The sequence below is a fragment of the Halorubrum sp. CSM-61 genome, from assembly GCF_003781945.1.
Lineage (GTDB): Archaea > Halobacteriota > Halobacteria > Halobacteriales > Haloferacaceae > Halorubrum.
In genome coordinates this window covers 166,933-223,792 of record NZ_RJJW01000004.1, presented here as the reverse complement: position 1 = coordinate 223,792, position 56,860 = coordinate 166,933, and the positions used below count along the sequence as shown (strand labels likewise).

The window sequence follows — 56,860 nt, the reverse complement described above, 5'->3', positions numbered from 1 at the left end:
TCCGGCGGCTCTTAGAGCAGGTCGACCAGCAGGGTGTCGGCGGCGACGGTACCGACATCGAAGCGAGCGAGATCGAAGACCGAGGGTCGGAGACCCGCACCATCCTCGGCGAAGAGGTGGAGATCTCGATCCTCGAAACGACCGTCGACGCGGAGGTCGACGCCGGCGACGGCCAGAACGGGGAGGTCGAAGACGTTCCGGTGTACCTGTACGTCGGGACCGTCCAACACGAGGAGGACGTGATCGCGCTCGTCGGCGTCCACCCCACCGCCGTCGACGCCTCCGAGCCGCTCTTCTCCCTGATGGAACAGGTCGAGCACTGACCGCTCGTTCGCGACTCGTTTTAAAACCGATTTTCCCCGCCCTCACAGCCTGCGATCTGCTCAGATAGCGACGATCGAAACCGTCCGACTGCGTCGCCTCGAACGGAGACGTTTCCGCATGCGGAAGCTTCGCAGTCCGTAATTCATTTATAAGCAATCGGACCGAATTCGACCATCTCGCGTTGCGAGTTAGCGGTGCGGGCTCTTACCGTCGCGATCCGCGGCCTAAGCGCCCGATAGCCGCAGCTCTCGCAGCCGGAGACTCGATAATGGCACGGAGATTAACGATTCGGCGTGCGGTGATCTGTACTCTCGTTCTCTCATTGGGTTTTTTCTCCGTTTTTGGGGTCGGGATCGGTGTTGCAGAATCAGATACGAACCACACCGACACACCAACAATAACTACACCAGGAGAATCTGAAGATATATTTTTAAACCAAAATAAGACAACCTTGAGGAATACATCGATTACAATCAACCATACAGGCGAGAATAACACAAATATATCTATATTTATAGGATTAGAGAAATTTGAGGAACAAAATATAGAAACCAATTCTAGTAAGATAGACAGCTACAATATATCTGGTGCTGACGTATCGAGAATAAGTAAGCTAGATCACCACGATCACACCATTTTCAAAATACAAGCCAATCCAAAGAATGAAACAGACAGAGTAAATATCAATGAAATAACATTCGCAGATATAAAGATGTCAAATATTAACTCGACAGTTACATCTAGATATACGTTGGGGGTTTCAAGCGAAAAGGCGGGTAAAAATTATTCGAATCTAAAGAAAGAGAATCAAATAACAAAATCAGAGCCATTCAAGATCGTAGTTAATTCCATTAGAGTACCTGATCAAGCTACTGTTTCAAGTCAAGCATTAGCTGATTCGACCACCTCAGCTGGGGTCACCATAACAGACTTTGTCTCAGATAGTGATTCAGTTATTCTCATTACTAAGGGATATAATGGAACAAGGCTCGCTGGATCTCAAGAGCAACCGGCTACCTCAGTAGATGGAAGACAGAATATTTCTATTAGATCGAATATCGTTGGTGGAAAGAAGAGCATTCATGTTATTCCCAAAAGTCAGATAAATATAACAGAATATGAAATAGGTGATCATATACCAGAACCGATACTAAATTCTGCAATTTCAATGGATACAGCGCACATATATTCTGGAATGATTAATTTCTCAAACCAAACATACAATGTATCAGATAGTTCAAACTTGACAATTAAAGAAGTAGAGCTACGTGATTTAAACGGAGATAATACGCCCTATATTGTATCAATACATCCAATAACAGCTGACGGGGAGATCGTCCAAGATACTCTATATGGATCTTCTGATAGACTAACTGGAATAAATGAGGATATCAAAGTAAACTTAAAAAGATCAGATGAAACTAACTCAACGATATATAGCAGTACTCAGTTAGCGGCTACTCTACAGATCTATAAAAATTCTACTCAACAAAGCACTAGTTATCAAAATCAAACATATGTATTACCGAATTCGGATGTAGATTACGGATTTGTGAACGGAGGGGTCTCAGAGACAGCTAGAATCAAGGTTGACAGGGAGATGGAGTTGGGAAACAAAAAGGTACATATTAGCAACCATGATGGCTGGAGTAGTAATCGCTCTACTATCTATTCAGGTACCACAATAATAGCTAATAAAACATTATTTGAAGCAGAGAATAGGCGATTATATCGTGTCAACAAAAATCAGAGAGTTATATATGCAGTTGGAAATGAAATAACAAACACTAGCTCCGTCGAATTCAGCACAAGAGGGTTACAAACAGGTAAATATACATTCAACAAAAGTAACTCTACATCTGGAAATGTCTTCAGAATAATTGGAAATGATGATCAATATACAGACATCTATGAGATAGGCGAATTTTCAGCAAGTGGTGGATATATATCTTTTGAGGTACATCATAATTCACCAGAAACAAGTATAGAATTTGCAAATACAGATACCAACACCACAGCCGCCACGATCGAGCTCGCAACGCCGGAAGAGGGGCAGACGACCCTCGATCTCAATACGTACACGGCGGCGACCGGGCCGCTGAACGAGAGTGTCACGGTGGAGGGTCCGGGAGCGTCGATCGAGTCGGTCACCGTGCCGGGTAAAAACGGGACGCTGTCGCCGGGTACCTACGAGATCGAAGTTCGCTCGGAGCAGGGTATCGCCGCGACGAGCGACAACGCGACGGTGACGTTCACGCGCCGCTCGACCAACGAGCTCGCCACCTACACGGCATCGGAAGCCGATCGGTCCGAGCTCGGAAGCGCCGCGGCGGTCCGAGACGCCGTCGAGGACGGCGAACTCTCCCGGACCGATCGCGTCACCGCGAACGACACGGTGGTCTACGCGGTGAACGCCTCCGGGCTGACCGGACTGCCCGCGGCGCGGAACGCCCCGCCCGAGACGGGGGACGACCTCGACCGCCTCGACGGGCTCGAGTTCGGCGTTCGATCGACCGCGGAGACAGAGGAGGTGACCGCGAGCGACTCGAGCGATCCGAGCGGCGGCGCACCGAGCGATTCGACCGTCCACGTCGACGAGACCGGGCTCTACGTGGTCGCCGACGCCGAGGACGCGCTCCCGACCGACGGGGAACCGGAGCCCGGCGAGGAGTTCACCGCCGCGTTCCGGGTCACCGACGACCGGCTCCGCGAGGCCGCGTCGGATCCCCCGGACGGCCACCGCGTTACTTCGACGGTGGCGTTCGTCGCCGAACAGGGCGGTTCACCGGGCGGAGACTCAGAACGGGTCGCGTCCGGAGGACCCGTCGCCGGCGGGGGCGGCGGGGGAGTCGGCGGGCCGGGCGGGACTGGCGGACCCGCGGGAGGCGCCGCCGGCGGATCGGGAGCGGCCGGATCCGCCGAAGGCGACCGCCAGAACGGGCCGAGCGCGGACGGCACGGAGGGAACCCGCGGGGGCGGGGACCGAACCGCTCCCGTTCGGGGATTCGGGTTCGGGTCCCGACCGACCGCCGAGCGGCGGAGGCCGCTTCTGGACGGACCGATCGCCGTGTCGACACCGACGGCGACCGAGACGTCCGGAGTCGCTGAAGGCCCCCAGAGCGGCGCGTCAGCGACCGACGTGAGGGCGACCGACACGAAGGAATCTGACGCCGGCGGCGGCGGAGCCGGCGCCTCGGAGACGGCGAGCGGCGAGACCGGCGACGGCTCGGAACGACCGACGCCGACCTACGAGAACGCGCCGATCCGGACGACCGCCGAAGACCTTCCGGGATTCGGCCCGATCCACTCGCTGGCGGCCCTCACGCTGGCGGCTCTGGTGGCGGTTCAGAGGCGACGAGGCCGCTGATCCGCGGTCCGTCGCGAGTCACCTCGGGGCCACCCGGAGGGTGTCAGTCGAGAGGTCGGCGGTATCCTTTTGCTGGCCCGGGCCGTTCGTGTGCGTATGAGCGTCACTATTACCCCGCCACGGGAGCGCGAGTGCGAGCTGTGCGGCCGCGAGGAGCGGTGGGACGACGACGCCGACGGGTGGCAGATCGACGACGAGCCCGGCAACGTCTACTGCATCCACGAGTGGGACATCAACGGGACGTTCACCCCGTTGAGCGAGTAACTGTAGCCGGTTTCGATCGTCGCGCGCTTCACTTGCCGTCCCTTCGGTCTCGCTTCGATCGCTTCGACCGTCCTCGACTCACCCTCACGATTCCGACCCTGCCGAGGGGATCTCAGACGCCGGTTGACGATCGATATTTCATTCGTCATATTCAACAAAATTCCGTCCCGAATAGGTTCAATTATAACCGGTTATTTACTCTTGTTCGGATATCTTCTGATCGAACAGCGATTACGGCTTTGGTACACACCCCTGATGAATAATTACCTTATATTCCCTAATGTGTGTACGAGGGATCCTACCCCTATCAGGGTCATACCTTTAAGTGACGGATCCAGAGTGTGTACCATGACCGAGCCACGTAGTAACACCCGGGAGGTATCGGAGCGGGATCTCTCGGGCCACGGTGGGGGGCTTGCGGCGGTAACGGACGAGCGTTCGAACTGCGGGATCGGCGGGATCGTCGACCTCGACGGCGACCCGAGCCACGAGACGGTCACGGACGCCGTCGAACTGCTCGAGAACCTCGAACACCGCGGGACGACGGGCGCCGAGGAGGACACCGGCGACGGCGCCGGTATCATGGTCGCGCGCCCGGACGACTTCTTCCGCGAGGTCGTCGACGCCGACCTGCCCGAGGAGTACGCCGTCGGCTCCGTGTTCATGCCGACCGAACCGAGCGTGCAGGCCGAGATCCACGACGTCATCGCGGAGGTGTTCTCCGTGTACGGGCTGGAGGTCCTGGAGTGGCGCTCCGTCCCGACGGACAACGCGGACCTGGGCGCGACCGCGCTCGACTCGGAGCCGGAGGTCTCTCAGCTGTTCGTCGCGCCTGTCGAGGGCGCCGGCCTCGCCGAGCGGTTCACCAGCGAGGAGACGCGCCCCGGCGACGCCGACCCGGAGATCCTCGGCTTCGACCGCGCGCTGTACGCCGCGCGCCGCGAGATCGAGAACGCGGTGTCAGAGGTCGACGGCGCCGGTCGGTTCTACGTCTGCTCGCTCGACCGCCAGCGCGTCGTGTACAAGGGCCTGCTGAAGGGCTCGCAGCTCGACGGCTACTACTCGGACCTGACCGACGAGCGCTTCGCGAGCCACGTCGCCTTAGTCCACGCGCGCTTCTCGACGAACACGCTGGGCGCGTGGCACCTCGCGCACCCGTACCGCAACATCGTCCACAACGGCGAGTTCAACACGATCCGCGGGAACGTCAACTGGATGCGCGCCCGCGAGAACGACCTGGACCACCCGGCGTTCGGCGCGGAGCTCGGAACGATCAAGCCGGTTATCGACGATCCGAACCAGTCCGACACCGCCAGCGTCGACAACGCCGTCGAGCTCCTCCTGCAGGCGGGCCGCGACCTCCCGCACACCCTCCGGATGCTGATCCCGGAGGCGTTCCGCGGCGACGAGCTGATGGATCAGTCCCGCGCGGAGTTCTACGACTACCACGCCTCGCTCGTGGAGCCGTGGGACGGTCCCGCGCTCGTCATCGGCTTCGACGGCGACCGCGTCGCCGGCGTCTTAGACCGCAACGGGCTCCGCCCCTGTCGGTACGAAGTGACCGACGAAAACCGGCTGGTCGTCGGCAGCGAGGTGGGCGCGCTCCCGACCGAGCCGGAGGAGGTGACGCGTCGCGGCCGACTTCAGCCCGGCGAGATCTTCGTCGCCGACCCCGAGGAGGGGCGGATCGTCCCCGACGACGAGGTGTTCGAGGCCCTCACCGACGAGAGGTACGGCGAGTGGGTCGCCGAGCGACAGGTCGACCTCGACGACGTCGTCGAGGAGGACGCGGTCGCCGCCGGGATCGGTGCGGACGCCGCCGGCGCGGCCGGCGGCGACAGTGACGAGGACACCGAGCCGACCGTCCGCGCCCATCAGGCCGCGTTCGGCTACACCACCGACTCGCTGAACCACCTCGTCGAGCCGATGGCGACGGAGGGGAAAGACCCGGTCGGCTCGATGGGCGACGACACCCCGCTGTCGGTGCTCGCCGACGTCGACCGCCCGCTGTTCACCTACTTCAAGCAGCTGTTCGCACAGGTGTCGAACCCGCCGATCGACTACATCCGCGAGGAGCTCGTCACCTCGCTGGAGACGCGGATCGGCAACCAGCGGAACCTGCTGGACGAGACGCCGGAACACGCCGAGCAGATACTCTCCGACACCCCGATCCTCACCGACGCGGAGACGGCCGCGCTGCGCGATCTTCCCGGGCCGGGGGAGCGCGCGCCGGGAGACGGAGACGGCGAGGGGCCGGGCGCGGCGTCGTTCACCTCCGTGACCGTCGACGCGACGTACGACCGAGACGGCTCGCTCGTCGGCGCCGTGAGCCGGATCCGCGGGGACGCCGCGGCCGCCATCGAGGACGGCGCCGACGCGGTGGTCCTCTCCGACCGGGAAGTCGGGCCGGACCGGCTCGCGGTGCCGAGCCTGCTCGCGACCGGTGCGGTCCACCACCACCTCGTCCGGAACGGGCTGCGGAACCGCGCGGGGCTCGTCGTCGAGTCCGGCGAGCCTCACGAGGTCCACCACGTCGCGACGCTGGTCGGCTACGGCGCGGACGCGATCGACCCGTACCTCGCGTACGCCTCCATCGCCGACGTGGTCGCCGGGCCCGACGGCGCCGACGAGGAGGAGGCGCTCGCCGCCTACCGGCACGCGCTGGAGGACGGCCTCCTCAAGACGATGGCGAAGATGGGCATCTCGACGATGGAGTCCTACCAGGGCGCGCAGATCTTCGAGGCCGTCGGGCTCTCCTCGGAGTTCGTCGCCGAGTACTTCGAGGGCACCGAGATCCGCACCGAGGGGATCGGTATCGCGGAGATCGAAGACGACCTCCGGACGCGCCACGCATTGGCCTTCGGTGCCGACCCCGAGCTAGAGACCACCGGCGAGTACGAACACCGGTCGTCCGGGATCAAACACGGCTGGAACCCGCAGACGGTCGGCACGCTCCAGCAGGCGGTCCGCGGCGGCGACTACGAGCAGTACCGGGAGTTCGCGGAGCTCGTGAACGACCAGTCCGAGGAGCTCCAGACGCTCCGCGGACTCCTCGAGTTCGAGTCCGACCGCGACCCCGTGCCGGTCGAGGAGGTCGAGCCGGTCGAGTCGATCGTGGAGCGCTTCTCGACGGCCGCGATGAGCCTCGGGAGCATCTCGCCGGAGGCCCACGAGAACAACGCGATCGCGATGAACCGGCTCGGCGCGAAGTCGAACACGGGCGAGGGCGGCGAGCCCCCGGAGCGGTTCGACACCGAGAAGGAGTGTAACGTCAAGCAGGTCGCCTCCGGTCGGTTCGGCGTCACCTCGGAGTACCTTGCGAGCGCCGACGAGCTCCAGATCAAGATGGCGCAGGGGTCGAAGCCCGGCGAGGGCGGCCACCTCCCCGGGAAGAAGGTCAACGAGATGATCGCGCACGTCCGGTGTTCCACCCCCGGCGTCGGCCTCATCTCGCCGCCGCCGCAACACGACATCTACTCGATCGAGGACCTCAAGCAGCTGATCTTCGACCTGAAGGCCGCCAACCCTGACGCCGACGTCAACGTGAAGCTGGTCTCCGAGGCCGGCATCGGCACCATCGCGGCCGGCGTCGCGAAGGCGAACGCCGACGTGGTCCACGTCTCCGGCCACGACGGCGGGACCGGCGCGTCGCCGAAGACGTCGATCAAGAACGCGGGGCTCCCGTGGGAGCTCGGGCTCGCCGAGGCGAACCAGATGCTCCGCGCGACCGGCCTGCGCGACCGCATCCGCGTCACCGCCGACGGCGGCCTCAAGACCGGGCGCGACGTGGCGGTCGCCGCCGCCTTGGGCGCCGAGGAGTACGTGTTCGGCACCGCGTCGCTCGTCACCGCCGGGTGCGTGATGGCGCGGCAGTGCCACGAGAACACCTGCCCGGTCGGGGTCGCGACCCAGCGCGAGGACCTCCGCCAGCGCTTCCCGGGCCAGCCGGACCACGTCATCAACTACATGACGTTCATCGCGCAGGAGCTCCGGGAGATCATGGCCGAGCTCGGCTACACGGAGGTCGAGGAGTTCATCGGCCGCCCCGAGCTCCTCTCCCAGCGCGAGACCGACCACGAGAAGGCCAAACACCTCGACCTGTCGGCGGTCATCGCCGAGCCCGCGGGCGACGCCCGCACGAAGACCCGCGAGCAGGACCACCCGGGCATCGACGACCTGCTCGACTGGGACCTCATCGAGGAGGCGAGCCCCGCCATCGAGGACGGCGCGCCCGTCGCGCTCACCCGCGACGTCGAGAACGTCGACCGCGCGATCGGCGCGACCCTCTCGAACCGCGTCGTCTCCGAGCACGGCGGCGACGGGCTCCCGGACGACACCGTCACCTGTCGGTTCGACGGCTACGCCGGCCAGAGCTTCGGCGCGTTCCTCGCGCCCGGGATCACGATGGAGCTGTCCGGCGCCGCCAACGACTACGTCGGCAAGGGGCTCTCCGGCGGTCGGATCGTGATCAACACGCCCGAGGATGCCGGCTACGACCCCGCCGAGAACGTCGTCGCCGGCAACGTCGGGCTGTACGGCGCCACCGACGGCGAGGTGTACGTCAACGGCGTCGCCGGCGAGCGGTTCGGCGTCCGCAACTCCGGCGTGAAGGCGGTCGTCGAGGGCGTCGGCGACCACGGCTGCGAGTACATGACCGGCGGGGTCGTCGCCGTGCTCGGCGACACCGGTCGGAACTTCGCGGCCGGGATGTCCGGCGGCGTCGCGTACGTGTACGACCCCGACGACCGGTTCGCCGACCGCGTCAACCGCGGGATGGTGTCGGTCTCGGAGACCCTCGAAGAGTCCGACGAGCGCATGCTCCGCCGGCTCGTCGAGAACCATCACGCGTACACCGACAGCGACCGCGCGGCAGAGCTGCTCGACGACTGGACCGCCGCGCTCGACGACTTCGTCCGCGTCTTCCCCGACGCCTACGCCGAGGTCATCGCCGAGGGGAAGGGCGCCGACGTGCGCGCGGAGCCGCCGGAGCCCGCCGCGGCGGTTCCCGGCGCCGAGTCGGACGCGACCGGGCAGGCGTCGAGCGACGACTGATTCCGCGCGGTTCGCTTTTCAGCCGGGTCGACCGCCTCAGTCGTCGAGTGTCTCGCTCTCGACGCTCCCCTCCTCGATCGCCCGCTCGACCGCGCGGTCGACGTGTCGCTCGCGGGCGCGCTCGACGAACTCCTCGGGGAGCTCGTCGATCTCGCCGGCCTGCACGCCCCAGAGCTTGGCGTAAAGGCCGTCGGCGTCGAGGAGCCCGTCGTGGGTGCCGCGCTCGACGACCGCGCCGTCCTCCAACACGAGCGTCAGGTCCGCGTCGGTCACCGTCGAGAGGCGGTGGGCGATGACGAAGGTCGTGCGGTCGGCCGCCAGTTCGTCGAGCGAGCGCTGGATCAGCATCTCCGTCTCGGTGTCGACCGCGGAGGTCGCCTCGTCGAGGATCAAGATTGCGGGGTCCTGGAGGACGACCCGCGCGATGGCGACGCGCTGGCGCTGGCCCCCGGAGAGCTTCACCCCTTGCTCGCCGATCCGCGTGTCGTAGCCGTCGGGCAGCGAGTCAATGAACTCGTGGGCCTCGGCGGCCTTCGCGGCCTCGATCACGCGCTCGCGGACCTTAGTCTCGCCAGCGGCTCCGCCTTCGCTCTCGGTGTCGGCCCCCGTGAACCGCCCGTACCGGATGTTCTCGGCGATGGTGCCGTCGAACAGCGTGGTGTCCTGCGCGACGTAGCCCACGTTCGACCGGAGGCTCTCGACGGTGACGTCCCGCACGTCGTGACCGTCGACGCGGACCGCGCCCTCGGTCGCGTCGTACAGCCGGAGGAGGAGCTTGAGGAGGGTGGACTTGCCGGCGCCGGTCGGTCCCACGAGGGCGACGGTGTCGCCGGGATCGGCCTCGAAGGAGACGTTCCGGATAACCTCCTCGTCGGCGTCCTCGGGGTCGACGAGGGCGTTCTCCGCGTAGGCGAAGGAGACGTCGTCGTACTCGACCGCGCCGGCGACGCCGCCGTGGTCGGGGTCGGCGGCGGCATCGGCGTCGGCGTCGTTCCCGCCGCCGAGGTCGCTCGCGTCGTCGTCGTCGGTGATCCGGATCGGGATGTCCCGGAGGCCGAAGACGCGCTCGCAGGAGGCCTTCGCGTTCTCGTACTGGTCGATGATGTTGGACACCTCCGCGAGCGGCGCGACGAACTGCTGGGTCAGGAGGACGAACGTGACGAACGTCCCCACCGTGAGCGTCGTCGAGAAGGGGCCCGGCGGCCCCGCGGAGAGCCAGTACCCGCCGACCGCGAACGTGGCGGCGAACGCGAGCCCCGCGAACAGCTCCATCCCCGGCCGGTAGACGAAGTTGAGCCGGAGGATCGACATCGTGCGCTCGAAGTACTGCTTCGAGGCGGTCTCGACGCGGTCGCTCTCGTGGGCCTCGGTGTTGGAGGTCTTCACGAGCTCGACGCCCGAGAGCGCGTTTTCGAGGGCGGTGTTGAGGTCGCCGACGACGGAGCGCTGGGCGACGTACCGCGGCTCGACCGCCCGCATGAACCACAGCGTGAAGAGGATCATCAGCGGGATGGCCGAGAGGGTGACCACCGCGAGCTCGTGGTTGTAGTAGAAGAGGACGCCCGCGATACCGACGACCATCACGCCGAGGCGCGCGGAGTTCTGGAGCGCGTTGTCCAGGAATACCTCCAGGTTCGAGGCGTCGTTGTTGAGGACGCTCATCACCTCGCCGGTCTGTTTGTCGTCGAAGAAGGTCATGTCGAGCCGCTGCATCTGGTCGAAGGAGTCGGTCCGTACCGAGTGCATCACGCGGTGGGCGAAGTTGTTCGCGGCGATGCCGTAGACGTACGTGAACACGCCCGTGACGAGGAACGACCCGACGATGAGCGCGACCGAGAGCCGGAACTGCGCCGGTCCCGCGGTCGGGAGCCACGCGTCCGGGACGATCGGGAGGGTGTAGGGGCCATTCCCCGTGAAGACGGCGTCGATGGCGACGCCGAGCACGACCGGCGGGACCAGTCCCGCGACGCGGGCGACGACGTTCGCGGCCATCCCGATCACGAGCCAGTGCGCCTCGGGGGCGCCGTACTCGCGGAACAGCCGCAGGAGGGGCCGATCGACCCGGTCGCGGTACACTTCGAAGGCGTTGCGGTCGTCGGCGGCCATGGGCGTACGAGCGCGGCGAAGCCCATGTATCCGACGGCTTCGGCGGCCCGTTCCGGGTCCCGAGCGAGCGGGCGAGCGCAGCCAGAGCGTCGATCGCTTATCAATGCCGTGCGGTCGGCGCGCGCCTCCGAGCGGTCGCCAGTGGCGACCGCGAGGAGCGCGTGCGAGGGAGCCCGCGGCCGCCTCTGGCGGCCGCGGCGAGGCTGGGGAGGCGTGAGGCTGCGGTTGCGGTCGGGTGGGACTCAAAGGGGCAGCCGTTCTCGGCGAACCCCAGCGACGCAAGCACCGCAAGGAGTGAGCAACGCGAGCGACTGAGGAGCGCAGCGAGCTGTGGGAGCCGAGAACGGCTGGGGCTTTGGAGGTGTTCACCAGCGATCAAATGACTGTCTCAGAAACATCCATCTCCACATCCGATCGGCGGACTGCTTAATAGGGGCCACCCGAATTCACCTCCGTGGACGAACTCGTCGTGAGCACGGAGGTGTACGCCGACCCGGAAGACGTGTACGCGTTCCTGCTCGACTTCCCGCGGTACGCCGACTACTCGGAGTACCTGCGAGAGGTCCGGACCCTCGAAGGGGAAGGCGGGCCGGGAACCCGCTACGCGCTTCGGTTCGCGTGGTGGAAGATTTCGTACACCGCACACTCGGAGGTCACCGGCGTCGAGCCGCCCGAGCGGATCGACTGGGAGATCACGAAGGACATCGACGCCGGCGGGTGTTGGCGAGTGACGCCGGCGGAGGCGGGCGGAGATCCAGACGGCGCAGACGCCGACGGCGACACAGACGCCGACACCCGAGGAGACCCGACCGACGACCCGTGCGAGGTCGCGCTCGAAGTCGAGTTCGATCCCGGCTCGGCGAGCTCCGACGCGATCGATCTCCCCGCCCTCGTCTCGTTCGACTGGGTGCTGAAGAAGGCGATTCCCCTCATAAGGGGCGAGGCCGAGCGCGTCGTCGAGCGCGCCGTGCGCGACCTCGAGGACTCGACGCGCGACGTCGACCTCGACGTGTACGTCGATTCCGCGCGGATCTGAGCGCGTGTGGGAGTCGGTGTCGGCGGTGTCCCCGAGTCGAAGGCCTTAATATATCCAGCGGGGAACGAATGGATGCGTACGAGGGCTCGTAGATCAGTGGTAGATCATCCCCCTGGCACGGGGAAGGCCCGGGGTTCAAATCCCCGCGAGTCCACTCCTTCACTCGCTTCGCTCGTTCAGTCGTTCCCTCGCTTGGTCCCGTTCGCTGCGCTCACGGGACCCCCGCGAGTCCACTCCGATTTCTCCGCCATAACGAGGGTTGCTAAACGAGAGAAGCATCCTTCTCTACGCCAAACAAGAGAATCGCATCCAGACAAACCCGTGGTACTGTGTAGGCGCGAAGATTAGCGGTTAGACGTGGACGTTCTGAGCGAAATTCACGATATCCGACCGGTGTATATTCGAATTTAGTCCCAGATCTACTGTCAAGTCCAGATGAACACCACCCGTAATGTCCCAGTTCTTTGAACGAATATAGTTCTCACTCGGGAACACTCCACCCGTGATCAAAATGGCGCTATCTTGGCGATGAGTACTAAGAAGCCCCGTAACATCGAGCTGTCCAGACTCTAATGTGAAGCTCTCTTCCTCAACGTTTGGTATATCCACATCCTCAATTTCGACAGACTCTACAGGATAGTTCCTGTGAATTTTTGAAATTCACTCGGTGAACGGCTTCCTTGGTGTTGGTAAGTTCCGTCTTTCGAGATGTCCTGAAGCCCGAATTCTTCTATTTTTGTCTGAAATATTGATTCAGCCTTATTTTGGATCTTGTCTGTTGCCTGAACTACGATTGACTCAGTCACACTACCACCAAGCACTTCGAGCTTGACGTGGGAGGCAAAACCGACGACAAGAGGCCTATCGAACCGGCCAAATAATTCTTCTCGGACTCGCTCTCGGAGTTCCATATCTTCGTACCGCCTATTGTGTCCGATTGCCGTGTAGTCGAGCCCATAGCTGGAATCCTCTAGTAGTACATGAGGCTCTGTATCAGGGGTTTTCAACTCCCAACCGTCTGGTAAGTCTGCCTGCGGTGGTTTCAGTTGAATTTCTGATTTCTCTCCCGGCGGATTCGTATCCGTTGGATCCCCGCTGTCAGAACCACATCCTGCAATCCCAGCAAGTAGCCCAGATCCTGCCGTAGCAAGTAGTTTCCTCCGATTCATTATAATTCATCAACAATCGGATGTTATAAGCTTTCTGTGGGACTGTAGGAGGGCAAACCTGTACAATCTACTCGCTTAGTTCGAACTTGTTTAGATACAGATCTTTCCGCTCTAGCAGATTCGGAATCGTCCTTCGTGGTACTCCAGAGCGACCACTATTAGATCCTCGAACAGTCCGGAACGTGATGGGCGATCAGCCGGGGTAAGCAGCGGCTACGAACTATACATACAATAACCAGTTCACAACAGGTTTCGTATCGGTACTGTCGATAATATCGAGATAATGTTTATGCTGTATTAAAATAAATACAAATAGATGTCGAATAACAACGAACCGCTGATTCAGCTGGAACCGGGTGGAAGAGCACCGATACTCAGCTACGACATCCCACAGCCGGCAATCTATTTCGGGAAGAACTTCATCGAGCTCGAGTACGATGAAGATCTATTCTCCCCCGCTGCTTGGGGGCGTCCCGAACCGGCCCCTGTGCCACCGGACGACGATAACTCTGGGCCCCCAGACGACGAGGACCCCGAACCCCCAGATGAACCGGATCCTGAACCTCCGGACGAACCCGATCCCGAGCCCCCGGACGAACCCGACCCTGAACCACCGGAGGATCCAAGGTTTCCCGGGAAGCCGATAAATCCGGACGACCCGAGGTTTCCCGGTGGACCGTCCCTTCCGGGTGGCGAAGATGGGACAGTCCAGCCTCTCCGTATCGACGTGTCTCAGATGAGCGACGAGGAGATCGAAGCGCAAGTCAAACGGTCCATGAAAAGCGGGTTTGCCGACAAGCACATCCTCCCGAACGCACGGGTCAGATCGGGAAAACTCCGCTTCTCCGAAAAGTCACCATTGAGTCTCGAGACCGATCGCCCCGTGAGTGAAGCGTTGCAGTCACTCAGTGCCCAAGAAATAGTAGAAACGAAAAAAATGGGGAAGGAGTTGGCCTTCTACAGTTCGATGTACGGAACGATAAGCCCCCGAACCATCGATAGGACTACCGAAGTCGAACCGTCGCTTCTGCTCGTCGAGACCTACCGGCTCGCGTCCTATCTGGGCTCGTACGGCGCCGGAAAAGTCATTCAGACGTTCAGCCTGCTTCCCGGCGAGCGGACGACGATCTCGATCAGGACGTTCCGAAAATCAGAAAAAGAACGAACAGAGGCGTCCAGCATCCTCGATTCCTTCACTGAAGAGAGTGCCACTGATTTCGAACGGACGATTGAGAACGAACAATCCAGTAAAGAGGACTACGAAAAGAGCTTCAAATATCACTCGAACGCAGAGGCCAACGCGAGCTGGGGGTGGGGTTCCGCGAACATGGACGCTGGTGTGAAAGGCGGGACGAATTCCGCACGCGAGGAGTTTGCGAAGAATTCGACGACTGCGACCGACAAACACGCTCAGAAGGCGTCGGCAAAGCGCGAGGTCGAAGTGGACACGAGCTACGAATCACGGGAAATCGAAGAGGAAGAGAGGTCCACCGAACGCAAGATCGAGAACATCAATCTCAGCCGCACCCTGAACTTCGTGTTTCGGCAGATGAACCAGGAGTTCATCACCATCTCAAGCCTGGTGGATGTGCGCGTCGCCTTCTTCAACGGCTTTACCGAATCTCGTGACGAAGTTACCTTGCCGGAACTCGACTCACTCCTGGAAACCTACGTGAAAACGGACCAGCGTGACCGAGTGCGGACAGACATTCATGACTCGCTTGGCAGTATTCTCGACCACGAGGGGAACCTGCACGACGACTTCATCGAGGAACGTGAGATAGACGAGGACAACAGGTATCACCGGGTACGCTCCGAGAAGACCTCATCGTACAGCGACCCAATTACTGGAACCGAGATCTGGGTGCCGGGTATCATCATGTCGGCGACGAAAAACTCCATGCGGACTGATGGTGTTATGGTGGAATCGTTGTTGGGTACGAGCACCGCATTGGACGAGTACGCGGAGCAGTTACAAGGGCTCGAGGTTGAGCGGCGGGAGGTGGAGGTCGCGGGCAGCCGGGCCAAAGCGGAGTTGGACGAGATCGCTAACTCGGCGGTCCGCGACAACGACGAGGAACGCACAGATCTCGTGAGTCGCCTGTCGAACCACCCGCACCCGCAACAGCGCGAGGAGGCCGGAGATAAGGAAGGGTCGGACTAGCGATGAGCGGCAACAAAGAGGCGGAGCGCACGGATGTCCTCGAAGGTGGTGACCGCGCGGTCGACGAGCCGGCGGATCGGGTACTCGACGACAGTCGGAGTACTGAGTCCGTTCCGACGACCACCTGCGATCCCGTCACCGAGGGGTACAAGGCAACCAGCGAGGAACCACCGTTCGTTCACAGGGCGAGAGCCGCGTGGAGCGACCTCCTTCCGCAGCTTCCCCGTCGGAACCTGATGCGAGGTGTGACGATCAAGTGGAAATACAGGCACCCACACCAAGAGATGAAAACCTCCAATCTCCAAGCGTGGACCAACTCCTCAACCGAGGTCTACGTCCAGTGTCCGGACCCTCAGCTGGGAGAAAATACTATTCTCGAAAAGGTCTATTGGCGAATTCTCCTCTACCACGAGGCCTTGCACGTGGTGCAGTTCGCTAGCTCCGGGGGGCCGCCTGAAACGTACGCGATAATGATGGACCACGAGATAAAAGCGTACGGTAAAACGCACGAATGGCTGAAAACTGCACAGCACCCCCAGCAGTACCAAGCTGTCATAGAGCATAATATCGATCAGATGATAGAAATGCGCGACACCTTTTGTGATGAAGTAAACGAGGCGAAACAAGCAACAGCGCATATCCAAGATGTAGAGGAAAGGCGTAAACAACAGAATGAGAGATACCGAAACTTCCTGCTCGAAAAAGAACTCCTGCCAGAACACGAAGATCTTCAGGATCTCTACGGTCTTTGACCGTGCTGCTCTGCGCCGTCATGCGATCGGTTGTAAGTCATTCCGATTGACATTCTTATCCTGATATCCAGTTCTAAACTGCTCGTGGGAAGCACGGACTTGTCTTAGGACCGGTCCTGCTGTCTGCTTCCAGTCTGTCTCAGAGAAATCTGGGCCGCGGCTCTGTACCCACTCTATCGCTTTCTTGGAGACAGTGTTACCAACAGCGACAAGAACTGCTTCTTCGATGTCACTCATTTATTAATTGTAGATAACATCCTCAAATAAGCGTATCCCCACACCATCCGGAATATACACGATTTCGCATATATACTCCAACGAAAGTCATAGCTGAAATGATACGTGATGGAGTGGTTTTCGACGACGATTGCGTTCCTTCTCCGATCGTCGGCCTAACAGCCACATGAACGAGGTGACTGACACCCTCTCTCCGATCGAGGGCCAACGCGCGGAGAACTGCTTCCTCTTCACCACTCTGGCGCCGAGAAGACGATAACGAGGCGACTGGAACGAGGTTCCCCGTAGTCACTCCACGTCGACATCCGCCCCCGATCCCTGAAACCGCCTCGCGACGAGCGCGAAGAGACCCACCCCGATCAGGTAGAGCCGCCAGCCGCCGTTAGCGATCGGGAAGCGCCGGTCTACCGGCTCCTCGGTGACGATATCCGGGTCCCGCGGCTCGACCGGGTTGTTGACGTGGACCGTCTCGGTCGATCCCGTCGTTCCGGCGTCGACGCTCCGCGCGCCCGTCTCCGGGTCGACCCGCACGTCGACGAAGGTCTGCACGAACCCGTCTGCGGTCGAGAGCAGGATCTCGCCGTCGAGCGCGAAGAACTCGTCCCGAAGCGGCCAGAGGAGGTTCACCCCGTCGAGGTGGGTCCAGTCGAGCGCGACGTGCGCGAAGACGTGCACGAAGATCGCCACCCACGCGACCGCGACCCATCGGTCGGAGAGCCGGTCGCGGACCAGCGACCGGTCCCGAACGCGGGTGTCGTAGTACAGGAGCAGCGCGCCGACCGCGGGAAAGACGAGGTTGTGCCCGACCGATCGGTGGGCGCCGGGCATGATCGGCCCGAGGAAGCTGTCGGCCTCGGGGAGCACTAACACGACGAGCAGGGCCGCGAGCGCCCGGCGGTCGTAGTAGTCGCCGAGCAGCGCGACCGCGAGCAACAGCGCGAACCCGGAGTGGACGACGGTCGAGGGCATTACTCGGTCACCTCTCGCCGCCCGAACCGGACCGCGAGCGTCGCGACCGCGGCCGCGACGACGACGAGCTGCCACCCGCTCCGGACGAGCGACAGTTCGCGGTCGCCCCCGAGCGTGAGTCCCGGCCGCCCGTCGGGGTTCGCGAACGTCGGGATCGCGTGCGAGGCGGTCGTCCCGACCGTCTCCAGCGGGAGGGTCCCGGGCCCGTCCGCGCCGAGCGCGACGAACGTCTGGACGATCCCCTCCTGTGTCGAGAGCACGAGCCGTCCGTCGATCCGGTAGTAGGCGTCGTGGACGGGATACAGCAGGTTCGCCCCCGCAGCGCCGAACAGGTCCGTCCCGATGCCGGCGACGAGGAACGCCGCGAGCGCGACCCACGCGACCCGCGCGCCGCGCCATCCGAACCGGGCGCGGAACCGGGACTTATCGGCCGCGACGGTGTCCCAGTAGAGCGCGCCCGCCGCCACCAGCGGGAGCCAGAGGGTGTGGAGAAGCGCGTTCGTCGCGCCCGGCACGACGAGGCTCGCGACCGCGTCGAGATCGGGGGCGACCGCGGCCGCGACGACGACCGCGACCGAACGCCGGTCGAACGCCGCGCCCAACAGGGCAGCCGCCAGCAACGCGCCGACGGCGGCGGCGACGAGCGTCGGAGCCATACCGGCCCTGACGGTCGCACGAGAATAAGCGCTCCGGGGGCGGAGGCGAGAACTTCCCGCGCCCTCGGCGGATCAGGAGCGGTCTTCCGTCCGGGCCGAGTCCCCGTCCGAGTCCGGTTCGACCGCGTCCGCCGGGATAAACTCGTCAGATTCGGGCGCCGGGTGGTCGGCGGGCTCGGCGTCGTCGACCGCCTCGTCCGCCGGTTCTCCGTCGCTCTCCGCTGCACCGTCGTCGCTCTCCGCCGCACCGTCGTCGCTCTCCGCCGCACCGTCGTCGATCGTCACCGCGTCGTCGGCCGCCGGCTCCTCGACTGCCGCCTCCTCGTCCGTTCGCGGCTCCCCGAGCAGCGCGGTCGCCATCTGCCGGCAGACGTACGCGACGAGGTTCGTGACGTGGAGCGCCGCGAGCACCGCGACGAGTCCGATCGCGACCGCCAAAACCGACTCGGGGAGCGTGTCGATCGCCCACGTCACCGGCTCCCCGTTCGACTCCCCGAAGTTCGCCACGTGGGGATATCGAAGCGGGGCGAAGAGGAGCGGGACCCCGTTCGCGAGCGCGATCAGGGGGACGAACGCGAGGGCGGTGACGAGGAACTTCAGCGAGAGGAAGCCGACGCCCCGCCACGTCGACGCCGCCTCGACGTACTTCCTGACGCCCGCGACCGCGCCGTCCGCCTCGGCGGGCACGTCGTCGTACCGGTCGAGGTCCGTCCCCAACAGCCGGTTGGCGAGCCAGCGCTCAAAGCCGGCGGCGATCCGGGCGCCGATCAGCGTCGCCAGCAGGATGACGAGCCCGACGAGCACCACGGAGAGCAGGAGCCCGAAGGCGAACCCGAACGAGAACAGCGTCCAGTAGACGAACCCGAGGGGGATCGCTATCAGGAGGTACAACAGGTGTCTGTACGTCCGGCCGTCGACGAGGACGCCGACGATCGGGAGGGCAGAGGGGGAACGGAGGGAGACCATGTGCGGTCGAAACGTTTCCCTCGGTCGACATAAATCGGTCGCCATCGGCGGACCACGAAGGCTCAAAGGGGTCGTTCTGCCCGCGTCTCGGGCGTCTATCCGACGAAGAAGTCGATCGCGTTCCCCGTCGACTGCCCCTTGTACAGCTCCGAGTAGCCGCAGTTCGCACACGAGACCACGACGAACGTGCGGTTCTGGACGTCGAACATCTTGGTGAGACCGGTGCCGCTCGTCGCGATCTCGTCGGTCTCCGTCTCCTCGTGTCCGCACTTCGGGCAGCCGTCGCCGTCTCCGGCCGCCAGCGACCCGGACTCGTCTCCCGTTCGAGCAGAGTCGGGATCGGCGCGGTCGCCGTCTCCCGCGTCGGCCCACTCGTCGTTCGGTTCGTCGCCGAAGACGGAGTACTCCGTCTCCTCGTCGTTGTCGGAGGGCATCGGTGGGACCTGCTCTCGCGACGAGTAAACCTCTTGTGGCGGTCCGCGAGCTCCCCCGCGGCCTACTCGTCGATCTCGTCGACCAGCTCGTCGGCGACGCCGACGTAGCTCGCCGGGGTCAGCGCCTTCAGCTCCTCGCGGACGCCCTCGTCGACGTCGAGGTCGTCGAAGAGGTCGCGAAAGTCGTCGAGGGTGACGCGCTTCCCCCGCGTGAGGTCCTTCACGCGCTCGTAGGCGCCCGTGTCGCCCTCGCGGCGGAGGATCGTCTGGACGGCCTCGCCGATCACCTCGGGCGTCTCGGCCAGCTCCTCGCGCATGACGGTCTCGTTCGGAACGACCGTGTCGAGCCCGTCGCCGACCTTCGAGTAGCCGATCAGACAGTGGGCGAGCGCGGCGCCCACGTTGCGCTTGACCGTCGAGTCGGAGAGGTCGCGCTGGAGCCGCGAGGTCGTCACGTAGTCGGCGAGGAAGACCAGATCCGAGTTCGCCTTCGAGAGGTTCCCCTCGCTGTTCTCGAAGTCGATCGGGTTCACCTTGTGCGGCATCGTCGAGGAGCCGGTCTCGCCCTCCACGGTCCGCTGGCCGAGGTAGCGGTCGGAGACGTACAGCCACGCGTCGAGATCCAGATCGAGCAGGACGTTGTTGACGCCGCGCAGCGCGTCGAACAGCGCCGCCAGGTCGTCGCAGGGGTTCACCTGCGTCGCGAGCGGCGTGTGCTCCAGATCGAGTCCGCGCACGAACGACTCGGCGAAGGCGGGCCAGTCGACCTCGGGGTAGGCCGCGTCGTGGGCGGCGTAGGTGCCCGAGGCGCCCGCGAGCTTGCCGGAGAGGTCGCCGTTCGCGACGACGACCCGCCCGAGCGCGCGGCCGAGCCGCGAGGCGTACACGGCCATCTCCTTGCCGAACGTCGTCGGCGTCGCGGGCTGGCCGTGGGTGCGCGCCAGCATGGGCGCGTCGCGGTGCTCCCGCGCGAGGTCGGCGAGCGCGTCTCGGACCTCGCGGATCGCGGGCACGATCACGTCGCTCACGGCCGCCTTCACCAGGAGCCGGTGCGCGAGGTTGTTCACGTCCTCGCTCGTGAGCCCGAAGTGGATCCACGGGTACATCGCCTCGCCGTCGGCGATCGTCCCCGATTCCTCCAGCCCGTCGATCCGGACCCGCAGGAAGTACTCGACCGCCTTCACGTCGTGGTTGGTCGCGTCGTATCCCTCGGCGCCCTCGACCTCCAGCGCCTTAACGAGGCGAGCGTCCTCGGCGGAGAACTCCTCGTAGATAGCGCGGAGGGCCGCCTCGGCGTCGTCGTCGAGCGCGATCGGGGTCGCGTCGAGCGCGGCCAGTTCGATCAGGTACTCGACCTCGACGCGGGCCCGGGCGCGCATGAGCGCGGCCTCGCTCGCGTACGGGGACAGCGGCGCGGTCCGGGAGGCGTACCGCCCGTCGAGCGGGGACACCGCCGCGAGGGAGTCCGAGCGCGACAGCCCGGGGATCGGTTCGTCGGCCGGCGCGTCGTCGGCCGGCGCGTCGTCGTCCGGTGTGTCGTCGGCGTCGGTCATGTCCGCGACTGCCGCCGGAGCCAGCAAAAGCGTGTCGATGGGGAGACGCACGGACGTGGATCCGTTCTCGCTCTCTATCGGCAACTTGGGCGCGATTTATCCGTGAACGTGAACATACTGCCGCGACGGACCGCAATCGATATACGCGATCGGTCGGACCCAACAGGTATGAAGATCGCCGGACTCGCGAGCAACCGGGGACGGAACCTCAGACACATCGCCGACGCCGCGCCGGGGGGCGCGGAGCTGTCGGTCGTCCTGACCAACCGCGAACAGGCGCCCGCGTTAGAGGCCGCCACCGAGCGACGGATCCCCACCGAGGTCGTCGAGCGCGAGGAGGGCGAGTCGCGCGAGTCACACGAGCGACGGATCGTAGACCGGCTCGCGGGGTACGACTTCGATCTCGTCTGTCTGGACGGATACATGCGCGTCCTGACGGACGAGTTCCTCGATCGGGTCCCCGCGACGCTGAACGTTCACCCCTCGCTTTTACCCGCGTTTCCCGGAACCGACGCCCACGAGCAGGTGCTCGACGCCGGCGTCCGCACCACCGGCTGCACCGTCCACGTCGTCACCGAGGAGGTCGACGCCGGTCCGATCGTGACCCAGGAGCCGGTGCCCGTCTACGAGAACGACGACGCCGACGCGCTGAAAGAGCGCGTGCTTCACGACGCCGAGTTCGCGGCGTACCCGCGGGCGGTGCGGTGGTTCGCGGAGGACCGAGTGACGATCGAGCGCGGCGGTGACGACGATACGCCCGTGAACGTGACCGTCGACGGCGACACCGGGGGCGACTTCCCCGAGCGGCGGTTCGTCTCCGAGGAGCGCGCCGATACGCTGCGGTACGGCGAGAACCCCCATCAGGACGCCGCGCTCTACGTCGACGACGGCTGCGAGGAGGCGAGCGTCGTCGACGCGCCCCAGCTGAACCCCGGCGCGAAGGGGATGGGGTACAACAACTACAACGACGCCGACGCCGCCCTCAACTTGGTCAAGGAGTTCGACGAGCCCGCGGCCGCCGTGATCAAGCACACGAACCCGGCCGGCTGCGCCACCAGCGACACGCTGGCCGACGCGTACGACCGCGCGCTGCGGACCGACGCGAAGTCCGCGTTCGGCGGCATCGTCGCCCTGAACCGCGAGTGCGACGCCGACACCGCCGACGCGGTCGTCGACTCCTTCAAGGAGGTCGTCGTCGCGCCCGGCTACACCGAGAGCGCGCTCGACGTGCTCCGAGAGAAGAAGAACCTCCGCGTGCTCGACGCCGGTCCCCTCGGCGAGGGCGCGGAGCGCTTCTCCGAGCGCTTCACGGAGAAGCCGGTCGTCGGCGGTCGCCTCGTACAGGAGCGGGACCTGCAGTCGCCGACCGCCGCCGACCTCGACGTGGTCACCGAGCGCGAACCCACCGACGAGCAGCTGGAGACGATGGTGTTCGCGTGGAAGACGCTCAAACACGTGAAATCGAACGGGATCCTGTTCGCGACCGGCACGGAGACGGTCGGGGTCGGGACGGGACAGGTGTCCCGCGTCGACGCCGTCACGCTCGCGGCGATGAAGGCGGAGAAGGACGCCGACGGGAAGTCCGCCGAGGGCGCGGTGATGGCCTCTGACGCCTTCTTCCCGTTCCCGGACGCGATCGAGGAGGCGGCGGCGGCCGGGATCGAGGCCGTGGTCCAGCCCGGCGGCTCCGTCAACGACGAGGACGTGATCGCCGCGGCCGACGAACACGACATGGCGATGGCCTTTACCGGCTCGCGCTGCTTCCGGCACGACTGACGGCGGCCGTTCCGTCCGCGACGACGGCGCTGAGCTCCCATTTTTCGGGCGATTTCGCGGAAAGAGCCGATCGCTGAGGGCCACTCCTCGATCGTGGGAGTAGGTGTTGCAGATCGACAGTAACGATCCAGTATTTAAACGATCGTGAGCGCCAGCGACGGTCCCTTATAAAGAACGATGCGGTGGCGCGCGCCTCCGAGTGGCCGCCGAAGGCGGCCGCGAGGAGCGCCGCGCGAGGTCGCCGGCGCTACGCGCCGGCTGCCAGAGGGACCTTCGGTCCCTCGCTGGACGCGGTGAGCGCTCGAAGAGCGCGAACCGCGAGGCTGGGGAGGTGTGAGGCTGCGGTACCGTGCGGGGCGGGACTCAAAGGGACAGCCGCGAGGCGGGCGCAGGCGATGTAAGCACTGCAAGGAGCGAGCAGCGCGAGCGACTGAAGCGCGCAGCGAGCGTGCGCCCGCCTCGCGGCTGGGGCTTTGGAGGTCCTCGTCGTCGATCCGCTGTTAGCAGTCACATATAAGCGAGCGGCAGCGAGGCGCCACGCGCCACGGGCAGCCGGCGGCAAAGCCGCTGGCGACTGGGGCTTTGGAGGTGTTCAGCGCGTCGTCGATCACGTATAAACAGCCGACAGCAACGCCAAATCCGACTTATAAACGGCTACTCGCTACCGTCCGTCCCCGACTCGACCGGCTCCATCCCCCGGATCTCGAAGCGAGCGCCGCCCGCCTCGCTCTCGGTGACGGACACCTCCCAGCCGTGCGCCGAGACGACCTGTTGGATGATCGTTAACCCGAGTCCCGTCCCGGACTCGGCGGTGGTGAACCCGTCGACGAACACCTCATCGCGCTCCGCTTCAGGGATCCCCGCGCCGTCGTCCTCGACGTAGACGCCGTCGCCGCCCTCCAGGTCGCCGACGCGGATCGTCACCTCCGCGCCGCCGTGCTCCACGCTGTTCCGAAACAGGTTCTCGAACACCTGCTGGAGCCGGCTCCAGTCGCCCAACACGACGCGGTCGGTCTCCACTTCGAGGGTTGCGTGGGTCGCGTTCACGAACGACCAGCACTCCTCGGCGAGCTCGTCGATCCGGATCTCCTCGCGGCCCCCGATCGTCTGCCCCTCGCGGGTGAGGAACAGCAGGTCGTCGATCAGCGCCTCGATCCGGCCGATCGCGTCGCGGCACCGCTCGAAGTGCTCGGGGTCCCCCGTCGCTTCGGCCATGTCGAGGTAGCCGTCGACGATGCCCAGCGGGTTCCGGATGTCGTGGGAGACGACGCGGGTGAACTCCTCCAGCTGGTCGCGCTGGTTCTGCATCCGCTCGGTGGCCCGCTGCTGGAAGATCTCGTAGCTCACCCACTGGGCCATCAGCTCCACGAACGTCTCCTCGTCCTCGGAGAAGGGCCGATCGCGCGCCTCGGTGTCCGCGAAACAGAAGGTGCCGTACACCTCGCGGTTGACGACGACCTTCGCGCCGATGTACGTCTCCAGGCCGAACTCCTCGTAGGCGGCGTCCTTCTCCCACCCCTCGACGCGCGCGTGCTGGACGGTCAGCGCGCCCTCGACATCGACGGTCTTCCTGCAGTACGCCTTCGACAGCGGACAGCTTCGTCCCGGCTGGAGCAGCTCGTGATCGCCGCTCGCGGCCACGATCAGCTGGGTGTCGCCGTCGATCTCGGTGAGAAAGCCGGTCTCGACCCCGAGGTACACGCAGCCCAGATCGAGCAGATCCGGGAGCTTGTCCTCGAACGATCGCTCCTGCTCCGCGGTGATCCGGTACATCCGGCGCAGGGCGTCGTCCTCGGACAGTTCCACGTCATCCATCGCGTATCACGGTTCTTGGTAGCGTACCACTGGTCACGTCGCATTAAACGGGTGGGTTTCGGTGAACGTCGGCCGACAGTGAGCGTCGGATCGCGCGTCGAACCGGCTACTCGTAGGCCGCGATCCCGGTCAGGTCCTCGCCGAGCACGAGCGTGTGGATGTCGTGGGTCCCCTCGTAGGTGTACACCGTCTCCATGTTCGCCATGTGGCGCATCGGCGAGTAGTCGGTCGTGATGCCGTTGCCGCCGAGCATCTCCCGGGCGATCCGCGACTGGTCGCGCGCCGTGCGGACGTTGTTCCGCTTCGCCATCGAGACGTGCTGCGGGGTGAGATCGCCGCGCTCCTTCAGCTCCGCGAGCCGGTACGCGAGCAGTTGGGCGGTGGTGATCTGGGTGGCCATCTCCGCGAGCTTCCCCTGTTGGAGCTGGAACCGGGCGATCGGGCCGCCGAACTGGTCGCGGTCGAGCGCGTACTCGCGCGCCTGTTCGAAGCAGTCCCGCGCGGCGCCCACCGCGCCCCACGCGATCCCGAAGCGAGCCTGCGTGAGACACGAGAGCGGTCCCTTCATCCCCGACACGCCGGGGAGGACGTTCTCCTCGGGGACGCGTACGCCCTGCAGGCTGACCTCGCCGGTGATCGACGCGCGCAGCGAGAGCTTGTCGTCGATCTCGTTCGTGGTCACGCCGTCGCGGTCGGTCTCGACGAGGAACCCGCGGACGGGACTTCCCTCGGCGGACGTCTCGCGCGCCCAGACCACCGCCACGTCGGCGATCGGCGCGTTCGTGATCCACGTCTTCGTGCCGTCGAGGACGTACTCGTCGCCGTCCCGCTCGGCCCGCGTCTCCATCGCCGACGGATTCGAGCCGTGGTCCGGCTCCGTCAGCCCGAAGCAACCGACCGCCTCGCCCTCGCCGAGCGCCGGCAACCACCGCTCCTTCTGGTCGTCGCTGCCGTAGGCGTGGATCGGGTACATCACTAAGGCGCCCTGCACGCTCGCCATCGACCGGAGCCCGGAGTCGCACGCCTCCAGCTCCTGCATCAGGATACCGTACGCCGTCTCGGACACGTTCGGGAGGCCGTACCCGTCGAGGTTCGGGGCGTAGAACCCCATCTCGCCCATCCCCTCGATCAGCTCCGTCGGGAACGTCCCCGCCTGAAAGTGATCGCCGATGTCGGGACGCACCCGCTCGTCGACGAACTCCCGCGCCGTGTCGCGGATGAGCCGCTCCTCCTCGCCGAGGTCCGCCTCCAGTCCCACGTAGTCGAGCATGATCGTTAGTGGGAAACCGCCGGACAAAACAGTTCTGGAGGTCGGCGCGTCGGTCTCGGGCGCGACGAGTCCGGCGACTACGACCCCAACTGCTCGCGTGCGAACTTCGCCAACAGCGGGATGTCGGAGAGGTGGAGCAGCTTCGCCATCGACGCCTTCTCGCCCCGGTTCGCCTTCTCGAGCGTGTTCTCCTCGGCCCCCCGGAGGTCGCGCATGAACCGGTCGTAGCGCTCGTTGGGCGCGAGGTACAGCAGTCGGGTGAGCATCAACCGAGACTTCATCCGGGGCGCCACGTCGCGGTGCCAGAGTCGCTCGTAGACGGCGAGGCTCTCGGCGTCGAGGCGGCGCTCCGAATCGGTGAGACACCGGTCGACGGTGGCCGCCGCGGCGCGGGCCGACTTCATCCCCTTGTGGATCCCCTCGCCCCACAGCGGGTCGATGGAGGGGACCGTGTCGCCGATCGCGAGGAACCGGTCGGTGTGCATCTGGTCGGGCATCTGGATGTGCGCGGAGCCGCGGTGGACCTTCCCGTCGATCTTCTCGGCGTCGGCGAAGCGGGGGTCGCGGTCGACCCACGCGTCGAGGTAGCCGTCGACGGTCTGGCCCTCCTCGGCGAACTCGCGGTGGCGGTCGTTCTGGATGTAACAGATCCCGACCTTCGCGGTGTCCTCGCCGGTGGCGAAGATCCACGAGTAGCCGCCGGGCGCGATGTCGTGGTCGAGCCGGAGCATCATCGCCCGGCGCAGGTCGGCGTACTCCGGGTGGTTCATCTCGACGCCCTCCATCTCGTACTCGATGCCGATCGCCTGGTTCTCGCGTTCGAGGTCGACCACGTCGAGCGCGCTCGCGATCGGCGCCGCGGGACCGGTGGCGTCGACGACCACCTCGCCGTACACCTCCTCGTCGCCGTCGTATCGGACCCCTTCGATGACGCCGTCGTCGTCGAGGATCGGTCGGGAGACCCGTGAGTCGAACCGGTATTCGGCGCCGTTCTCGCGCCCGTCCTCGACGAGGAACCGCTTGAAGTCGGCGAACTCCAACACCGCGCCGGGCTGGTAGCTCTTGTAGTGGCTGTTGGGCGACTCCAACACGACGTCGTCGGTGTACGACATCACCACGTCGTCGGGGATCCCGAAGGAGGACATCATCGACGGGAACGTCCCGGCGGTCGACTTGTTGCTCTGGCGGGGGAACTCGGCTTCCGGCTCCGTTTCGAGAACGACGACGTCGTAGTCTCGCGTCGCCAGGTCGCGAGCGCACTGGGCGCCCGCCGGTCCGGCACCCGCGATCACGACGTCGTAGCGATCAACCATATACCCGTGAATACGGACCCACGTAATTAGGCTTGCTGAAAACGGTCGCAAACCGGCCGTGAGCCGGCTGGGTCGCCGGATTTTGACGATCCGTTGAGGTCGGAATGTCCCCGTCGGTGAACCGTCGTCAATCGACGGAAGCGATCGCGATCGGAGCGCGGAACGGAGAGCCGGTATCCGCGCTCAGGACGGTTCAGTAGAACTCGCGGACGAGGTCAGTCGCGCCCTCGGGGGCTCCGTCCGGGATGACGGACATGTCCTCGTCGACGCCGTGACGCTCGTGGTACGGCACCGAGTCCTCGTCCTGGTAGATGATCCCCTGGTGTTCGGTCTCGTCGTCGAAGATGACGTCCTTGGCGGCCTCCTTGTCGCTGGGGTCGTGGTCCTCCTCCTTCAGGTCGACCAGCGAGTCGCGGAAGTAGTCGTAGGTGTCCACGTCGTTGAACGTCACGCACGGCGAGTAGACGTTCACGAAGCCGAACCCGTCGTGTTCGACCGCCTTCTGGATGATCTCCTGATGGCGGAGCGCGTCCGAGGAGAACGACTGCGCGATGAACGTCGCGCCCGACGCCAGCGCCAGCGCGTGCGGGTTGACCGGGGGCTGTTTGGGGCCCTCGGGGCTCGTCGAGGTCTCGAAGTCCTCGCGGGAGGTGGGCGAGGCCTGCCCCTTCGTCAGCCCGTAGATGCGGTTGTCCATCACGACGTACGTCATGTCGACGTTCCGCCGGACGGCGTGGACGAAGTGGCCCGCGCCGATGGAGTAGCCGTCGCCGTCGCCGCCGGCGACCATCACTTCGATGTCGGGCCGCGCCATCTTGACGCCGGTCCCGACCGGGAGCGCGCGCCCGTGAACGCCGTGGAGCGCGTAGCTGTGCATGTACGTGCCGATCTTGCCGGAACAGCCGATGCCGGCGACGACGAAGGTGTTGTCGGGGTCGTTGCCCGTCTCCGCGAGGGCCTTCATCATCCCGTTCATGGTGCCGAAGTCGCCGCATCCCGGGCACCACGTCGGCTGCTTGTCGGACTTGAAGTCGGTGAATCGAATGTCTGAGCTCATTGGTTACGCCTCCACCCCCTCCGCGAGGGTCGCCTTGATGTCCTCTGCGAGTTCGTCGGCCTTGAATCGCACGCCGTTGTACTTGTTAATCCGATCGACGCGCGCTAACACGTCGTGTTCGACCAGGTCCGCGAACTGCCCCTGCTCGTTGCACTCCACGACGACGACGTTCTCCGCCGCCGCCACGTCCTCGGACAGGTCCGGCCGCGGGAAGATGTACGGGACCGAGAGGACCCGCACGTCGAGTCCGTCCTCGGCGAGGAACTCGACGGCCTCGGCGAGCGCGCCCTCGTTCGACCCCCACGTGACCACGAGGGTGTCCGCGTCCTCGTCGCCGAACTCGCGCGGGCTCCAGTCCTCGCGCTCACGGGCCGTCTCGACCTTCCGGTTGCGCTTGTCGACCTGTTCGACGCGCATCTCCGTGTCCTCGGTCCGGCGCCCCTGCTCGTCGTGCTCGAGGCCGGTGGACATGTGCGCGCCGTCGGCGGTGCCGGGGAACGCCCGCGGCGAGATCCCGTCGTCGGTGAGCTCGTGGGGCTGGAAGCCGCCCGACTCGCTCATGTGGTCGTCGATCGTCGTCTCGTCGACGACGTTGCCGCGGTCGATCTCCACCTCGTCCATGTCGAAGGTGTCCGGGGAGAACGTCTGCTCGGTGACCGCCATCGAGAGGTCGGCGGTGAGGTAGACGGGGAGCTGGTACTTCTCGGCGAGGTTGAACGCCTCGACGGTCTTCCAGAAGCACTCCGCAATCGTCGTCGGCGCGAGCACGAACCGGGGGACCTCGCCGTGGCCGCCGTACAGCATCTGATTCAGGTCGCCCTGTTCCTGTTTCGTCGGCATCCCGGTCGAGGGGCCCGAGCGCATCACGTTACAGATGACCAGCGGCGTCTCCGAGGTCGCGATGAGCCCGAACGTCTCGGTCATCAGGTCGATCCCGGGGCCGGAGGTGGCGGTCATCGACCGCGCGCCCCCGCGGGCGGCGCCGAGCGCCATGTTGATCGCGGACAGCTCGTCTTCCGCCTGCACCACGTGGCCGCCGTAGCGCTCGATCCGGCCCGTGAGGTACGTCATCACGTCGGTCGCGGGCGTGATCGGGTAGCCGGCGTAGAAGCGGCAGCCCGCCGCGATGGCGCCCATCCCGATGGCCTCGTCACCGTTGAGGAGGACGTAGTCCTCGTCGGTGGTCTCTAAGTCGTAGTCGAACTCGTGGTCGTACTCCTCGTCGACGTACGACTGGCCCGCGCGGGCGGCCTCCTTGTTGTTGTCGACGAGCTTCTGGCCCTTGTCTCCGAACTTCTTCTCCAGCGCGGAGTCGAGGTTCTCGATGGGGAACTCGGCGACCTCGCAGGCCGCGCCGAGCGCGACGACGTTCCGCATGATCGCCCCGCCGGCCTCCTCGGCGAGCCGCTTGAGCGGGACGTCGATCCCGATCATCCCGTCGGGGATCTCCACGTCCTGCATCGTGGTCCGCTCGCCGTCGTAGATGATCACCGAGCCCTCGTGGAGCTCATCGAGGTTCTCCTCGATGGTCCGGGGCGTCAACGCGATGAGGACGTCCAGCCGATCGACGACGCTCTGTACCTTGTCGACGGAGGTTCGCACCTTGTAGGCGGTGTAGCCGCCTCGGATCCGCGAGGCGAAGTCCTTCGACGTGAACACGTGTCGACCCGCCCGAGAGAGCGCTTGCGCGAAGATCTTCCCGGTCGAGTCGATGCCGTCACCGGCCTCCCCGCCGACGGCCCAATTGAAGTCCGCAGCCATGCTATACGGGGGCTTTCGCCGGACTCATCAAAAGACTTCTGGAAGGAGCTACCGATCCATTTCTGAACGTTCATTGTGTTTTTCGCGAATATTGTCGCTACCGGCGATTGAGTACGGATATATATCACGTATAGTGGACGAACGTTTTTCGAATCTCTCACGATCGACCCATATCGTCGTCGACAATTTCGACGAACGTCGAACCGATAACGGCGACGCTCGGATCCGGTCCCGGGCTCGGGCTCGGGCGAGCCTGTTGTCCGGGTGCAGGCCGGACTGCGGGCGCGCCCGATCCGACGCCCGCGTTCGGCTCGAATCCGATCGCCGAGGGTCCGCCGGTTTCGACACGGGCAGCACCGACGCCGACGGGAACACGTTTGTGTCTCCCGGTCGGATCGTGGTCATGGACACGACAGCGACGGTCAGCTCGGTCGAGACGGTCGGCCGCGACACGTACGCCCTCCGGTTCGACGCGCCCGACGGGTTCGACGCCGAGCCCGGGCAGTTCGTCAAGCTCGGCACCGAGATCGACGGCGAGTCGGTCGCGCGCTTCTACACCCTCTCGTCGCCGACCGTCGGCGACACCTTCGAGGTGACGGTCGGCATCGACCCCGAGGAGGGCGGCGAGTTCTCCGCGTTCCTCGCCGACGCCGAGGCCGGCACGGAGATGACCCTCTCCGGGCCGTTCGGCGACCAGCACTACGACGGCGAGCCGCGGGCGGTCGTGATCGCGGGCGGCCCCGGCGTCGGCCCGGCGGTCGCCATCGCGGAGCGCGCGCTCGACGACGGCGCCGAGGCCGCGGTCGTCTACCGCGACGACGACGTGTCGCACGCGGACCGGCTGGACGCGCTGGAGGAGCGCGGAGCGGCCGTGTATCTGCTCGACGCGGACGAGAACCTCGACGACGCGGTCGCCGAGGCGCTGACGGGGAGCGAGGGCGAGACCGTCTTCGTGTACGGCTTCGCCGATCTGGTGGCCGACGCCGAGGCCGCGGTCGAGGCCGCCGGCGGCGACGCCGACGCCGCGAAGGTCGAAAACTTCGGCTAGAGGTGGTTTGAGACGGTTTAAACGATTGCTTATAAGCGGTTACTGACGGATCCACGGCGAACACCTCCAAAGCCCCAGCCGCTCATTTATAAACGGTTGACTGCAGATCGGCGGTGAACACCTCCAAAGCCCCAGCCGCGACGGCTCGCTCGCTTTGCTGCGCGCCTCGCTCAGTCGCTATCGCTCCCTCGCTGCGGTGCTTGCTGCAGCGTGCTTCGCCCTCGCGGCTGCCCCTTTGAGTCCCACCCGACCGCTCCGCAACCGCAGCCTCACGCCTCCCCAGCCTCGTCGGGCGCCCTCCGCTTCGCTCCGGACGCCCGACTCCCTCGTGCGGGCTGCTCGCGCCCGATGGGCGCTCGCAGGCGCACGCCACCGCGGTTCTTACTTTCCCTGATCGAGGTCCCACGGCGCGTCGTCCGGGAGGTCGCTCGTCTTATAAACGCCTCTGCCGACGGCGACCGTCCTGTCGTCGGCGTCGGCTCGGTTCCGGGGTTCGTTTAAATACTCATCTGCGTCGCCCTCGGGCTGGACGACCTCCACGTCGACGACGGCGGTCTCGCCGCCTTCTCTGACTACCTCGGCGGTCGCGACGAGGTCGTCGGTCGCGGGCGCGAGGTAGTCGATCCGGAAGTCGATCGTGGGCGTCGGGAACCCGGCCAGCGCAGTCGCGGCCGCGCCGGCGACGCTGTCGGCCAGCGAGAAGGCGACGCCGCCCTGCGCGATCGCCCGCCGGCGGTTCGAGGAGTGCTTCTCGCCGAACCGTAGTCGACCCGCGGCGCGCCCGTCGGCGGCCTCCGTCACCTCGATGTCGAGCAGATCGCGGTACGGGCTCCGGTTGAAGTAGTCGAGGATGTCGCCTTCGTCGTCTCCGTCGCTTCCGCCGCCCCCGTCGTCCTCGTCGCCCTCGCCGCCGGTCATCGCGGGTCTGGGGCATCGTCGCCGAAGTAGTCGGCGAGGCGCTCCGCGGCCTCGACGGTCCGAGGCGTCACGAGGGCGAACCGGATCCACTCCTCGCGGGCGGTGCCGAACGCCTCGCCCGGCATCCCGGCAACGCCGGCCTCGTCGATCAGGCGCTTGACGTTGGCCATCGTGCCGGGGAAGCCGTCGAAGCGCGCGAGCACGTAGAACGCCCCCTCCGGACGGGTGTACTCGGCGCCGGCCGCGTCGAGCGCGTCGGTGAAGGCGTCGACCCGCTCGGAGAGTAAGTCGCGGGCCTCCGCGTAGTACTCCGGCGGCGTCTCCGCGAGCGCGTGGTGGACCGCGTACTGCGAGGGGCGCGCCCCGGCGACGTTCACGAGCATGTGCCGCGTCTTGGCGTCGCCGACGTGCACCTCCGGGAAGATCCCGTACCCGACCCGAAACCCCGTGATCGCCATCGACTTCGAGAACCCGCTGGTGACGAGCACCCGCTCCGACTCCAGCGTCAGTGCCGACTCGAACTCGCCGGTCAGGTCGAAGTGGTCGTACACCTCGTCGACCATCACGAGGGCGTCGACCGCCTCCGCAATCTCGACGACCTCGCGGATCGCGTCGAGGTCGTATATCGCTCCCGTCGGGTTGTTCGGCGTGTTCAGGACGACGAGCGCGGTGTCCTCGCTCGCGGCCTCCCGGATCGCGTCGACGTCGAGGCTCCCGTCGCGCTCCGTCGGGACGAGCGTCGACTCGCCGCCGAGCATGTCCGTCTTGCCGGGGTAGTAGGGGTAGACGGGGTCCATCAACAACGCCTCGTCGCCCGCGCCGCGCTCGAACGCGCGCGCCATCGCGAGGTAGTTCGCCTCGCCGGTCCCGTTCGTGACGACGACGCGGTCGGGGTCGACGTTCCGGCGCTCGGCGATCGCCTCGCGGAGCTCCACCAGCCCCTCGCTGGGCGGGTACTGGAACTCCTCGGGAGGGAGGTCGGCGTACTCGCGGAGCGCCTCCCGCAGCGCGGCCGGCGGCTCCCAGTCGGGGTTGCCGCTCACCATGTCGATGACGTCCCCGTCGGCCCCGGCCGCGTACTGCATCACGTGGAAGAACTTCGGCTCCTCGTACTCCATACCCGTCGCTCGGCGTCGGGCGCCGTGGCTCTTTCGGCTGGCCTTTCCCCCGGTCGGCGGAACGCCTGCGTGCGTTATGTCGGTCTTACCCCCGCCTTCTCCGATCCGGTGGTTTCACCTGCGCCCCCGGCCACCCGGAGGTATGAACAAACGGGGTCACGTTCTCAACGCCTTACTGCTCGCGCTCGGGCTCGGGTTCGTCATCGAGCCGAGCCTCAGTACGGCCACCGCGCGGACCGTCGCCGAGATCACCGTTCCGATCGTGTTGGGGGCGCTGTTCCCCGACGTCGACACCGCCTTCGGCCGCCACCGGAAGACGCTCCACAGTCTCCCGGTGCTCGGGATCTTCCTCGCGTACCCGCTCGTGTTCGGCAACCTCCAGTACGTCTGGATCGGCGTGTTGACCCACTACCTCCTCGACGTGGTCGGGAGCCGCCGCGGGATCGCGCTGTTCCACCCGCTGTCGGACACGGAGTACGGGATGCCGACGGGCGTGACGACGAGCAGCAAGTACGCGGACCTGGTCACCGTGATCGTCACGGCGCTGGAGCTCGCGGTCTTCTGGGCGATCCACACTTACGTCGTGACTCTCGATCTCGACCTCTCGGCGGCCGCCTCCGAGGCGGCGGCGGGGCTCGGGATCTGACGGGGCAGAGAGTACGAGAAAACGCCGAGCCCGCGGCCGCGACCTAGTTCGGCCGGTAGTCGGAGAGCGTCCCGGAGTAGACGCTCACGTCGTTGAACCGCCCCTCGTAGGCGACGTTGCTCGGGAGGGTCGGCTCGTCGCCCGAGAGGAACTGCCGGTCGAGCTTCTCCCACGTGTTCTCGTACGCGAGGTGGGCGAACTCCACGAGCCCGCGGAGCTGGTGGGCGGCCCCGCCGCGGTGGACGACGGTTCGGGGCCGCGCCTCGCGGAAGGCCTCGACGACCGCGTCGACGCCGTCGAAGTCGCCGTCGAACTCCGTCCACGCCTCGCCGACGGTGCCGGGGAGGTGGGCGTACGACGAGCCGAACCCCGGCTGGTCTGTGGCCTCGGCGATCCGGCGCGTCCGGGCGTTCTGGTGCGGGAGAAGTTTCGTGTTGTACGTCTCCACCGCGTCGATCCGGGCGCCGTGGGCCTCGATCTCCGGTCGGGTGAGCGAGATGGTCGCGAACCCCGGATGGGGCGCCAAGACGGCCGCGTCCTGTCGGTCGGCCTCGGCCATCGCCGCTTCGAAGGTGATGTAGTCGGGGACGGGGTCGTCCAACCCGAGAACGAGGATGTGCCGCCGGTTCCCCCAGTCGCCGGTGAACACCTCGCGCGCGGGGACCACGGTCAGGTCGCCGTCGGAGAACCGGGCCGCGCGCTGCCGGATCGTCGGCAGGCGGGTGAAGTGCGGGGCGTACACGAGCGCGTCGATCCCTCGCTCCTTCGCGAGGGCCACGACGTCGTCGCCGAGCACCTTCACGTGGGCGTCGACACGCGTTCTCGATCCAGTCACGGATGGGCGTTTTTCGTCACCGAGCAAAGGCGTATCGTTCGACGGCGAGTCCGGTGGCGTCGCCTCGGGAGGTGCGCCGGTCGCGCTCGGGAGGAGAACGGCGGATCCCGAACGGCGGTCGCCGGGGGAAACCGTTAATCCCTCGGGGCGGGGACGGGATGACATGCCCCGCTGGACGTGCGGAATCGACGGCTGCGACGCCGCCTTCGACGACGTGGAGTCGGCCATCGTCCACCAGACGAACGGCCACCAGCGCCACGAGTGCAAGGTGTGCGGCACGATCGTCCCGGACGGCTACTTCGCGATCCGGCACGCGTTCGACGAGCACACCCGCGCCGAGTTCGTGCGCGCGTACGACGCCGACTCCGCGGCGGTCCGCCGCCGCGAGGAGATCAAGCGCGAGATCGAGCGCGAGGCGGACTTACAGCGCGTCGTCGACCAACTGGACCGAAGCCCCTAATCGGGACTCCCGACCGAAGCCACGGACTCACAGCACTCGCTTCCCGAACGCGCTCGCGGCGAGCTCCGTCGCGAGCTCCGCGGTCTCGTTGTGCTGGTCCAGCGTCGGGTTCACCTCGACGAGCTCCATCGACCGGACGGCGTCGCTCTCGGCGACGGACTCCATCGCGCTGTGGGCCTCCCGGTAGGTGGCGCCTCCGCGGACCGGGGTGCCGACGCCGGGCGCCTCCTTCGGGTCGAGCCAGTCGAGGTCGAGGCTGACGTGGACCCCGTCGACGCCGGCGGCCGCCTCGGCCATCGCCTCCTCCGTCACGTCCGTGATCCCGCGCTCGTCGATGTCCGACATCGTGTAGGCGGCGAACCCGTGGTCGCGGATCACCTCGATCTCCGCGTCGTCCACGGAGCGCAGCCCGACGAGCGCGACGTTCTCCGGGTCGAGCCCGGGGGCGGTCGCCCAGTCCGACCCCGCGAACTCGCCGAGCCCGAGCGCGGCCGCGAGCGGCATCCCGTGGACGTTCCCGGAGGGCGTCGTCGCGGGCGTGTTGAGGTCGGCGTGAGCGTCGAACCACACCGCGCCGATCGCCGCGTCCCGCGCGGACCCGGCGAGCGAGCCGATGGCGATCGAGTGGTCCCCGCCGAGCGCGAGCGGCACTTCCCCCTCGGCGAGCGCCCCGCCGACCTCGTCCGCGAGCCGGCGGCAGACGTCGGCCGTCTCGCGGAGGAACTTCGCGTCCCCGTCGCGTGGAGGCTCCGCGTCCGGGTCGCGCTCCTCGGCGCGGGGGACCGCGAGGTCGCCCGCGTCGACCGTCTCGACGCCCGCTCCCGCGAGCTGGTCGGCCAGTCCGGCGTAGCGGATGGCCGACGGTCCCATGTCCACGCCGCGTCGGTTCGCCCCGTAGTCGGTCGGCACGCCGATGATCCTGACGGTGGTCATGTCCGAGAGAGCGCCCCGGCGGCGCTTGAAAGGTGGGGTCTCCCCCGACGCCCGCCCGAGGAGAAGATCGCGCGGAGAGGGGATCGCACACGGTTTTCACCTCGCCCCTCCAACGGCGGGTATGAGCGGCTCCGACGGCGACTTCGCTCCGGCCGACCTCGAACCGATCGGCGCCATGATCGCAGTCGCGTTCACCGGCGCCGCGATCGGACTCGTCGGTGCCGCCGTCGCCTTCTTCGTCGGCGACCTCGGGCTCGCGCTGATCGGCGTCGGCGTCGTCGTGGCGCTCTCCAGCCCGATCGCGTACGTTCGACTCCGTCGGCTTCGGCGATCCTGAGAAACCACACGATCATTTATAACGGGCTTCCATCGCATTTAAGCGGGCCGGCCATCTATTCGCGCCTATGTCATCGATCGAGCTCACGTCGAGTCAGAAAAGCATCCTCTCGGCCCTCATCAACCTGTACGGGGAACAGGAGGACGCCGTCAAAGGCGAGGCGATCGCCGAGGAGGTCGACCGCAACCCGGGGACGATCCGGAACCAGATGCAGAGCCTGAAGGCCCTCCAGTTGGTCGAGGGCGTACCGGGCCCGAAGGGCGGGTACAAGCCCACCTCGAACGCGTACGAGGCGCTCGACATCCAGCGCATGGAGGAGCCGGCGGACGTCCCCATCTACCACGAGGGGGAGGAAGTGACGGGGGTCAACGTCGACGGGATCGACCTCTCCAGCGTCCACCACCCCGAGCTCTGCCGCGCCGAGATCCACGTGCAGGGCTCCGTCCGCGACTTCCACGAGGGCGACTCCGTCACCGTCGGGCCGACCCCCCTCTCGAAGCTCGTCATCGACGGGACCGTCGACGGCAAAGACGACACCGCGAACATCCTCATCCTCCGGATCGACGACATGCGCGCGCCCGACGAGCCCGCCGAGCACTAACGTCTCGCCGACGACACCGTTCCGCCCTCTTCTCTTTGCGAACTCACTAACGGACAGCTCCAGCGCGGTCGCTTACGGTGGGCTCCCTGATCGCGCCGCTGTCGACGGAATCACCGCTCGCGCTGCTGGGATCGGCCTTTGTTGAAATCCTCAGCAGGAGATACGCTCTGAACACCCAATATATACAGATACAGCGGTGAGCGAGAACGGGAGTGGGTATTGCAGATCGGCGTCCGCGCTTCAATATTTAAAAGCAACCGTGAGTGACGCCGATGATCGCTTTTAAAGCTACAACGCAGTGGCGCGTGCCTGCGAGGCCGCCTCGCGGCCGAGCAGCACGCGCGAGGGAGTCGCTGGCGGCGATAGCCGCCAGCGACGAGGCTGGGGAGGCGTGAGGCTGTGCGGTCGGGTGGGACTCAAAGGGGCAGCCGCTGTGGGCGGCGCAGGCGACGTAAGCACCGCAGGGAGCGAGTGAAACGAGCGACTGAGGAGCGCAACGAGCGTGCGCCGCCCACAGCGGCTGGGGCTTTGGAGGTCGTCACCGTAACGCCGTCGACGACTTATAAACAGCCGACAGCAACGCCACTCGACCACTTATAAACAACCACGCCACCATCTCGATATACCCACTCCCGCTATCGATCAGGAAGCAGGTCTCATCGACCGACCGTTTCAGTTGAAGACGTGTCTGAAGAATAGGGTTGTAACGGATCCCGAGATGACTTAAAAGAGAAAGATGCGCGGGGTCGATCGCGATCGCTCCGATCCTACATGTCGCCGAACGCGCTCACGCCGCGCCCGGTCGAGGAGACCTTCGCGATCCACCGCACCGCGATGGACTTCTTCAGCAGCTTCGCGGGAGTACCGCCGAACGTCTTGATCGGCATCCCCATCACGTCGTGGGCGACCGCGTCCTCGCCGACCGAGATGACGGTCCCCTTGTCCGTGTGTTCCCACGACTGGAGGGGCGCGCCGCGGGCGGCGCGCGCGAGGTTCTCGCCGGCGACCTCCGCGGCCTGCCAGGCGGCCTGCGCCGTCGGCGGCGCCACGTCGTCGTCGCCCTGCTCGACGAGGGCGGTGTCGCCGATGGCGAACACGCGGTCGTCGCTCGTGGCGAAGTCGGAGTCGGCGTGGACGCGGTTCGATCGCTCGTCCTTGTCGACCTCGACGTTCTCCAGCTCCGGCTGCCCCGTGATGCCGCCGGTCCAGATGAGCACGTCGTAAGCGAGCTCCTCGGGCTCCTCCTCGTCGCCGCCGCCGAGGTAGACCGCGTCCTCGTCGGCCTTCGAGATGAAGTCACCGGTGAGGATCTCGATGTCTGCGTCCTCGAGCCGCTGACGGAGCGCGCCCTGAATCTGCGGGTCGTTCCCGGGGAAGACCTCGTCGAGGCCCTCGACGAGCTTGATGTCGATCGGGGCGCGGTGCTTGTCGCGGTACTCCGCGATCTCGCCCGCGGTCTGGATGCCGGAGAGGCCCGCGCCGCCGACGATGACCTCGACCGGGTCGGACCGCGTCGCCTCGGCGGCGGCCGACCGCACGTCCTCGTGGATCGCCTTCGCGTCGTCGAGGCTCTTGAGCTGGTGGGCGTTCTCCTCGAGCCCCTCGATACCGAAGAAGGCGGTCGTGGAACCGACGCCGAGCAGGAGGTAGTCGTAGTCGACGGTCGTCCCGTCGTCGGTCTCGACGACGCGTTCGTCGGTGTCGACGTCGACGACGCGACCCTCCACGAACTGCGACTCGGACGATTTGATCTCGTCGACCGGGATGGTGATCTTCTCTGCGACCGCGGGGTTACGGATCGCGCGGTGTACCTCGTGGAGAACGAGGTGGTAATCCTGCTCCGAGATCCACGTGAGTTCGGCCTCGCCATCGCCGACCTCGTCTTCGAACGCCTTCACCGCACCTGCTCCGGCGTAGCCGGAACCGACGACGACGACCTGTGTAGTCATGTGTACGTTTCCGCAGTCCGCGGGTAAAGTCGCTTTGGAACGTACATGATCTCGGACTAATCGGCGTTCGCACCGCCGCCTTACGGAGGATCGAGGAGAGAGCCTTGCGCTTCAGCGCGGGGAGGGCGTCAAAGCGAGAGCCCGGCGTGCCAGCGATCGGCGCCCGCCTCGCGTTTGACCTCGTCCATCCGCGCGAGGAGCGTCACGGCGAGGCTCGCGGTCTCGGCCGCCCGCGACTCGCCCTCGGTGCGGAACTCGCCGGTGACCCGGTTCGCGTAGACGGAGCAGACCGCGCCCGCGCGGAGCCCGTACACGTTCGCGATCGTGAGGATCGCCGACGCCTCCATCTCGATGTTCTTCACGTTCGCGTCCCGCAGCTCTTCGACCAGCTCGTCGGAGCCGGCCGCCTCGAACCCCTCGAACCCGGGGCGTCCCTGCCCGGCGTAGAAGGAGTCGGCGCTCATCGTCACCCCGGTGTGGTAGTCGTGGCCGAGCCGCTCGGCGGCGGCGACGAGCGCGGAGACGACCTCGCCGTCGGCGGCGGCCGGGTAGTCCTCGCGGACGTACTCGTCGCTCGTCCCCTCCTGTCTGACCGCGCCGGTCGTGATCACCAGGTCGCCCACGTCCATCCCCGGCTGGATCGCGCCGCAGGAGCCGACCCGGATGAACGTGTCGACGCCGACCCTCGCGAGTTCCTCGACCGCGATGGCGGCCGACGGCGAGCCGATCCCGGTGGAGGTCACGGAGATGGGCGCGCCCTCGTAGGTCCCGGTCGCGGTGCGGTACTCGCGGTGGCGCGCGACCTCCTCGTGGCCGTCCCACAGCGCCGTGATCTTGTCCACGCGCTCGGGGTTTCCGGGGAGGAGCACGGCGTCCGCGACGTCGCCCTCGCCGACCTCGACGTGGTACCCCACCTCGTCGTTCGGGTCCTCGCTCCTGTCGCTGTCGTCGGTCATGTCTCCGCCCTTCGGTGAGCCGTTTAAAAGGAGTTCCGTCTCGGTCGCTCGGGGCCTCTCCCGCGCCTCACTCCGCGCGCGCGTCGTCGAGCGTCCCCTCCGAGATGGTGTTCGGGAGCAGCTCGCCGAGGGTGTACTCGCCGATCTCGCCGTCCCCCTCGTCGCAGACGACGACGAGGTCGTCGGCCGCGAACTCCGCGAGCGACTGCCGGCACATCCCGCAGGGGGTGACCCCGTCGCGGACGCCCGACGTGACCGCGATCCGATCGAACTCGCGGTGGCCGTCCTTCACCGCCTCCGCGAGCGCGACCTCCTCGGCGTGGAGGCTGTTGGAGTAGTTCGCGTTCTCGATGTTGCAGCCGGTGTAGACGGTGCCGTCGGCGGTCCGGAGCGCCGCGCCGACGCGGTACTCGGAGTACGGGACGTGGGCGTCGGCGAGCGCGTCGCGCGCGGCCTCGATCAGATCCATACTGAGGCGTCGACCGGCGGTCGAATAAATGGACGGTTCGGAACCGGTCGGAGGCCAGAGGGGTCGGAGCTCACGCGGTCGACTCGCCGGCGTGTGCCCGAGCGAAGCAGTCGAGGACGAGCTTCGCCCCGCCGAGGACGACGGGACCGATGAACAGGCCGACTGCGCCGAACACGGCGAGCCCCCCGAAGATACCGATGACGATGGTCGTGGAGTTGAACGCGCCGGTCCGACCGATCAGCGCGGGACGGAGGTACGTGTCCGAGAAGGTGACGATCAGGCCGTACACGGCTATCGCCGCGGCGGCGACCGGTCGTCCGACCGCGACGAGATACACCGCGGCCGGTATCCAGATCCCGAACGAGCCGACGAGGGGGAGCAGCGTCAACACGAACGTGGCGACCGTGAGGAAGATCACGGCGGGGAGGCCGGCGATCGCGAGCCCGACGCCGAGCAGCACCGCCTGAATGGCCGCGACGGCGACGTTCCCGACGACCGAGGCCCACATGAGCTGATCGAGCCCCTCGCGGAGCTCGCCTAAGACATCGTCGTCGATCGGCAGCACCCACTGGACCCACGCCGCGAACCGTTCCCCGTCGCGCAACAGTGCGAAGAGGACGAACAGCGTGATAGTCAGCCCGATGAACAGCCCCGGCAGACTCCCGACGAGGTCGATCGCCCCCGACGTGACCTGTTGGAGGCTCGTCGCGATCCGCTCCTGGTTCGACTCGTACAGCGTGGCGATGTCGACACGGAACCCGATATCCGCGAGGAGCCCCTCGATCGACGCGAGGTCGAACTGCCCGTCCCTGACGGCGCTCACGACCCGGAGCGACTGTCGGACGGCGATCGTGAGGAGATAGATGATCGGGATCAACACGAACACCAACGCGGCCACGACGACTCCGAGCGCCGCGACCGTGGGCCTGACGTACTCCTCGGCTCGCACTTGGACCGGGTACAGGATGTACGCGAGAACCACGCCGAACAGGGCGAACTGCAGATACGGCAGCAGGACGAGCAGGACGAGGAGACTGCTCAACAGGGCGAGCGCGGTCAGTCCCGGCTGTCCCGCGAGCCACGTCGGAGGGCCCGATCTCTGTGACATACCGACGGCTGGAGAGACGTGCATTACTTTACTGGCCCGATAATCGGGTTTCGAGAGTGCTAACGGGATCGACTCGGGGTCGTGATCCGTCTCACCGCCCCGCGTCGCGCTCGTGGCGCCTCACCGCCCCGCGTCGCGCTCGTGGCGCCTCACCGCCCCGCGTCGCGCTCGTGGCGCCTCACCGCCCCGTGTCACGCTCGTGGGCCTCACCGCCCCGTGTCGTACTTGTAGGTGGCCGAGTCGGGGTCGATCCCGAAGTCCTCGGGCGACTCCGACGTGTCGTCGGCGGCGTCCGCCGGCTCGGCCGCCTTGAACGCCTCGCGGAACCGGTCGGGCATCTCGAAGTCGTCGACGGCGAGCTCGAGGCCGACCACGCCGCCGCCGAGGAACTCGCGCTTCTCCGCGAGCCGGTCCGAGAGCGCCTCCGGAAGGTCGTCGGTGTCCACCTCCTCGAAGCCGAACTGGGTCAGGTACTCGGGCTGGTCGGTGAGCACGTACACCGTCTCGAACCGGTCCGCGGCCGCGGTGTCGACGAGGCGCTCGACCACGTGGGCGCCGACGCCGCGTCCCTGCCACTCCGGAAGGACACCGATCCCGGTGAGCTCGATCCGGTTTTCGGCGTCCTCGTCGTCGCCTCGATGCAGGCGGAGCCGGCCGAACCCCGCCCGGTCGCCCGACTCCTCGTCGACCGCGATCACGTAGTCCCGTGACCGGAAGGCGACGTCGTCGAGCCCCAGCTGCTCGATCGCGTCCAGTAACCACGCCTCGTCACGGTTCTTGGCGTCGCGGACGTACATGGATCCACGTACGCGGGCCGACGTAAAAACGGTTCCCCGCGGGGCGTCGCGGGCGGCCCCGCCGACCGGCTCCGGGCCGGGCTTAAATCCCCTGTCCCATCAGGTGGCTGCGCAGCACGTCGGGCGTTTTGAGCCCGGCGTCGCTGTTGATCAGGACCACCGTCTCGTCGCCGTCGAAGAACTCGTTCTCCGCGAGCGCCCACGCGCCGGCGGGCGCGGCCCCGCCGGTGGCGCCCATCTCCATCACCTCGTTCTGCGCGACCGCGACCGCGCTCGCGAGGATGTCCTCGTCCGCGACGCTCACCGCGGTGCCGCCGCTCTCCCGGACCGCCTCGACCGCGGCCGCGCCGCCAGCGGGGTCGGCGATCTCCAGCTCGCCGCAGATCGTGTCGGGCGTCGACCACGGCTCCGGCTCGTCGAGGCCGCGCTCGACCGCGGCCGCGATCGGCGCACAGCCCGCCGCCTGCGCCGCGACGACCTTCGGGACGGCGTCGATCGCGCCGACGCGCTCCAGCTCCGCGAACCCCTTATAAACCCCGGCGACGACCTCGCCGGACCCCGTGGGTACGACGACCGCGTCCGGCGCGTCGCCGAGGTCGGCGACCAGCTCGAACGCGAGCGTCTTCACGCCGTCGTGGCGGTACGGCGTCGCGAACTCGCCGAGGTCCGTGTACTCCGTCTCCAGCTGTTCGTCGACCGCGTCGACCGCGTCCGGGAAACGCCCGCCGACCACGCGCATGTCGCCGCCGTGGACGTTGGTCATCGCCTTGTTCGAGAACGCGCACCGGGAGGGGACGAACGCGTACGAGCGCAGGTCGGCCCGGCCCGCGTACGCCGCCATCGACTGCCCGGCGTTTCCGGGGCTCGCGCACGCGAGCGGCTCCACGTCCTGTCCCTCCGCGGCCCGCGCCGCGACCGCGGTGAGCGCGACCGAGAGCCCGCGGTCGAGCACGGTGCCGGTCGGGTTCCGGCCCTCGTCTTTGACGTACACCGCGTCGACGTCCAGCTCGTCGGCGAGCCGTTCCGTCGGAACGAGGGGAGTGGCGCCCTCGCCGGCCGAGATCGCGGCGTCGGCCGGGAACGGGAGCAGCGCGTCGAAGCGCCAGTGGCCCCGGCCCGTCCCGGCGGGGCCGTCCTCCGGCCCGTCCAGCAGCGCCTCGGGGTCCACCGCGTCGTAGTCGTAGGCGGGGTCGAGCCCCCGCGCCCGCTCGTCGGCCGACACGGTCGTCGGGTCCGCCGTCTCGTGGACGCGACCCGACGCGCGACTCTCCAGCCCGCGGAACGCCGTCGTCGTCTCCGTCGACTCCATACCCGCCCTTTCGGCGGCGGCGACTAATCGCTTCCCTCTCGGGCGCGGCTACTCCGGCGTGAACCGAACCGTCGCCGTCCGGTCCGCCCGCTTCCGACGGTCCCGGATCTCCTCGACCAGCGAGGCAACGCCGTCCGGGTCCGTCTCGAGCGCCTCGGCCGCCGTCTCGCGGTCCATGTCGAACCAGCCGTAAAGCACGACGATCCGCGCCTCGCCGGGCGTGAACAGCGTCTCCGCGATGAGGTCGGCGGCGAGCACCCCGACGTCGACGCGCTCGAACCCGTTCCCGAACCGCCGGTACAGGTCACGGTCCAGCTCCGAGAGCAGGATCCGGCCGCGCTCCTCGTCGACCGACACGTCGATGCGTTTCAGGAACGCGGTCGGGAACGTCCCGAACCGGGGGTGTTCGTCGTCGTCGACGTAGCCGAACGTCTGATCGGGGCGGTCGACCGGGGTCGCGGCCGCGCCGTAGTAGAGCCACCGCTCGTCGGGGTCGCTCATGCGTCCCCCGTCGCGTGGCGCGCTCCGGATCCGCTCTGCCCCGTCGCGTGGCGCACACCGAGTCCGCAGCGTCTCGGCGTGCACCGCGGTGCGCGGACCATGGCGTGCGGATCGACGGGAGGAGGGCTTCAAACCCGATCCTCAAAATATCGAGAGTGAGAATATCCCGGCGGCGCCGGGCGAGCGGGATCGAGCCGTGGCCGCTTATAAGCGCCCCGACCGAACGGAAACCCATGCACGGAGACGCCACCGTCGTCGGCGGCGGGCTCGCTGGGCTCGTCGCGGCGACTCGGCTCGCCGAGGCGAGCGCGGACGTGACGCTGTACGAGCGACGGCCCGAGGTCGGGGGGCGGGTCCGGACCGAGACCGTCGACGGGTTCACCCTCGACCGGGGGTTTCAGGTGCTGTTCACAAGCTACCCGGCGGTCGCGGCGGAGGTGGGCAACGAGGGTGACGTCGGCGACGCCCTCGACGTCCGGCGGTTCGCGCCCGGCGCGACGATCTGCCGGCCGGGGTCGCGCTCGGTTCTCTCGGACCCGTTCCGCGACCCCCGCGCCGCGGTCGCCTCGCTCCGCAACGACGAGATCTCCTTCTCCGACAAGCTTCGGACGCTCGCGCTCCGACACGACCTCGCGAAGCGCGGCGAGGACGACTTCTTCGCCGGTCCCGACGCGTCGATCCGCGAGTACCTTTATAAATGGGGGTTCGCCGACGACTACGTGACCAACTTCGTCGAGCCCTTTTACGGCGGGATCACCCTCGACCGGAGCCTCTCGACTTCGAAGAACGTCTTCGAGTACACGTTCCGCGCGATGAGCCGCGGCGCGATCGGCGTCCCCGCGGCGGGGATGCGGGCGATCCCGGAGGCGCTCGCCGACCGCGCCCGCGACGCCGGGGTGACGATCGAGGCGGGCGAGGACGTGGAGTCGGTGCGGACCGCAGGCCAGGGCCGGATCCCCTTCCGGATCGGCCGCGGCGACGCCGAGGGCGCGACCGTCGAGCTCGCGGACGGCTCGACTCACGAGACCGACGCGGTCGTCGTCGCGGCGACTCCGCCGGAGGCGCGCCGCCTCACGGACGTCGAGTCGATCCCGACCGAGGGCGTCCCGAACGTCACCGGGTGGTACACGCTCCCGGCGGGCGAGTCGTTCGAGACGGGCGAGCGGATCCTGCTCAACGCCGCGGACGACTCGCCGAACGCGGTGGTCCCGATGTCGGAGGTCGCGCCCGAGTACGCCCCCGACGACCGCGCGCTGATCGCCGCGACGTTCCTCGGCGAGACGCCGCTGGACCGGCCGGCCGCCGGCCTCCGCGACGACGTCCGCGACGCCCTCGAGGCGTGGTACCCCGGCCGCGACTTCGACGGGTTGGAGACCGTCGACACCCACCGGATCCCGTTCGCGCAGTTCGCCCAGCCGCCGGGGGTTCACGCGGGCCTTCCCGAGCCCGACGACCCCGAGGGGCCGGTCGTCCTCGCCGGCGACTACACGGAGTGGTCGTCGATCCAGGGCGCCTTAGAGAGCGGGCGGACGGCGGCCGAGGCGGCGGGCGGGTACTTATAAACGTCGGAGCGACGTCCGGCGTCGCTACTCCTCCCGCCGGAACGCCCCCTCACCGTGCTCCTCGACGGCCGCGAGCAGTTCGTCGCGCTGGCGACGGATCTCGGGCGGAAGGTCGGCGTACGCGTGGTCGAACATGTCGGCCGGGTCGGGCTCGACCGACTCCGCGAACTCGATCGCCTCGGCGACCACCTCGTCGGCCTCCTCGCGGACCGCGGCGACGCCCTCGTCGTCGATTCGCCCGGTCTCTCGCAGGAACCCCTCCATGCGGTCGACGGGGTCGAGCGCGCGCCACGGGTCCGCCGCGTCGGGGTCGCGGTAGGCGGTCGGGTCGTCGGCGGTGGTGTGCGCGCCGAACCGGTACTCCACGAACTCGATGAGGGCCGGGCGGGGGTCGTCGCCCGCCGAGCCGTCTCGGTCCTCAGAACCGTCTCCGTCTCCGTCTCCCGAACCGCCGCCCCGCGCGCGCTCCGCGGCCTTCTCCGTGACCGCGTAGCTCGCGAGCGGGTCCATCCCGTCGACGCGGACGCCCTCGAAGCCGTAGGCGGCCGCCTTCTCGGCGAAGGTGTCGCTCGCGGTCTGCCGCGACTCGGGGATCGAGATCGCCCAGCCGTTGTTGTGACAGCAGAAGAGGGTCGGCGCGTCGAAGACGCCCGCGAAGTTCATCGCCTCGTGGAAGTCGCTCTCGCTGGTCGCGCCGCCGCCGAAGTGCGCGGCGACGACCCGGTCCTCGTCCCGGTAGTCGAACGCCCACGCCGCTCCCACCGCGTGCGGGAGGTGCGCCGCGATCCCGATGTTCAGCGGGAAGACGTTGCCCTCGGCGATCGCCTCGGTCCCCGACTCGTGGCCCATCCAGTAGGGGAGGTACTCGGAGAGCAGATCCCGCACGACGATCGCCCCGTGCTCGCGGTACTGGTAGGAGATGAGGTCCCGGTCCGCGAGCGCGTGCGTCGACCCGACCGCCGAGCCCTCCTGCCCCGCGCAGGGCGCGTACGTCCCGATTCGACCCTGTCGCTGGAGGCTCACCGCGCGCTCGTCGAACCGGCGAGTGATCACCAGATCGCGGTAGATCGCGCGGAACCGCTCGTCCGACAGGTCCGGGACGGCGGCGTCCGAGAGGGGACTGCCGCCCGGCCCGAGCACGCGGTAGAGGTCCTCGTCGGCGAGCGGGTCGGTCGCGGAGCCAGACGGGTCAGGGGAACCGGCGGAGCCGACGCCGTTCTCGTCCATGGGCGATCGCTGTGCGCCGCGGTCACAAGGAGTTAGCGGTCGCGGCGGCGTCCGAGCGCTCTCGGCTCCGCCGGCGGAGGAAGAGTATCGGCGGTCCGATGAGCGCCCCCGCGACCGCCGTGAGCGCGAGGACGAGTCCGACGAGGAGCGGGGTAGGGCCGGCGGCGAGCAGATCGACGCTCCAGACGACGACGAACCAGGCCGTCCAGACGAGCCCGGTGACGAGGGCCGTGAGCGTCCCGAACGCGACCCCGGCCGGGTACGTGTACGTCGCGTTCCGTTCGACGACCAGCCACCAGACCGCGCTCCCGACGAGGAGCGCCGGCGCCGCGAGGAGGGGCACCGGGAAGGACGGCGGGAGACCGATCACCTCGACGAAGACGCGCAGCACGTCCGACAGCAGGCGGGCCGTGACCGCGCCGCAGCCGAACGCGTAGGCGCCGGCGAGCAGCGCCCACCGACGCGGGGACGAGGGGCCGAACTCGGGCGGGAGAGACGGAACCATATCCGAAAGTCCGTAAACGCGTGGTAAAGTCCTTCCCGTGGGTGAAGCGTCGGTTTGCGTCTCCGACGCGACGACCTCTCGGCCTCGGCGGTCGAACCGGGACTCAGGGCGTGATCACGGCCCTCCCGTCGATCTCGCCGCGTTCGAGCCGCTCCGCGACGGCGTTGATCTCGCCGAGGTCGTAGCGGCTGGTGTGTAGGTCCACGTCGCCCTGCTCGACGAGCGCGACCAGCTCTTGGAGCTCCGCGTACCGGCCGACGATGTTGCCGACGAAGGAGAACTCGCCGTTCACGAGCGCCTGCGCCGGCTCGTGAACGTGTCCGCCGTAGCCGATGATGTGATGGTCGCCGCCGGCGGCGGTGACGTCGGGCGCGTACGCGGTGGTCACGTCCTCACCGACGAAGTCGAGCACCTGCGCGGCGCCCGCCCCGTCGGTAATCGCCTCGAGCTCCTCCCGAACGTCGGTCTCTTTCGGATTGATCAGGTGGTCGGCGCCGTACCTCTCGGCGAGGTCCAAGGCTGACTCCTTCAGATCGATCGCCGTGATCCGCGCCGCGCTCATCGCGTCGAGACACTGGAGCCCGATGTGTCCGAGTCCGCCGACGCCGATGACGACCGCGTGGTCGCCGGGATCGAGGTCTGCGACCGCCTTCTTCGCCGCGTGGTACGCCGTGATGCCGGCGTCGGCGTGGGGCGCGATGTCGATCGGCTCGACGCCGGACGGCAGCGGGATCACCGAGCGCTCGCTGGTGTGGAGGTACTCGGCGAAGCCGCCGTCGGTGGTGAGCCCGTTGAACGCGTCGTTCTCGCAGTACATCGTCTCGCCGAGCCGGCAGGGTCGACAGGTGCCGCAGGTCTGGACCGGGTGACAGATCACCGGGTCACCCTCGGCGACGAGATTCACGTCCTCGCCCGTCTCGACGACGGTTCCGGCGTTCTCGTGGCCGAGCGTCATGGGAAGATCCTGGGGGACGTACTCCGCCCACATCCCCTCGATGATGTGGTTGTCCGTCTGGCACCACCCCGCGCCCTCGACCTCGACGATCACGTCGGCCGCGCCGGTCGCCGTCGGCCGGTCGACCTCGTCGATCGAGAGCCCCTCGCTCATGTCGTCGGTGTACTCGTGGAGCCTGGCGGCTTCCATATGCGATCGCATAGCACGGGAGCGGGAAAAGCGTTCACCGCGAAGGGCGCTCGCGGACGCCGCGGTCCCCGTCGACGTGGTTGCGCGCGGTCGCGTACGCCTCGCGGACGCGCCGGAACGCCTCCTCGTCGCCGCCCTGATCCGGGTGGGTCTCTTTGACGCGCTCGCGGTAGGCGCGTTTCACCTCGGCGGCGTCGGCGTCGGTCGCCACGTCGAGCTCGGCGAAGGCGGCCGCCACCGGATCGCGCCCGCCCGCGGTAGCGGCTCGGGCGGTCCTCCCGGCGGCGCGGCCGGCTCCGCCGACGCGCCGGCTCGTCCTCCCGGACCGTCCGGCCCTCTGGGACCGCCCGCCCCTCGCCCAGTCGGGCTCGGTCACGTCGAAGGGGAGCCGTCGACCGAGCCCGCGGCCGGGCATCTCGTGTTCACAGAGGACCGCGTAGACGCCCTCGCCCTCCAGTCTGAAGTAGTCGTGCGCGTCGAACGTGATGGCCACCCCGCGCTCGGGGAGGTAGAAGGGGACCGAGACGCCGTCGAACGCGTGGTCCTCGCGGAACGACTCGCCGATCGCCCGCAGGTACTCGCGGATCTCCCGCCGCCGTCGCTCGTCGCCGGCCGGGTCCGAAGCGGCGCCGCCCGCGCCGTCGGGTCCGCCGGCCGCGCTCCCCGGGCCGGTCCTCCCGGCACCGCCGCTCGGGGAGGGCACGTACCGGTCCCCGAGGTAGAAGGCGAGCGCGACGAGCCCGGAGGCGACGGCGCCGAGCGCGAGGCCCAACGCGACCCACGGCGGCAGGAGACGGACGAGCTCGGCGACCACGCCCGCAGTTACGGCTCCGCGCGTATCAACCCCTCGGCGGGTTCGACGGCGGATTCGAGAAGGGAGAGTCGCGTCCGAGCGTCAGATCATCCCCTTCGCTTCGAGCCCGTCGATGATGTCGTCGACGAGCTCCTCGGGGGTGTCGTAGGGGAACTCCTGCTCGCTGCCGAGCTTCGCGGCCATCTCCATCGCGGTGAAGCTCACGTCGCCGGCCTCGAACTTCGTGGCCGGCCCGTCCGGGAGCGCGGGGACCAGGTCCATCTGGTTCTCGACGGGGAAGTCGGCGCCGCCGAAGGCCTCTAAGAACTGTTCGCGGAGTTCCGCTTTCACGTCTGTCATGCACGTATTTCCCGAGAGCGACCGCAAAAGCGTTGCGGAACAACGCTAAACTCGTTGAGGGTTCTTGTACGACGAACGGGACGAGGGCGAACGGGACGACCCGAGTCGGACCGGGAAACCGGGGGCGAATTCCGGATCCTGCGGAACTTTGTCGGTTGGGTCGCGAGGGGGAGCCATGTCGTTCGAGTTCGATTACGACCTGCTGTGCGAGTTGACCGAGGCCCGGGGCGTCCCGGGGTACGAGGACGAGGTCCGCGAGATCGTCCGCCGCGAGTTCGCCGACCGCGCCGACCGCGTCCGCACCGACGCGATGGGCAACGTCGTCGCCACGATCGAGGGCGACTCGGACTACTCGGTCGCCGTCGCGGCCCACATGGACGAGATCGGCTTCATGGTCCGTCACGTTACCGACGAGGGGTTCGTCCAAGTCGATCCGCTCGGCGGGTTCGACGCCCGCGTGCTGCGCGCCCAGCGCGTCACCGTCCACGGTGAGGAGGACCTCACCGGCGTCATCGGCTCCGTCCCGCCCCACACCCTCACGGACGAGCAGAAGGAGAAAGAGGACGCGGTCTCCGACGTGTACATCGACGTGGGCCGCGACGCCGAGACGGTCGAGGAGCTTGTCGGCGTCGGCGACCTGGTCACCCTCGACCAGACGACGACCCGCATGGGCGACCGGATCACGGGGAAGGCGCTCGACGACCGGATCTGCCTGTTCGCGACGCTCGAGGCCGCGAAGCGGATCGACGACCCCGACGTGACGGTCCACTTCGCGGCGACGGTCCAAGAGGAGGTCGGGCTCCGCGGCGCGACCGCGCTCGGCGTCGACATCGACCCCGACCTCGCGATCGCCTTAGACGTGACCGTCGCGAACGACGTGCCCCAGATCGGCGACGCGGCCGACGCGGTGACGGAGCTCGGCGAGGGGACCGCGGTCAAGCTGAAGGACTCCTCCGTGATCACCAGCCCGAAGGTCCACCGGCGGCTCACCGCGGTCGCCGAGGAGGCGGGGATCGACCACCAGCACGAGGTGTTGCCCGCGGGCGGCACCGACACCGCCGGGTTCCAGAACACCGCGGGCGCGAAGCCCGTCGGCGCGATCTCGATCCCGACGCGGTACCTCCACACCGTCACCGAGACCGCCGACGGCGACGACGTGGCCGCGACGATCGACCTGCTGACGGCGTTCCTGGAGTCGGAGACCGGCGAGCACGACTACACGCTGTAGACGCGACGGACGCGCGGTAAAAGGGAGCCGACGTCAGACCGCGTTTCCGGACCGCTGTCGCCGCCTCACCGCTCGTCGATCGGGACGAACTCCGAGTCCTTGGGACCGGTGTATCGCGCCCGCGGGCGGATGAGGCGGTTGTCCTCCTGGTACTGGACGATGTGGGCGATCCAGCCGCCGGCGCGGCTCATCGCGAAGATGGGGGTGTACATGTCGACCGGGATGCCCAGCGAGTCGTAGACGGAGCCGGAGTAGAAGTCGACGTTCGGGGCGATCCCCTTCTCGAGCAGTCCCTGGTCGGTGAGGTACTCCTCGATCGCGGTGGTGTAGTCGAGCCACTTCGTGTCGCCGGACGACTCCGAGAGGTCGCGGAGCTTCTCCTCGAGGATGTTCGCGCGGGGGTCTTTCACCTTGTAGACGCGGTGGCCGAAGCCGGGGATGCGGCGCCCCTCCTCGCGGGCGTCTTTCACCCACTGCACGGGGTCCTTGTCGGAGGCGTCGACCTCCTGGAGCACCTCCATCACGTCCTGGTTCGCGCCGCCGTGGAGGGGACCGGAGAGAGCGCCGATCCCGCCGGTGACGCCGGAGTACACGTCCGCCATCGTCGAGCCGATCACGATCGACGTGAACGTCGAGGCGTTGAACCCGTGGTCGGCGTGGAGCGTCAGCGCCATGTCGAACGTCTCGGCGCTCACGTCGTCCGGCTCGGTCCCGGTGAGCATGTAGAGGAAGTTCGCGGCGTGCGACAGGTCCGGGTCGGGCGCGACCGGCTCTTCGCCCTGTCGGGCGCGCTCGAAGGCCGCGAGGACCGTCGGGATCTTCGCCGTTATCCGGCGGCCCTTCCGGAGCGTCGCGTCGAGGTCCGCGGGGTCCGCGTCCCCCTCGGGCTCGTACGCGGACAGCATCGAGACCGCGGTCCGCAGCGCGGCCATCGGGCGCTCGCCCGCGTCGGCGAGCGTCCGAACGGCGTCGAGCACGTCGTCGTCGACGGCGCGCTCGGCGGCCAGCTCCGCGGCGAAGTCGTCGAGCTCGTCGCGGGTCGGCAGCGAGCCGTGCCACAGGAGGTACAACACCTCTTCGTAGCTCGCGCCGCGCGCGAGGTCCTCGATGTCGTACCCACGGTACACGAGCTTGCCGACCTCGCCGTCGACGTAGCTCAGATCCGACTCCGCGACGAGGACGCCTTCGAGCCCGCGCTTTAACTCGTCTGACATGCCCTGAACTTCCGACCACCACCAAAAAAGCGTTATCTTTCAGGAGGAATCCACACGACGATCGTCGAATCGGTCAGCGTCGGACGACGGCGTCGCAGTCGACCGGTTTTCGCGGGACTCGTTGACGAACTCTCGCGATCCCGTCCGAGACGGGCGGGGAAGCCCGACGATCAGCGATCCGGTGCGACGATAGACGACTCGGAGCGCCGATCGGTAGCCGACCGGATCAGCGGGCCGGCACGACCGTCACGGTGCGCTTCCGGTCGATCGCGTCCTCCAGCTCCTCGGCGATCGCGGAGCCGCGGGACACCTGCACCTCGCCCCCGCGGCCGACGGTGGCGGTGAACAGGTACTCGCCGTCCGCGCGCACCTCCACCGTCTCGCCCACCCCGGCGTCGACGTCGATGACGACGTGCCGAGAGGTGATCTCCGGAGTCACGACGATGCCGCGTTCCTCGCCGACCTGTCCGCCGCGACCGTCGTCTTGCCCGTTCGCGCCGCGACCGCCGCCGGAGCCGCCCCCGCGACCGCCCGGCTTCTCGTCGTGGGTGCGGACGTCGATCTCGATCCCGAGTCGGTTCTCGATGTCGCTGATCCGACCGCCGCCCTTGCCGATGACCGTGCCGATGTCGCCCTCGGAGACGTACACGACAGCCCCGTCGTTCCCCGTGAGCTCGACGTCGACGTGGCCGTGCGCGACCGACTTGATCTCGCGTTCGATCTCCTGTTTGGCGATCCGGCCGACGCCCGTCTCGCTCTCGGCCTCGCCGCCGTCCTCGTTGAGCGGGACCGTGACGACCTGCCGGTTGAACGTGTAGATCTCGTACTCCGGCCGGCCCGTCTCGAAGTTCGACACCTGGATCACCGGGCGCGCGAGGTCCTCGGCGGTGAGCCCCGCGGGCACCTTCACCTCGGTGGTCACGTCGTAGACGGTGTGGACCTCGCCGGCCTCGATGTAGACGACGGTGTCGACGATCTGGGGGATCATCCCGAGCTCGACCCGGCCGACGAGCCGCTGGAGCGCGTCGATGGCGCGCGACGCGTGGACGACGCCGACCATCCCGACGCCGGCCATCCGCATGTCCGAGAACACCTCGAAGTCGTTCGTCTTCCGGACCTCGTCGTAGATGGTGTAGTCGGGGCGGACTAAGAGGAGGGAGTCGGCCGTGTTCTCCATCTCGCCGCCGAGCGCGCCGTACTGGGTGATCTCCGGTCCGACCTGCAGGTCGCGCGGCTTCTCCATCGTCTTGACCGCGTAGTCGCTGTCCGAAAGGAACTCCGCGACCGCCTGCGCGAACGTCGACTTCCCGGCGCCCGGCGACCCGGAGATGAGCACGCCGCGCTTCCGCTCTTTGAACCGCTCGCGGAGCTCGTCGGCGAACTCGTAGTCGTCGAGCGTCGTCTTCGCGATCGGTCTGACGGCCGTGATCTCGATCCCGTCCGCGAACGGCGGGCGCGCGACCGCGATCCGGTAGTTGCGGAACTGGACGATGTCCATCCCGTCGTCGGAGAGCTCGATGAACCCCTCGTTGGACTGCCGCGCCAGGTCGACGATGCCGGTGGCCCACTCGCGCATCTGCTCTTCGCTCGTCTCCGTCTCGTCGATGACCTCGTACCGCATCTCGCCGAGGGCGCCGCGCTTCGCCTTCGGTTTCGTCCCCGTCTTGAGGTGGACCGACATCGTCTCGTCGGTGAAAAAGTGCTGGATCGGCAGCTCGTCGACGACGCCGCGGGCGACCGGCTCGACGTACTCGACGCCGATCCCCTTCGCGCGGGCGACCTCGGCCTGCACGATATCGCTGGAGAGGAGCGTGGCGTCGCGGTCGGCGGCGATGTCGCGGATCAGCGCGTCCACGTCGCCCTCGTGGGCGTGCGATCGGGCGTCGCCGTCGGCGCGTTCGCCGACGTACTCAAGCTCGATCGTCCCCTCGTCGGCGAGGTCGGCGAGCCGCTTGAGCTCGCTCAGCCCGTCCCACCCCGATTCGAGCCCGTCGTTGGCCTGCGACTCCAGTTCGCCGACGACGGCCTCCGGGACGAGCACCGTCGCCGCCGCGTAGGTCCCGTCCTCGACGCGTTCGGACACGCGGCCGTCCACGACCGCACTGGTGTCCGGTACTACGTTCATACCCTGAGTCCGGGCGGGAACCGTATAAGGGTGTTCGACCCGTGCGGGTTCGACCCGTGGGGTAGTCACTCGGGGGAGTCGGCGGCCTTCGGATCGCTCGCGCCGCCCGCGGTCCCGGCGGTCTCGGCGGTCTCGGATCGGTCGGGGTCGTCGGAATCGCCCGCCCCGTCCCCATCGGCGCCGACGGCGCCCGTCACCGCGTCGACGACGCCGACCTCTCGGCGCTCGTACGCCGCGACGATCCGGTGAGAGACGACGTAGCTCGCCCCGGCGGCGGCGACCGCGAGGATCAGGTTGCCGACGACGAGCCGCGTCACGATGGCCGGCCCCGCCGACAGCGACACCGACGAGGGCGACACGCCGGGGACGGGACCGAGGATCACCGTCCCGAGCGTGAAGCTGGTGCCGTACACGCCCCACTTCACCACGGGGTTGAACACGATCACGGACGCGAACATCGCGACCTTATTGATCCGGTCGATCGCCCACGCGAGCACGACGAAGGCGAGTAGCCCCGTCCCGAGGGTCGGAAGCATCGTGATGAACACGCCGAGCGAGAAGCTTCCGGCCGTTTCGTGGGACGTGAACTCGTCGGTGAACGAACGGTGGAGCTCGGATCGGACCCGATCCAGAAGCACCCTCGCTCGTCGAACGATCATTGCGTAGTGAGAGACGCTCGCGAGAGAAGTAGCTGTCGGCGACGACACGGCGGCGCGGGGCGAGACGATCGCTCGCCGCGCCGCGACGGGCGACCGATCAGTCGTCGGCCGCCGCGACCGCTCCCCGGTCGGCCTTCAGCCGGCGGGCGTACGCGACGAAGTTGTTGAACAGGGGCTTCACCTCGCAAGCAGCCTCGTAGGCGTCGGGCGTGATCTCGGCCAGCACCGCGTCGACGCGGGCGTCGCCGAGGCGCTCGCGTTTCCCCTCCGTGACGTCACGCGCCGACTCGAGGTCGTACTCGGGGTGGAACTGGACGCCCCAGCAGTGGCCGTCCCGGAACGCGTGGACCCCGTGGTCGTTCTCGGCGAGCAGGGTCGCGCCCGGCGGGAGCTCCACGACGGCGTCGCCGTGGGTCGTGAAGACGGTGAACTCCTCGTCGATCCCCGCGAACAGCTCGTCGTCGCCGCGGCGGCGCACCTCGTTGTATCCGATCTCGAACTCGTCCATCCCGGCGACGCGCCCGCCCAGCGCCTCCGCGAGCACTTGGTGACCGTAACAGACGCCGAGCACCGGGAGGCCGGCCGCCGCGGCCTCGCGGACGTAGTCGACGAGCGGCGGGATCCACGCCTCGTCCCAGTAGACCGACGAGCGCGATCCGGTGACCACGACCCCGTCGAACTCGGTGTGGTCGGGGAGGTGGCCCTCGCTGGCCGAGAACTCGACGAGGTCGGCGTCGAGCTCCCGCCGGAAGTTCCGGCGGGTGTTCGCGCCCTCGTGGGCGGCGTTCAGCAGCGCGAACCGAAGCCGTGTCATTGGACACCCTGAGACGCGGCGAGGCAAAACGGTTGCGACGTCGGGAAGCGCTACCGGCGTTAGCGAGCGGCGGCTCCCCGACCCGGGCCCCGCTCACTCCGAGAAGGGGTCCGCGGCGTGTTCCGCGAGCCAGCCGACGAGCGCGTCGTTGACCGCGGCGGACGCCTCCACGCCGACGAGGTGGCGCGCGCCCGCGACCGAGCGGAGCTCTCCGCGCGGGAGCCCCTTCGCGAGCCCCTCCGCCGCCGTCTTCGGGCACGCGGCGTCCTCCGTGCCGTGGACGACGAGGGTCGGCGTCGTGAGCTCGTACAGCCGGTCCGAGACGTCGAACCCCTCGACCGCGGCGCGGTGGGCCTCGAACGTCTCGCGGTCGGCGTCCTCGCCGAGCCGCCACTCGACGATCCGCGAGCACACGTCGGGATGCGTCTCCCGGAACGACTCCGAGAGCAGCCCGTTCAGCGACCCCTTCACGGCCGCCGGCGTCGACGGGTCGGCCCACACCCCGTCGGGGTTGTAGGCGTCGCCCGCGGGCGGCGTCCCGACGACCGAGAGGCTCGCCGGGCGCGACGACGCGAGCGCGTACGCGAGTGCGACCATCCCGCCGAGCCCGTACCCGACGAGATGGGCGTTCCTGATTCCCTCCGCGGAACACACCGCGTCCACGTCGCTCGCGAGCTCCTCGACCGTGTACGGTCCCGGCGGCGCGTCTGATCGACCGACGCCGCGCGTCTCGGGCGTGATCACCGTGTGCGGGCCCGCGAGCGCGGCGTGTTGCCAGCCGAACTGCCACGCGCCCAGCCCCACGTCGCCGCAGAACACGACCGCCTCGTCGGGGTCGCCGGCGTCCGGAGCGTCCACCTCGTACCGGACCTCGACGCCGGCGTTGTTCGCGCGTGGCATAGCGGACTCGGGGGGCAGTCGTCAGGCCTCCTGGAGGCTGCGGAGCACGTCCGGCGCCGCCGCCAGGGCGTCGTCGAGCGCGTCCCCGTCCGGGCCGCCGCCCTGCGCGAAGTCCGGCGGACCGCCGCCGCCGCCGCCGACGCGGCCGGCGAGCTCCGAGACCACCTGCCCGGCGTTCACGTCGACGCCGTCGGGGACGCCGACCACGAAGCTCGCGGAGCCGCCCGCCCCGCTGCCGACGACCGCGACCTTCCCGTCGTCGACGTGGGCGTTGGCGGTCGCGCGCAGCTCGTCGGCGTCGCC

50 protein-coding genes and 1 tRNA gene (2 of these 51 running past the window's edge) are annotated in these 56,860 nt (G+C 67.3%); 16 read left to right on the top strand and 35 right to left on the bottom strand.

The genetic code is table 11. The features are described 5' to 3' along the window. The 4 genes from EDM04_RS09025 to gltB form a co-directional block, all read left to right on the top strand. Positions 1-323, top strand: the 3' portion of a protein-coding gene (locus EDM04_RS09025; protein WP_123621289.1) for a DUF6517 family protein. It extends 352 nt beyond the left edge of the window; only the last 323 of its 675 coding nucleotides appear in the window; the start codon falls outside the window, past its left edge; its stop codon occupies positions 321-323. 269 nt (positions 324-592) lie between these two features. Then, positions 593-3,691 carry a hypothetical protein gene (locus tag EDM04_RS18800; RefSeq protein ID WP_164471110.1) on the top strand — a complete coding sequence of 1,033 codons (3,099 nt, stop codon included), beginning with the start codon at positions 593-595 and terminating at the stop codon, positions 3,689-3,691. Between the two features lie 96 nt (positions 3,692-3,787). Further along, positions 3,788-3,955, top strand: a complete 168-nt coding sequence (locus EDM04_RS18495) for an HEWD family protein (protein ID WP_164471109.1) — start codon at positions 3,788-3,790, stop codon at positions 3,953-3,955. 348 nt (positions 3,956-4,303) lie between these two features. Next, positions 4,304-9,007 carry a glutamate synthase large subunit gene (gltB, locus tag EDM04_RS09015; protein WP_123621287.1) on the top strand — a complete coding sequence of 1,568 codons (4,704 nt, stop codon included), beginning with the start codon at positions 4,304-4,306 and terminating at the stop codon, positions 9,005-9,007. A gap of 36 nt (positions 9,008-9,043) precedes the next feature. Here the strand turns inward: gltB and EDM04_RS09010 are convergent, their stop codons facing one another. Further along, positions 9,044-11,113: an ABC transporter ATP-binding protein gene (locus EDM04_RS09010; protein WP_123621285.1), complete on the bottom strand. Its 2,070-nt coding sequence runs from the start codon at positions 11,111-11,113 to the stop codon at positions 9,044-9,046. A gap of 454 nt (positions 11,114-11,567) precedes the next feature. Here EDM04_RS09010 and EDM04_RS09005 point away from each other — a divergent pair, with 454 nt between their 5' ends. Together EDM04_RS09005 and EDM04_RS09000 are read left to right on the top strand one after the other, a co-directional pair. Further along, entirely contained in the window at positions 11,568-12,149 is a 582-nt protein-coding gene (locus tag EDM04_RS09005) for an SRPBCC family protein (RefSeq protein WP_123621283.1), read from the top strand. 82 nt (positions 12,150-12,231) lie between these two features. After that, positions 12,232-12,303 (top strand) — tRNA-Ala (locus EDM04_RS09000). Between the two features lie 475 nt (positions 12,304-12,778). Here the strand turns inward: EDM04_RS09000 and EDM04_RS08995 are convergent. Further along, a complete protein-coding gene (locus EDM04_RS08995; RefSeq protein ID WP_123621280.1) occupies positions 12,779-13,318 on the bottom strand; it encodes a hypothetical protein in 540 nt (179 codons plus the stop codon). Between the two features lie 316 nt (positions 13,319-13,634). On the opposite strand from EDM04_RS08995, the gene EDM04_RS08990 reads away from it, so the two are divergent. Further along, positions 13,635-15,482 carry a hypothetical protein gene (locus EDM04_RS08990; RefSeq protein ID WP_123621278.1) on the top strand — a complete coding sequence of 616 codons (1,848 nt, stop codon included), beginning with the start codon at positions 13,635-13,637 and terminating at the stop codon, positions 15,480-15,482. Between the two features lie 2 nt (positions 15,483-15,484). Continuing rightward, on the top strand, positions 15,485-16,234 hold the full coding sequence (locus EDM04_RS08985) for a hypothetical protein (RefSeq protein ID WP_123621276.1): 750 nt from the start codon (positions 15,485-15,487) through the stop codon (positions 16,232-16,234). Between the two features lie 18 nt (positions 16,235-16,252). Here the strand turns inward: EDM04_RS08985 and EDM04_RS08980 are convergent, their stop codons facing one another. The 6 genes from EDM04_RS08980 to purB form a co-directional block, all read right to left on the bottom strand. After that, a complete protein-coding gene (locus EDM04_RS08980; RefSeq protein WP_123621274.1) occupies positions 16,253-16,471 on the bottom strand; it encodes a hypothetical protein in 219 nt (72 codons plus the stop codon). Between the two features lie 288 nt (positions 16,472-16,759). Beyond that, positions 16,760-17,440 (bottom strand): metal-dependent hydrolase, encoded by a 681-nt coding sequence (locus EDM04_RS08975; protein ID WP_123621272.1) that lies wholly within the window; start codon positions 17,438-17,440, stop codon positions 16,760-16,762. Further along, positions 17,440-18,096 (bottom strand): hypothetical protein, encoded by a 657-nt coding sequence (locus EDM04_RS08970; protein WP_123621270.1) that lies wholly within the window; start codon positions 18,094-18,096, stop codon positions 17,440-17,442. The genes EDM04_RS08975 and EDM04_RS08970 overlap by 1 nt, the downstream gene beginning before the upstream one ends. A gap of 72 nt (positions 18,097-18,168) precedes the next feature. Further along, complete coding sequence (locus tag EDM04_RS08965; protein WP_123621268.1) at positions 18,169-19,062, bottom strand: sensor domain-containing protein; 894 nt, start codon at positions 19,060-19,062, stop codon at positions 18,169-18,171. Positions 19,063-19,157: 95 nt separating this feature from the next. Further along, positions 19,158-19,496: a zinc ribbon domain-containing protein gene (locus EDM04_RS08960; RefSeq protein WP_123621266.1), complete on the bottom strand. Its 339-nt coding sequence runs from the start codon at positions 19,494-19,496 to the stop codon at positions 19,158-19,160. Positions 19,497-19,558: 62 nt separating this feature from the next. Further along, on the bottom strand, positions 19,559-21,049 hold the full coding sequence (gene purB / locus EDM04_RS08955) for an adenylosuccinate lyase (RefSeq protein WP_206424444.1): 1,491 nt from the start codon (positions 21,047-21,049) through the stop codon (positions 19,559-19,561). A 168-nt stretch (positions 21,050-21,217) separates the two neighbouring features. On the opposite strand from purB, the gene purN reads away from it, so the two are divergent. Beyond that, the gene (gene purN, locus EDM04_RS08950; protein ID WP_123621264.1) at positions 21,218-22,825 is read left to right on the top strand and encodes a phosphoribosylglycinamide formyltransferase; all 1,608 of its coding nucleotides are present in this window, start codon (positions 21,218-21,220) and stop codon (positions 22,823-22,825) included. A gap of 654 nt (positions 22,826-23,479) precedes the next feature. Here the strand turns inward: purN and EDM04_RS08945 are convergent. The 5 genes from EDM04_RS08945 to EDM04_RS08925 form a co-directional block, all read right to left on the bottom strand. Further along, positions 23,480-24,640, bottom strand: coding sequence for a GAF domain-containing sensor histidine kinase (locus EDM04_RS08945; RefSeq protein ID WP_123621262.1), 1,161 nt, complete (start codon positions 24,638-24,640; stop codon positions 23,480-23,482). A gap of 106 nt (positions 24,641-24,746) precedes the next feature. Further along, positions 24,747-25,910 (bottom strand): acyl-CoA dehydrogenase family protein, encoded by a 1,164-nt coding sequence (locus EDM04_RS08940; protein ID WP_123621260.1) that lies wholly within the window; start codon positions 25,908-25,910, stop codon positions 24,747-24,749. Between the two features lie 77 nt (positions 25,911-25,987). Continuing rightward, entirely contained in the window at positions 25,988-27,223 is a 1,236-nt protein-coding gene (locus EDM04_RS08935) for a digeranylgeranylglycerophospholipid reductase (RefSeq protein WP_123621258.1), read from the bottom strand. Positions 27,224-27,416: 193 nt separating this feature from the next. Continuing rightward, positions 27,417-28,280: a 2-oxoacid:ferredoxin oxidoreductase subunit beta gene (locus EDM04_RS08930; protein ID WP_123621256.1), complete on the bottom strand. Its 864-nt coding sequence runs from the start codon at positions 28,278-28,280 to the stop codon at positions 27,417-27,419. A 3-nt stretch (positions 28,281-28,283) separates the two neighbouring features. Continuing rightward, positions 28,284-30,041 (bottom strand): 2-oxoacid:acceptor oxidoreductase subunit alpha, encoded by a 1,758-nt coding sequence (locus tag EDM04_RS08925; RefSeq protein WP_123621254.1) that lies wholly within the window; start codon positions 30,039-30,041, stop codon positions 28,284-28,286. A gap of 403 nt (positions 30,042-30,444) precedes the next feature. On the opposite strand from EDM04_RS08925, the gene EDM04_RS08920 reads away from it, so the two are divergent. Then, entirely contained in the window at positions 30,445-31,089 is a 645-nt protein-coding gene (locus EDM04_RS08920; RefSeq protein WP_123621252.1) for an FAD-dependent oxidoreductase, read from the top strand. Between the two features lie 381 nt (positions 31,090-31,470). On the opposite strand, the gene EDM04_RS08915 is transcribed toward EDM04_RS08920, so the two are convergent. Further along, positions 31,471-32,007, bottom strand: a complete 537-nt coding sequence (locus EDM04_RS08915) for a PaaI family thioesterase (protein ID WP_123621250.1) — start codon at positions 32,005-32,007, stop codon at positions 31,471-31,473. Next, positions 32,004-33,125, bottom strand: a complete 1,122-nt coding sequence (locus EDM04_RS08910; RefSeq protein ID WP_123621249.1) for a pyridoxal phosphate-dependent aminotransferase — start codon at positions 33,123-33,125, stop codon at positions 32,004-32,006. The genes EDM04_RS08915 and EDM04_RS08910 overlap by 4 nt, the downstream gene beginning before the upstream one ends. Before the next feature lie 142 nt (positions 33,126-33,267). On the opposite strand from EDM04_RS08910, the gene EDM04_RS08905 reads away from it, so the two are divergent. Continuing rightward, positions 33,268-33,771, top strand: a complete 504-nt coding sequence (locus EDM04_RS08905) for a metal-dependent hydrolase (protein ID WP_123621247.1) — start codon at positions 33,268-33,270, stop codon at positions 33,769-33,771. 43 nt (positions 33,772-33,814) lie between these two features. On the opposite strand, the gene EDM04_RS08900 is transcribed toward EDM04_RS08905, so the two are convergent. Next, the gene (locus tag EDM04_RS08900; RefSeq protein ID WP_394338979.1) at positions 33,815-34,606 is read right to left on the bottom strand and encodes a PHP domain-containing protein; all 792 of its coding nucleotides are present in this window, start codon (positions 34,604-34,606) and stop codon (positions 33,815-33,817) included. Positions 34,607-34,769: 163 nt separating this feature from the next. On the opposite strand from EDM04_RS08900, the gene EDM04_RS08895 reads away from it, so the two are divergent. Then, a complete protein-coding gene (locus EDM04_RS08895; RefSeq protein ID WP_099254749.1) occupies positions 34,770-35,066 on the top strand; it encodes a hypothetical protein in 297 nt (98 codons plus the stop codon). A gap of 27 nt (positions 35,067-35,093) precedes the next feature. On the opposite strand, the gene rocF is transcribed toward EDM04_RS08895, so the two are convergent. Next, complete coding sequence (gene rocF / locus EDM04_RS08890) at positions 35,094-35,999, bottom strand: arginase (RefSeq protein WP_123621243.1); 906 nt, start codon at positions 35,997-35,999, stop codon at positions 35,094-35,096. A gap of 121 nt (positions 36,000-36,120) precedes the next feature. Here rocF and EDM04_RS08885 point away from each other — a divergent pair, with 121 nt between their 5' ends. After that, positions 36,121-36,336, top strand: a complete 216-nt coding sequence (locus EDM04_RS08885) for a hypothetical protein (RefSeq protein WP_123621241.1) — start codon at positions 36,121-36,123, stop codon at positions 36,334-36,336. A 67-nt stretch (positions 36,337-36,403) separates the two neighbouring features. Beyond that, the gene (locus EDM04_RS08880; protein ID WP_123621239.1) at positions 36,404-36,937 is read left to right on the top strand and encodes an Rrf2 family transcriptional regulator; all 534 of its coding nucleotides are present in this window, start codon (positions 36,404-36,406) and stop codon (positions 36,935-36,937) included. A 767-nt stretch (positions 36,938-37,704) separates the two neighbouring features. On the opposite strand, the gene EDM04_RS08875 is transcribed toward EDM04_RS08880, so the two are convergent. The 7 genes from EDM04_RS08875 to EDM04_RS08845 form a co-directional block, all read right to left on the bottom strand. Beyond that, the gene (locus EDM04_RS08875; protein ID WP_123621237.1) at positions 37,705-38,886 is read right to left on the bottom strand and encodes an NAD(P)/FAD-dependent oxidoreductase; all 1,182 of its coding nucleotides are present in this window, start codon (positions 38,884-38,886) and stop codon (positions 37,705-37,707) included. A 128-nt stretch (positions 38,887-39,014) separates the two neighbouring features. Then, positions 39,015-39,842 (bottom strand): nucleoside phosphorylase, encoded by an 828-nt coding sequence (locus EDM04_RS08870; protein WP_123621235.1) that lies wholly within the window; start codon positions 39,840-39,842, stop codon positions 39,015-39,017. A 67-nt stretch (positions 39,843-39,909) separates the two neighbouring features. Next, the gene (cdd, locus tag EDM04_RS08865) at positions 39,910-40,311 is read right to left on the bottom strand and encodes a cytidine deaminase (RefSeq protein WP_123621232.1); all 402 of its coding nucleotides are present in this window, start codon (positions 40,309-40,311) and stop codon (positions 39,910-39,912) included. A gap of 70 nt (positions 40,312-40,381) precedes the next feature. After that, entirely contained in the window at positions 40,382-41,419 is a 1,038-nt protein-coding gene (locus EDM04_RS08860; RefSeq protein ID WP_123621230.1) for an AI-2E family transporter, read from the bottom strand. Between the two features lie 206 nt (positions 41,420-41,625). Beyond that, positions 41,626-42,216 (bottom strand): GNAT family N-acetyltransferase, encoded by a 591-nt coding sequence (locus EDM04_RS08855; RefSeq protein WP_123621228.1) that lies wholly within the window; start codon positions 42,214-42,216, stop codon positions 41,626-41,628. Between the two features lie 82 nt (positions 42,217-42,298). Continuing rightward, entirely contained in the window at positions 42,299-43,525 is a 1,227-nt protein-coding gene (locus tag EDM04_RS08850) for a pyridoxal-phosphate dependent enzyme (protein ID WP_123621227.1), read from the bottom strand. 48 nt (positions 43,526-43,573) lie between these two features. After that, complete coding sequence (locus EDM04_RS08845; RefSeq protein WP_123621225.1) at positions 43,574-44,026, bottom strand: hypothetical protein; 453 nt, start codon at positions 44,024-44,026, stop codon at positions 43,574-43,576. A 233-nt stretch (positions 44,027-44,259) separates the two neighbouring features. On the opposite strand from EDM04_RS08845, the gene EDM04_RS08840 reads away from it, so the two are divergent. After that, on the top strand, positions 44,260-45,588 hold the full coding sequence (locus tag EDM04_RS08840) for an NAD(P)/FAD-dependent oxidoreductase (protein ID WP_123621223.1): 1,329 nt from the start codon (positions 44,260-44,262) through the stop codon (positions 45,586-45,588). A 24-nt stretch (positions 45,589-45,612) separates the two neighbouring features. Here EDM04_RS08840 and EDM04_RS08835 read toward each other — a convergent pair whose 3' ends face one another. The 5 genes from EDM04_RS08835 to EDM04_RS08815 form a co-directional block, all read right to left on the bottom strand. After that, positions 45,613-46,815: a thiamine pyrophosphate-dependent enzyme gene (locus EDM04_RS08835; protein ID WP_123621220.1), complete on the bottom strand. Its 1,203-nt coding sequence runs from the start codon at positions 46,813-46,815 to the stop codon at positions 45,613-45,615. A 22-nt stretch (positions 46,816-46,837) separates the two neighbouring features. Then, positions 46,838-47,320 carry a hypothetical protein gene (locus EDM04_RS08830; protein ID WP_123621218.1) on the bottom strand — a complete coding sequence of 161 codons (483 nt, stop codon included), beginning with the start codon at positions 47,318-47,320 and terminating at the stop codon, positions 46,838-46,840. A 103-nt stretch (positions 47,321-47,423) separates the two neighbouring features. After that, a complete protein-coding gene (locus EDM04_RS08825; RefSeq protein ID WP_123621215.1) occupies positions 47,424-48,464 on the bottom strand; it encodes an NAD(P)-dependent alcohol dehydrogenase in 1,041 nt (346 codons plus the stop codon). 34 nt (positions 48,465-48,498) lie between these two features. After that, complete coding sequence (locus tag EDM04_RS08820; protein WP_123621213.1) at positions 48,499-49,278, bottom strand: J domain-containing protein; 780 nt, start codon at positions 49,276-49,278, stop codon at positions 48,499-48,501. Positions 49,279-49,359: 81 nt separating this feature from the next. Next, on the bottom strand, positions 49,360-49,617 hold the full coding sequence (locus EDM04_RS08815; RefSeq protein WP_123621211.1) for an MTH865 family protein: 258 nt from the start codon (positions 49,615-49,617) through the stop codon (positions 49,360-49,362). A gap of 175 nt (positions 49,618-49,792) precedes the next feature. On the opposite strand from EDM04_RS08815, the gene EDM04_RS08810 reads away from it, so the two are divergent. Beyond that, positions 49,793-50,845 carry a M42 family metallopeptidase gene (locus EDM04_RS08810; protein ID WP_123621209.1) on the top strand — a complete coding sequence of 351 codons (1,053 nt, stop codon included), beginning with the start codon at positions 49,793-49,795 and terminating at the stop codon, positions 50,843-50,845. A gap of 65 nt (positions 50,846-50,910) precedes the next feature. On the opposite strand, the gene citZ is transcribed toward EDM04_RS08810, so the two are convergent. From citZ to alaS, 6 genes are all read right to left on the bottom strand, one after another. After that, positions 50,911-52,059: a citrate synthase gene (gene citZ, locus EDM04_RS08805; protein ID WP_123621207.1), complete on the bottom strand. Its 1,149-nt coding sequence runs from the start codon at positions 52,057-52,059 to the stop codon at positions 50,911-50,913. 226 nt (positions 52,060-52,285) lie between these two features. Then, a complete protein-coding gene (locus tag EDM04_RS08800; RefSeq protein ID WP_123621204.1) occupies positions 52,286-54,184 on the bottom strand; it encodes a PINc/VapC family ATPase in 1,899 nt (632 codons plus the stop codon). Positions 54,185-54,249: 65 nt separating this feature from the next. After that, positions 54,250-54,843 carry a DUF2062 domain-containing protein gene (locus EDM04_RS08795; protein WP_123621202.1) on the bottom strand — a complete coding sequence of 198 codons (594 nt, stop codon included), beginning with the start codon at positions 54,841-54,843 and terminating at the stop codon, positions 54,250-54,252. A 97-nt stretch (positions 54,844-54,940) separates the two neighbouring features. Continuing rightward, on the bottom strand, positions 54,941-55,657 hold the full coding sequence (locus tag EDM04_RS08790; RefSeq protein WP_123621200.1) for a type 1 glutamine amidotransferase: 717 nt from the start codon (positions 55,655-55,657) through the stop codon (positions 54,941-54,943). 93 nt (positions 55,658-55,750) lie between these two features. Next, complete coding sequence (locus EDM04_RS08785; RefSeq protein WP_123621198.1) at positions 55,751-56,557, bottom strand: alpha/beta fold hydrolase; 807 nt, start codon at positions 56,555-56,557, stop codon at positions 55,751-55,753. Positions 56,558-56,578: 21 nt separating this feature from the next. After that, on the bottom strand, positions 56,579-56,860 hold the final stretch of the coding sequence (gene alaS, locus EDM04_RS08780; RefSeq protein ID WP_123621196.1) for an alanine--tRNA ligase. It continues 2,499 nt past the right edge of the window; only the last 282 of its 2,781 coding nucleotides appear in the window; the start codon falls outside the window, past its right edge; the stop codon is at positions 56,579-56,581.

Bases quoted from the DNA above. Each gene is read 5' to 3' on its own strand.
- EDM04_RS18800 (WP_164471110.1), top strand. From the start codon at position 593: ATGGCACGGAGATTAACGATTCGGCGTGCGGTGATCTGTACTCTCGTT.
- EDM04_RS18495 (WP_164471109.1), top strand. From the start codon at position 3,788: ATGAGCGTCACTATTACCCCGCCACGGGAGCGCGAGTGCGAGCTGTGC.
- gltB (WP_123621287.1), top strand. From the start codon at position 4,304: ATGACCGAGCCACGTAGTAACACCCGGGAGGTATCGGAGCGGGATCTC.
- EDM04_RS09010 (WP_123621285.1), bottom strand. From the start codon at position 11,113: ATGGCCGCCGACGACCGCAACGCCTTCGAAGTGTACCGCGACCGGGTC.
- EDM04_RS08995 (WP_123621280.1), bottom strand. From the start codon at position 13,318: ATGAATCGGAGGAAACTACTTGCTACGGCAGGATCTGGGCTACTTGCT.
- EDM04_RS08990 (WP_123621278.1), top strand. From the start codon at position 13,635: ATGTCGAATAACAACGAACCGCTGATTCAGCTGGAACCGGGTGGAAGA.
- EDM04_RS08985 (WP_123621276.1), top strand. From the start codon at position 15,485: ATGAGCGGCAACAAAGAGGCGGAGCGCACGGATGTCCTCGAAGGTGGT.
- EDM04_RS08980 (WP_123621274.1), bottom strand. From the start codon at position 16,471: ATGAGTGACATCGAAGAAGCAGTTCTTGTCGCTGTTGGTAACACTGTC.
- EDM04_RS08975 (WP_123621272.1), bottom strand. From the start codon at position 17,440: ATGCCCTCGACCGTCGTCCACTCCGGGTTCGCGCTGTTGCTCGCGGTC.
- EDM04_RS08970 (WP_123621270.1), bottom strand. From the start codon at position 18,096: ATGGCTCCGACGCTCGTCGCCGCCGCCGTCGGCGCGTTGCTGGCGGCT.
- EDM04_RS08965 (WP_123621268.1), bottom strand. From the start codon at position 19,062: ATGGTCTCCCTCCGTTCCCCCTCTGCCCTCCCGATCGTCGGCGTCCTC.
- EDM04_RS08960 (WP_123621266.1), bottom strand. From the start codon at position 19,496: ATGCCCTCCGACAACGACGAGGAGACGGAGTACTCCGTCTTCGGCGAC.
- purB (WP_206424444.1), bottom strand. From the start codon at position 21,049: ATGACCGACGCCGACGACACACCGGACGACGACGCGCCGGCCGACGAC.
- purN (WP_123621264.1), top strand. From the start codon at position 21,218: ATGAAGATCGCCGGACTCGCGAGCAACCGGGGACGGAACCTCAGACAC.
- EDM04_RS08945 (WP_123621262.1), bottom strand. From the start codon at position 24,640: ATGGATGACGTGGAACTGTCCGAGGACGACGCCCTGCGCCGGATGTAC.
- EDM04_RS08940 (WP_123621260.1), bottom strand. From the start codon at position 25,910: ATGCTCGACTACGTGGGACTGGAGGCGGACCTCGGCGAGGAGGAGCGG.
- EDM04_RS08935 (WP_123621258.1), bottom strand. From the start codon at position 27,223: ATGGTTGATCGCTACGACGTCGTGATCGCGGGTGCCGGACCGGCGGGC.
- EDM04_RS08930 (WP_123621256.1), bottom strand. From the start codon at position 28,280: ATGAGCTCAGACATTCGATTCACCGACTTCAAGTCCGACAAGCAGCCG.
- EDM04_RS08925 (WP_123621254.1), bottom strand. From the start codon at position 30,041: ATGGCTGCGGACTTCAATTGGGCCGTCGGCGGGGAGGCCGGTGACGGC.
- EDM04_RS08920 (WP_123621252.1), top strand. From the start codon at position 30,445: ATGGACACGACAGCGACGGTCAGCTCGGTCGAGACGGTCGGCCGCGAC.
- EDM04_RS08915 (WP_123621250.1), bottom strand. From the start codon at position 32,007: ATGACCGGCGGCGAGGGCGACGAGGACGACGGGGGCGGCGGAAGCGAC.
- EDM04_RS08910 (WP_123621249.1), bottom strand. From the start codon at position 33,125: ATGGAGTACGAGGAGCCGAAGTTCTTCCACGTGATGCAGTACGCGGCC.
- EDM04_RS08905 (WP_123621247.1), top strand. From the start codon at position 33,268: ATGAACAAACGGGGTCACGTTCTCAACGCCTTACTGCTCGCGCTCGGG.
- EDM04_RS08895 (WP_099254749.1), top strand. From the start codon at position 34,770: ATGCCCCGCTGGACGTGCGGAATCGACGGCTGCGACGCCGCCTTCGAC.
- rocF (WP_123621243.1), bottom strand. From the start codon at position 35,999: ATGACCACCGTCAGGATCATCGGCGTGCCGACCGACTACGGGGCGAAC.
- EDM04_RS08885 (WP_123621241.1), top strand. From the start codon at position 36,121: ATGAGCGGCTCCGACGGCGACTTCGCTCCGGCCGACCTCGAACCGATC.
- EDM04_RS08880 (WP_123621239.1), top strand. From the start codon at position 36,404: ATGTCATCGATCGAGCTCACGTCGAGTCAGAAAAGCATCCTCTCGGCC.
- EDM04_RS08875 (WP_123621237.1), bottom strand. From the start codon at position 38,886: ATGACTACACAGGTCGTCGTCGTCGGTTCCGGCTACGCCGGAGCAGGT.
- EDM04_RS08870 (WP_123621235.1), bottom strand. From the start codon at position 39,842: ATGACCGACGACAGCGACAGGAGCGAGGACCCGAACGACGAGGTGGGG.
- cdd (WP_123621232.1), bottom strand. From the start codon at position 40,311: ATGGATCTGATCGAGGCCGCGCGCGACGCGCTCGCCGACGCCCACGTC.
- EDM04_RS08860 (WP_123621230.1), bottom strand. From the start codon at position 41,419: ATGTCACAGAGATCGGGCCCTCCGACGTGGCTCGCGGGACAGCCGGGA.
- EDM04_RS08855 (WP_123621228.1), bottom strand. From the start codon at position 42,216: ATGTACGTCCGCGACGCCAAGAACCGTGACGAGGCGTGGTTACTGGAC.
- EDM04_RS08850 (WP_123621227.1), bottom strand. From the start codon at position 43,525: ATGGAGTCGACGGAGACGACGACGGCGTTCCGCGGGCTGGAGAGTCGC.
- EDM04_RS08845 (WP_123621225.1), bottom strand. From the start codon at position 44,026: ATGAGCGACCCCGACGAGCGGTGGCTCTACTACGGCGCGGCCGCGACC.
- EDM04_RS08840 (WP_123621223.1), top strand. From the start codon at position 44,260: ATGCACGGAGACGCCACCGTCGTCGGCGGCGGGCTCGCTGGGCTCGTC.
- EDM04_RS08835 (WP_123621220.1), bottom strand. From the start codon at position 46,815: ATGGACGAGAACGGCGTCGGCTCCGCCGGTTCCCCTGACCCGTCTGGC.
- EDM04_RS08830 (WP_123621218.1), bottom strand. From the start codon at position 47,320: ATGGTTCCGTCTCTCCCGCCCGAGTTCGGCCCCTCGTCCCCGCGTCGG.
- EDM04_RS08825 (WP_123621215.1), bottom strand. From the start codon at position 48,464: ATGGAAGCCGCCAGGCTCCACGAGTACACCGACGACATGAGCGAGGGG.
- EDM04_RS08815 (WP_123621211.1), bottom strand. From the start codon at position 49,617: ATGACAGACGTGAAAGCGGAACTCCGCGAACAGTTCTTAGAGGCCTTC.
- EDM04_RS08810 (WP_123621209.1), top strand. From the start codon at position 49,793: ATGTCGTTCGAGTTCGATTACGACCTGCTGTGCGAGTTGACCGAGGCC.
- citZ (WP_123621207.1), bottom strand. From the start codon at position 52,059: ATGTCAGACGAGTTAAAGCGCGGGCTCGAAGGCGTCCTCGTCGCGGAG.
- EDM04_RS08800 (WP_123621204.1), bottom strand. From the start codon at position 54,184: ATGAACGTAGTACCGGACACCAGTGCGGTCGTGGACGGCCGCGTGTCC.
- EDM04_RS08795 (WP_123621202.1), bottom strand. From the start codon at position 54,843: ATGATCGTTCGACGAGCGAGGGTGCTTCTGGATCGGGTCCGATCCGAG.
- EDM04_RS08790 (WP_123621200.1), bottom strand. From the start codon at position 55,657: ATGACACGGCTTCGGTTCGCGCTGCTGAACGCCGCCCACGAGGGCGCG.
- EDM04_RS08785 (WP_123621198.1), bottom strand. From the start codon at position 56,557: ATGCCACGCGCGAACAACGCCGGCGTCGAGGTCCGGTACGAGGTGGAC.